Genomic DNA, 50530 nt, shown 5'->3' with positions numbered 1-50530 from the left:
TTTTAAGACCTCCTGGTATTTGGGATTGTCCTTTTTTGCTGGCCAGCGTTAGGACTCTCTCATTCTACCAAGAGGTTATTTTTTTGTTCAAACCTCATTTTCATTCATTACAGGAATGCTACTCCTATTGTTAAAGAAGAAGAAAAAAACCAGCTAGATCGCAGCCGGTTCTTTAAGGAAAGCCCCCTTTTCTTTAAGTACATTCCTTCACAAACTCCCTTTCTAGAAGTTTACACTTTCAGAAATTTGAACTATTTTTTGATAACTTGATGAACTTCCTCGTTATCCTTAATTACAAATATATGGTCAGCTTCACCTTCTATTGGGTCAACTACATCTTCTTCTAAAGATTCGACCTGTTGCCTAACAAGGACTTCCTCAAATTTTAAATCTGCACCCCTAAAAATATTGGTACTTCTCTGACTTTGAATAACTCGTTCTTTAAGAACATTATCAGGAATATCAAAATGAACTAAGATTCGGACAAACTCAGCAGTAGTAACCAACTCTTCAAGTAAATACAATCGTCCTTTTCGACTTCGATTTGATTGTATGAGAAATGTTAATACTTTAGCTAAAAAATAATTTATTAAGTTGCTAATCAAAAAGAAGGTTGAATATCCCTAAGCAGAGCTAATACCTTAATCATAAGAAAGTGGTCTATATCCAATGTACAGGATATATTAGTGTCCATATTGGTTAATTAATAGAGAATTCAACAGAAGCAAATGAGAAAATAAGAGGACTTTTTTCTATGTAAAAAAGAAAGTAGCTTAATAACTACTTTCTCAAAAAATTGTACATTATATTAGTACTTCTTCTAACACTCTTAAAAAATTTAAACTTGTTATTTTTTCTATTTCATTCTCTCTAAAGCTTCTTTTTCTTAGTTCTTCAACCACATTTTGTGCTTTACTGATCTTCTCTAAACCAATTGTGTCATCACTAATCGTTAAATCTATCCCATAATCATCCAAAAAATAAACTAGGTCCATGCCAAGCCCAACATGATCTATCCCCATCACATTCACCATATGGTCAATATGATCAACTAATTTAGAGACAGTTCTATCCTCTTTTTTTTCTGCTAAAAAGGCTGGAAAAGCATTTACACCGATTACTCCATTCCTTTTTGCAATCTCTTCTAATTGTTTATCGGTATAATTTCTAGGAATATCGTAGATAGCCTTGCTATTTCCGTGTGATACGATGATAGGAGAGGTTGTTGACTCCATAACATCCCAGAACGTTTTACTATTTGCATGTGCTAAATCAATAATTATATTCATCTTTTCTATTTTATTAATACACCTTTTACCTATAGCTGTTAACCCTCGATTGCTATTACCACTAACCCCTGTTGCCAGTGCATTTTCTTCATTCCATGTTAAGCTAAGTGTTCGCATTCCTAGCAGGTATAAAATGTCTATTTGATCAATGTCTTCACCTATATAACTTAATCCCTCACTCCCTAAGATGATGCCATGCTTGTTGTCATTTTGAGCTTCCACAATATCTCGATAAGTAGTACATATTTTTATATGTTCTTTACATTCTTGAATCTCAATTGCCATATTTTTGATAATACGCAAAGCTTGGTGATGTGTTGGAACCTCAGAAAAAGGATTAACCCATATGGGATAAAACCCTGCAAAAATCTCACCCTTTTTCCAATCATCTCTGTGTCTGGTATCAATTATATCTTTTAATCCACGCGCTCTCTTTTCGTCAACATTTTCCCAAATATCGGAATGAGCATCAAAAATTTTCATTTATTCTACATTCCTTTCAGTCACTACGTACATCCACTAACCTCAGAAGGATTTATAGTCTAATCAAGCTAAAGTCCACCTTGGAATTCCTAAGCAGGAATTCCAAATAAACTTGCAAGGAGCACGATTATAGGTAGTAACAGTAATGTTCTGATAATAAAAATGACAGCTAGATGCCATAAGTTAACCGGAATTTTTGACGTTAGTATAACAGGCCCTACCTCTGACATATAAATAATTTGGGTTAGTGACAATACAGTTATAATAAATTTCGTCTTAACTGATTCAATATCCGTAGAAATCAAAGCTGGAATAAGCATATCAACAAAACCAGCTATAACTGCAGGAGCAGCTTTAGCTGCCTCAGGTACTTGTAGCAATTGTAAATAATACTTAAAAGGGACAGATAACCATTCTAATATAGGGGTGTAAGTCGCTACGAATAAACCAGCAGTTCCGACAACCATTACAATTGGTATGACTGCAAAAACCACATCTACAGAAAAATGCACACTTCTTTTTATCATACTCTTAAGACCTTTGTATGTCTTCGCTTTTTGTACAGCCAACTGTAAAGCGAACTGAAAGATCCCCATACCTTCTGGGTGTTGGTCTTCCATAATTGCTTTCTCTTTGTAATAACTATTTTTGAAAGAAGTGATCGGCCATAGTCTTGTCATAATTACTGCGACTGCAAATAGCGAAATAAATACCGTCAATAATATATAGGTAAAATAATGATCTACTTCTAAAATGGAAGAAATGATATACCAATAACCTACTCCTGTAGCTGAAAAACAGGTTGAAATGATAACAGCTTCTCTTCCTGTGTAGTAACCTCGAACATACTGATCATTAGTTAACATAACCCCAAGATTTTGATCTCCAACAATCGAAGTAAGTAAGTCAACACTTGCTCTACCAGGTAACTTAAATAAGGGTCTTGCAATCCCCGACAATAAAGTCCCTATGAATTCCAAAAGACCAAAATCAAGTAAGAATGGAATAAAAAATGATGCAACTATGAACCAAACCATTATACTTGCACTTAAATCTAACATAGTGCCACCGGTGTCAATTGAATAGACCATTTCTGACCCTAATTGAAATAACACTAGAACACCTAATACCGCACCAATTACCCTTAAAATAACAATCGGCATACTTGGAATAAAAAGTTTTGTTAGAGTGCTATTTTTTGTGAGAAAATCAGGCTTTATTAAATTTCCAATTAAGGACAAGATAGCGGATATCACCATTACTGCTACTACTAAATAAGGTGTAAATGATTTAGTTGCTGCAGCTGCCAGTTGTAAAATCATTCCGATTATGATGGCTGTTTTTTCCTCATATGTAATAGGTACAAGAAAGATAAATAATCCAATAAATGCTGGAATGGCAAAAGATAAAACGTTTCTTGTGTTTAGGTCAAGTTTCTTAAAAGCTTCCATTTTGATCTCCTTACTGAATATCATTCTATAATTTAACCTGGGTTCCAATACTCGCTTCAATAGCTTTTCTGTAAAAGTATTGGGCAACAACCACATCAACAACGGCTAATCCAACTGATTTAAAAACTGTAATTTCTTTTTCACTAGTTCTCCCTTTGTATCTGCCACTTACAATTTGACCAAGTTCGGCATAGATGTCCTTTGGTTTGATAATGCCTTCCTTTATAGGAACTTGTAAATCACCAGTCTCTTCAAGGGCGGCCTCTACTGACTCCACTACTACTTTGTCGGCTTGCGAAAATAATTGTGAAGGTAACTCTTGCATGGTCGGCCGAAATGAACCTACTGCATTGACGTGAGTACCTGGTTTCAGAGATTCAGAGAAAACAGGTGTTGAAGAGTTAGTTGCAGTGACAATAATATCAGCTTCCCTAACAGCTTCGTTGGAGTCTGTATACACACGTACTTTAGTATTGTATTTTGTATTTACATAGCTACTAAATTCTTGTGCTTTTTGTTCTGTACGGTTATAGAGTAAAACTTCATCTATATTTCGAACAGCCATGATCGCTTCAACTAAGCCCTTTGCTTGTTCACCCGTACCAATCACACACAACTTTTTTGAATCTTGACGAGATAAATATTTAGTTGCTACACCAGATAATGCACCTGTTCTTATCATTGTTAAGTAAGAGCCTTCTAATAGAGCAATTGGCTCACCGGTTTTAAAGTCTGATAGCATTACAATTCCATTAATTGTTTTCTTACCTATTTTCTTATTATTTGGAACTACAGTTACTACCTTTAACCCGATACTTCCAAGTTCTTCTGCCACAGAAGGCATCACTAGTGCCGTATTTTGTCCACCATCAAAGGGTAGAGCTGCGCGTATAGGTGTAATCGTTCTTTCCTCCGAAAATTCCTTTAATGCAACAGCAGCACACTCGATGATTTCTTTCATGTCTACCAATTTCTTTTGATCCTCTGTATTTAGAATTAACATTCTCTTCTTCCTTTCATTTACAGATAGCTATTCATTAAAATAAATTTAGAAAGTGTTTTGGAATAACTCAATCAAATGAATGCTCCAAACTAGCATGAAATCTATTTAAGCTAAGGGGCTCAATGGGAACGGATGTATTCGTCTCATTAATCATCTCTTCAATTAATTTCCCAGTAATAGCTGCTAAGCTTATCCCATCCCCCTCATGTCCAGCTGCAATATAAAAACCAGGTATTGCTTCAACTTGTGAAATAATCGGTAAATGGTCTGCTGTCCAAGGGCGTAATCCAGCGTACGCTCTAATCACTGTCATATCTGCTATTTTAGGATAAAACCTTACAGCCCGGTGTGCGATACACTTCATCACTTCATTGTCTACCTTTGTCTCATATCCGTTAAATTGACGACTGCTGCCTATTAGGAAATTTTGGCTTTCAGTAGGTTCCATTACTAACGCTACTCCATATTTTTCAATTAATGGATCTACTTTTCTCTCCCCGCCAAACTTAGAAATGAGATAGCCAAATTCCATCACATTTCTTACTCCAACGGGCTTTTGTCTGGAAGCAACAATAATTTGACCTTTACGAGGTTTGATTGGTATATCGATATCTAGCATCTTTCCAATAAAAGGAGCCCATACTCCACATGCGTTTACAACCTTGTTAGCCGTAAATGTACCTTGGTTTGTCTCAATGACGAATTGTTTTGCCTGATTTTTATAAAGATTCACCACTTCTGTATGAGTATGAATATGTGCCCCATAGCGTTTGGCTCCCTCAAATAAGGAGTATGTAAACAAATAAGGATTCACCATAGAGTCTGTCTGGCATTCAAGCCCACCTAGGAGATCGTCTGCAAAGTATTTCGATTCATTCCGAAGGTCTTCTCTATCTAGCATTCGAAAATCTAATCCTGCATTTTGTTGTTGTTTGACCCATTTTTGTGCTGCTTCCAATTCCATATCATTTTCACAAACTAGAATACTACCATAGTTCCGATACTCGAATGGAGTATCTAGCTCTGTATGTAATTCATGCACCAATTTTTGACTTTTTAATGCCATTTGACTATTAAACCCTGGATCTTTATCTACTGCTAAAATATCTCCATCACATTTAGATGAAGTTCCGCTACCAAGTTCATTTTTTTCAAAAACGGTTATTTCTAATCCGGATTTTGAGCCATAGTAAGCTATTGCAGCACCAATAATCCCACCTCCAATCACAACAACATCTCGATGATTTATATGCTTCATGTTATTCCTCCTAGCCCATTAAAGCTTCGTGATTTTGTTTTGAAGTTTGAGAGATTTCCCATTCTCGTAAGATTCTCTTTCTTCCTACCTCTATTTCAGGGTGAAATTGGATATCAGCACTTTCCCTGGTTTGTTTAACCATGTCCATTGAATGTCTAATTTCCGTATCTAATCCTTTTATCCCAGAATGTATGGCCATAGCTAAACCCGCTGTTCTTCCTTGTGCTGCAGCGACTTTTGCACCTTCAATCCCCGTAATATTCCCAGCAACAAATAGCCCTTCAAGAGGAGTTTCCATCTTCTCACTATGTAAAGGTACATGGCCACCCAATTCTTCTACCAAAAAGAATGGGCATCCTGCAAGAGCAGCTAGTTCAACTAAAGGGTACAAACCTCCGGCGATACATACAAAATCTGCTTGTATCCGTTCCTCACTGCCAGGGACTACTTCTCCATTTGCCTTAATTGCTGCAACTACCACTCCCTCTACTTCATCCTTACCGTAGATTTCAATGACCGCTTTCCGAAGTTGGATAGGGGTATTCCACATCTTGAACCCTTTTTTCGGGTAGAAATGAATACCTAGATTTTTTATAAAATCATTTTTTAATAGCTTGCTTCCATATCTAATAAGCGGAGAGGTTGCCATATGGGAGACGTGGAGAAGAGAATCTAGTACCTGACTAGGATTCCCTTCTTTATTTGCAATACTGTTCATTTTTGGAAGCGTAAGACAAGCGATTTCTACACCGGCTAGGTGTAATTCCATGGCGATAACTGATGAAAGTACATTCACACCAATAATTACGCCACGTTTACCTGGCTTGACTCTATGAACATTTGTCATCACTTGAGCAGCACCTACTGACATCACACCCGGAAGAGTCCACCCGGGGACTGGGACTGGGGATTCCGCTGCTCCCGTTGCTAATAGCAAATTTTCTGTATAAAATGTACCCTTTTCGGTATACACAACCCATCGATTATTTCTTTTTTCAATATTGTTAACTGAAGTATTAAAATGAAACTTAACTCCAAGGCTAATAGCTGTGGTATACAGATTCTTTGATTCTCTTAGCCCGTTCCACCAAGACCCATCTGGTTGTTCGTATAGCTGTCCGAGCAATCTACCACCAGCAGACATATATTCATCAATGACTAATACATCTAATCCGTTTTCTGCACATGTTATAGCGGCAGTTAAACCAGCAGGGCCAGATCCAATAATGATTGCTTTAAACATTTTTTACACTTCTTTCTCTTTGATTTTTAATTGACCGCTACTTTCTACCGTCATTCCCTCTTTAAGAGGAGTAATACATGCCCTAATTCCTGGTTGACCATTCACAGTAACCCTACATTCATAACAATGGCCGATATTGCAATAGATTCCCCGAGGCGACCCACTTTCTTCTTGATAACGAAGGGTTCGTATTCCATTAGCTAGAAGCGCAGCTGCCAATGATTCATTTTCCAACCCTTTATAGACCCTATTATTAAAGGAAAAAGTAACATGATTTACATCCTCCATCTTCCCTAGAATAGGATGGTCAATAATTCTTTCTGTCATTTACTGATCCTCCCTAAATTTTCGAAACTAACTGGTCTAATAGGTGGTTGAACTTTTAAGGAAATATTTGTTTCAGTTGGGGTATTTGTTCCCATTGATTGAGCAATCTTCTCCACCATCGTCCTACACGTTCTTCCACCGCAATATCCCATCCCAGCTCTAGTACGTAGCTTTAACTCCCTGGCTGAACATTTATATTTTGTGGCGGTAGAGACTAGCTCGTGATATGTTACTTCTTCACACCTACATATAATCATTACGTTTTCGTTCAACAAAAACACCTCAGTTCCATTTAAATCTGCTAATCAAGAAATTTCTTCTCCACCTATATCAATCTTTCTTTCTACTGGTTTCCTTAGAACGCTTACTACTATACCAATGAATGCTCCTAAAAGGCCTGTCACAATCCATCCTGCCCCAATTTCAAAAAGAGGAATGAAAGAAAAGGTTTTATTGATAAAATTAACCAAAATTCCAGCTTCTTTACATGCATCTAATAGGGCAACAAATCCACTACCCAGTACTGAACCTACATATATAGATTGATACCCTTTAAACAAATTATTTGTAAAGGCAAGAAAGATTAAAGTAATAGCAATTGGATAAAGTAATAAGAGGATTGGAGAAGCCATATCTAATATCGTATTCAGTCCGAAATTGGTTATAACTAAACCTATACCAGCTAATAGTAGGACCCATTTCTTATAAGTAAACTTTGGATAGATTCTGTTGAAATACTCTGCTACAGCTGATAAACAGGCTATGTTAGTGGTGATTCCAGTAAGAAAGATTACAGTACTAATTAAGAAGATCCCTCCTTTTCCGAATAAATAAACCGCACTGTTAGCTAATACTTCTCCTCCATTACTGGCATATCCAATTGCATTAACACTAGATGCGCCAATCCATGCTAGTGAAAGTTGTAAGATGGCTAAGCCAACTACTGTAATTATTCCAGCTTTAATAAAAACTTTTGCTGTATCTTTTCTAGTGGTTACTCCTAAATTCTTAATAGACTTAATGAATATCCCACCGAAAATAAATGCCGCTAGAACATCCATTGTGTAATACCCTTCAACAAAACCTTTAAAAAAAGTACCTGTTATATATGGAACTTTCGGTTCACCGAAGCTTCCCATTGGTGTAAGAAATGACTTAACCACCAGAATAAGTAAAAGAACCGCAAATATGGGTGTTATTAGCTTGCCTAATCGATCTACAAACTTACTTGGATTTAGGGAAAGTAAGATAGTCAATAGAATAAAGAGGATAGAAAATATGAATAGGAATAGACTGTGAGATTGACTGATTTCCTTAATTATTGGATAGATCGATATCTCGAAAACAACAGACGTTGTCCTCGGTATAACATAGATTGGACCCAATGTTAGAAATAAGGAAATGGAAAATATCATACCGAATGTTGGATGTACTCTTGATGCAAGTGTCTCAACCTTTCCTCCCGATATAGCTAATGCAATTATTGCTAATAGTACTAGGCCTACACCTGTTATTAAAAATCCTCCCATTGCTATCCAAGTATTTTCACCTGCAAGTTGTCCCACCATTGGTGCAAATATTGTATTTCCAGCCCCAAGAAACATTGCTAACAACATAAAACCAATTGCCACCAGTTGTCCTGCTGATAAATTATTCTTCACTTAAAAGTCCCCCTTAAAATAGTTTAATAGAACCTTCTGATAATCATCGATGCAGTTAACTATCACTGATAAACCTATGGTACAACTTGATTACTACGTATGCTTTAGATTTTCTTGTTGGATGCTTTTACGAAGGGATTTTCAATCATCTTGTAAAATTTTAAATAAAATTTAAGTCACACTTCAATTTCTGAATAAAAAAATAAGCTTTTTTATTCGGATTATATTCTTTCAGGATATATAGAAAATTAGCAATGACTAAAATTTTTGTAAGTAATATAAGTGTACTTAATAAATTCTGAAAATTCAACAATTTTTATTTAACTTCTTTGAAATTGTTACTAGAAGATAATCATTAGATTATATTACATCTCGAAATCCACCCCTCAAAAGAAAATATGTTAGAATAAAGAAAAAATTTAAGTAATATTAAAATCCTATTATAGAACTAATATATTTATCAACGATCTTGTAAGAATATTTCACTCGTTTTTTATAGAATACTACACTAATTAGGGGGAACTATATGGATCCAAATATAGGAATTCTTATCAAAAAACTCCGTAAAGAAAAAAAAATGACTTTGAAGGAAGTATCAAAGAGGACAAATTTATCAATTAGCTTTTTATCACAGGTGGAACGATCCCTTTGTTCAGTAACTTTACAGTCTTTACGGAAAATATCTGAAGCACTTGAGGTCAGCCCAAGTTATTTCTTTCCAGATAACGTACAGATTGATAAAGGCATGATTAGACGAGCCTCTGATAAAAAGGTAGAACAAAAGTCTTCCTTTACGTATACAAATTTATCTGGAAATGTTATAAACCCTATATTTGTGCCAATATTAGTTACCTTATTACCTGGGGATGAAAAAGGTACACCTTTTTCCCATGAAGGACAAGAGTTTATTTATATTATTGATGGTACCATGACTCTAATACTAGATGAACATGAATACGATCTTTATCCTGGGGATAGTGTTCATATAGACTCTAGTAGACCTCATAACTGGTTTAACAAAACAGAACACCCCACTAATTTTATTTATATTAGTGCTAGTACAAATCATGATTGACCTGTTAAAAGTGATATTAATATGAACTCAGTAAAGTTCCGAGGGTATAGTTACACTTTTAAGGAGAGAAAGGACCTCGTTCGGCCCTTTTTCTCCTTAACTTTTAATTAGGATTCACTATTATAAATGACTTTCCCATCTACCATCGTAAGGACTACTTTTGTATTTAAAATATCTTCAGTCGCTATGTCAAAGAGGTTTTGATTTAAAACTATAATATCAGCCAACTTTCCTGCACTGAGTGTACCTAAATCTTTCTCTCTAAAAGAACCAAAAGCTGGTGTGACGGTGTAATTCATTAATGATTCTGCAAGTGTAATTGTCTCTTGCGCGTTCCACCCTGTACTTGGTAATTGATCATTATCCATTCTAGTGACGGAACGATAAATTCCTGCAAATGGATTTAGTTCGACAATAGATAATCGGTACCAAACGAGACAGTTGCCCCTGTATCCATAAGGGAACGAATGTTAAAAGTGTATGGTTCTCTTTCCTTTCCAATACATGCAACATAGGTGTTTTTTTCACTAGCAAATAGGTGTTCAGGTTGCATAGAAGCAATTACCCCTAGTTGATTGAACCTATCCAAGTCATTCGGATGAAGAACTTCAACATGCTCGATTGCATGTCGTGAGTCCCATTTTCCGTTTACACGCTTGGCCTCTTCAAACGCAGTTAAAGCTAAACGTATGGCTCGATCGCCGATGGCATGTAAACGAATTTGAAATTTCTCTTTATCCGCTTTTTGAATCCAATCTTTTATCCTTCCTTAGGTGACGAGCGAGGCATTCTTGGTTTATTAATAGCAATCTTTAGATCTTCATTTTTAATATGGGTATAAATCATAGTTGTTTCAATTGAGGAATGGCCTAGTTTTATACCGTTTTTATAATCGGTGAAGGGGTCGTAAAAATTAAATTAATTCATTAAAAGAGGGTATAGATGAGATTTATGACAATTAAAATGCCTAACATAATGGACATAACAGAAAAGAACTTTGATTGTTTCCCACTTACTCTGTACTTCATAGCCCAATCCAAACAAGCTATAAAGATAATCACTTGGAAAGCAATTAAACCTAATTCAGTTCTTCCTGTAAATAAACCTAAGAGGCCAAGTACAAGTAGGACCACTGCAGTTATTTTCTTCCATAATGGTTGAGTTGTCGTTGTCATTGATCTATCCCTCTCATTCCATAATTATTTTATACTTTACTTAATAACTCTTATTCCATAAAACTGCCTCTTTAACGAAAACTCCCGTTAGTTCATTAAGAAAAGGTTGCTTAAATATCCTCCCTTTTTGATGTAAAGCACGTATTCCCTGACTATCTTTGAGTGTGGGCTGTTGAGAAAGTAACTTGCTGAAAAGTGCGAGACTTATCTTTTAATAAGCTACCTAAGTCCTGAAAAAAAGAACTTCGAATAAGAAAAACATAGGGAGATTTTAGTCTTCCTATGTTTTCATTCATATTATTTATCTGTTTGTTCTTGCTTCTTTTTCAAATACTCCGCACGTATTTTTTCAAGTTGCTGCTTTTTATCAAAGCTGGCAGGCTTGTGTTTTTCATGATACTTTGTCACAGCTACCTTACCCTTGGTATCCAATTGATATTTCCCCACTTCGTTCACCTACTTTTCTTGTCCTTAAAGAGAATCTATTCACCAAATATAATATACCTTATTTTACTGAAGTAAACCTTATTACTTTATTAGTGTACTGCTAATTTGCTTATATCAGTAAAAACATTAAAAACTTAGTAAAATAATTTAGCCTAATGGTATTGATTTCATTGATTTAATCTTAACAAAATGCCCTGACACTCTGCATAAGCCCAATAATTTTATTTCTTGTTTTCAGCTCTCTTCTAAAGGTCCAATTGTTCGGTAAATAAGGGGTTAAAATATTAAAACAATCTATGTCTACTCCATCTTTTAAATTTGAAGAAGGTAATATTTTGGATCAAGATAGATATAAGTAGAAAAGTTAATTAATCAACCTCTTATTTGGACACCTGACTATCCATAGGGTCGCGCTCTGGCCGAATCAACTTTAGAACCGGCTCTTTAAATTAAAACATAATAAACCTATTCTTTCATATAATGAATCGATCTATAGGACAAGGTGGCCGAGAATTTTGAAGAATTTTTTTATATTACTGTTTTCAAGTGTATGTATAAGTTTAGGGTTAAACTTATTTGTACTCCCCACTCACATTATAAATGGCGGGGTTTTTGGTATTAGTCTGATTATAAAATATATTTGGGGTATTAAAGTCGGACATATTATGCTCATTATTAACACACCGATCTATCTACTATCCTTCTCCTATAGTAAAAAATATTTTACTAATGCCATTCTGGGATTGGTGTTTACATCAACTGCGATTGACCTGTTAGCCCCATTAAACGGATTATTCCATCTCCCCATCATTACTAGCGCTATTTTAGGTGGAGTAATAATAGGAATCGGTGTGGGCATAATGTTACGGAACCACATTAGTCCAGGTGGTGTCGACCTATTAGCTCTCCTATTTGGAAAAACACTGAACGTAAATCCTGGCATCATTTTTTTTTATTGACTCACTTATTGTTTTGATTGGTTTAATCATTCTTCATGATAGTAGAATGCTTTATTCATTTATTATCATAGCATGTGTCAGTTCTTGTGTATGGGTGATCACTCGCCTAAAATCATTTCATGTATACTCATAAAGCTAATTCGATTACGTTTCTTCCCCAAATGAAAATCCCCTCTATAACAGACTAAAGAGGAACTTACTCATTTTTTCTATTTACTATAAGGGGATCATGTCATTTACTGTGAGCTTCTAAATTCGCAACTAATTTAATTTCTTTTACGATCCTTCCTTGAGCATTGTTATCGCCACAACCGAATGTTACTGTCCATGCACAAAAATTCATTTAACTCGCACACCTATTCAAAGGGAATTCACTGCAATGATGTTAGTACACTCCAATTTACCGATACCTAATATTGCAGATGAGATTGGCTACCTAAGTGTGACTTTTCTATAAAAAATTCATAAAAAAAATGCTGATTTTCCATCGAGAACAGCATTTTTTATTTCCTGAGAACTACTTCGAAACCATTAATTTTCTCTCACCTATCTCTTTCAAACCTGCACGTATGAACAGAAAAACAGCAAGCCATGATGTAGCCATTAAGATAACATGCCCAAAGGGAAACATTCCTGGAATCGATGTGTCCCAGAGAGCGTGTATCCCTACTACTAAAATAAACACTTGTAGAAATTGATAATGAAATAGCATGTTAAATTGAAAAGGCCGGTCCTTTTGTACTCTACAGAATGCAGCACCTGTCAAAGCGGCCCACGCTACATGGCCACCGGGAGCATAGAACCCTCTCAATAGGATGGTTCCATACAGACTTACACCATCCCCGGAAAGCAATGCTCTAAGTGCATACCCAGCCGTTTCAAACGCGGCAAAACCTGCCCCAACTGCTGCTCCGATAAGCAAACCGTTTAAAATATATTTGTACCTTCGATAGTGAACAAACGTAACTACTATGATTGTTTTGGCAAGCTCCTCAATAATTCCAATGGTAACCGGATTGATGTTTTTCTTCAGAATATCGAAAAACACGAGTGCGATTAACATAGAGAGAATGCCACCAACTAACACCACATAGATCACTCGATATATCGCGATATTCTGCGGTACATTCATTTCCCAAAAGAAGATTAATGTAGTTAAAGGAACACCGAATGCACCAACAATAATAAGGCCTGGTAAAAAGTTTGCATTCTCAAAGTAACTTGCACCTACGTAAAATCCCGCAAAAACAAGCAGGGCAATAATGAATAACCTAGCAAACAGCCAGGGCTTTGGCCAGGTATCATTTACCTCCGATATTTTTGGGGTAGTAAGGGCGGTTCCAACAATAAACAGTCGTTCCGCTTCCAGTTCACTATGATCAGCAAAGACACGGGAAAAGATATTTACAAACTTTGGCTCCACCGACCGTTCCATCTTTGGAACAACATTTACGTAATTAGCAAACTCATAGAAAAAGCTGTTTTCATCCTGTGGGGTATTCATTTTAAGGAACTTTTCGCCACAGCTTAAACAAAACTTCGAACCAGTTGGATTAGAATAATCACATTGTGAACATTTCAAAAAGTCCCACCTCTATCTATGAATTCGGCATGGTCAAGTATTAAATAATATTCCGGGGCAAAAACGATATCAAAAAGAGTATGTCCCAGAATAGGAAAATTATTTATTCTTTGGACGACTACTCTTAATCTTTCCTATAAATGGTTTAAATAAATTTTAGATATGACCTCCAGCGTTTACCTTAAACAGAATAGTAGATTGTCATGCAAGAACGGGTACTGACGTAATTCATGCTTTACTACCCTACTAGCCTAATTACAGAAAGAGGAAGCAGGAGGATCGACCCCTGCTTCCTATTGTAGTGTGTATGATTAAACTTTTGTCATTCGTATAGCCATGTATTGTCGACCAGGAAGCTCAATTCGGAATCTTTCTTCAAAGGTCCCATTAAGTTCACTAATGGTCATATTCCATGTATCAATGACTTGCACTTTATACTTCACCCCCGGTTTCATCCGATATTCCCTGAAACGAGGCTGGTAAAAGCCGTAATAAAATAGATAATATTGCAGTGTTCAACGGATTGATGTTTACAAGACTGCAGAGAGCACGGATGAATTTCGACTGTATTTAGGTTGTAATTGGGGAATCCCATCGCCTCCCTTATAATAGGTAGCAATTCTTTCATGGAAGGTGGCGTTTCCGGTTCCTCTCCACCCAAATTCCCTGCCCAATGATTCTCCTCCATCACACTTAATTCCATCGGGTCTAAATAACCTGGTCTATCTTCTCCAGCGCTTGGCTTGAGAATAATTTGGATACCATTATTTTCAATAATCGATGTTTCCTTTTGGAGTTTATCAATTGAACTGATATCGTACTTCGGCATATAAGATATCTCCCCTAACGTTAATGGATTAAACCTGAACAAACACTTAAATGAGAATACTATTATCTTAAGTACCTAACTACACCAATCATATGACGAATGAAAGCCCTTTTCTTTCTTTTTACCGACCTTTTATTTCCACTATTCCTACTTTTTTATATAGTTTGAACAAGAGATCATCTTTGAAAGAGAATAAGCCGACTCATCTAAGATTCGAATTGAACCCCTTGATCAGTCGGCTTATTTTCATTTAATGGTTACCATTCATCATCTTTTTGATAGTCTCTCAAACTCAACCTGTGGTGCGAGGACATCGCTTACTTTCTCAACAACAATCGTTTCATCTACCTTGAAGACCGCTGTTCCTTTAATATCTTCTGATGATGCCCCTATTTTGATTTTATAGGTTCCTTTTTCAAGGATCCAAGAAGAAGAATCTTCATCAAAGGAGGCTAAGTCTTTTGCATTGAGAACAAAATCAAGCTCTTGTTTTTCTCCAGGCTGTAGTACCTTTGTCTTGCCAAAATCCTTTAATTCTAGCTCTGGTTTTTCTAACTTTCCATCCGGAGCGTTCACATAGAGCTGTACCGCTTCCCTTCCAGCCGTTTTCCCTGTGTTCTTCACAGTGGCAGTGACCTGGATCTCTCCATCAAACTTCTTTCCATGGGTTACTTTGATATCACTGTAATTGAACTTTGTATAAGACAATCCATAACCGAACTCATACGCAGGCTCAACGTCAAAAGTTGTGTTGTATCTGTATCCCACATAAATATCCTCTTCATAAGGGAAACCGTCGGCTGAACCAGGGAATCGATCCGCATATGGAAGGTCTTCATAGTCTTTCGGGAACGTCTGAGCTAACTTTCCGGAAGGATTAACTTTTCCTGAAAGGATGTCTGCTACCGCGTTTCCAAGCTCTTGCCCCGGCTGCCAGGAAAGGAGGATTCCGTCTACTTTGTCTTTCCAGCTTTCCGTCTCTATCGGACCTTCAACCGTTAAGACAGCGATTACTTTTTTACCTTGTGCTCGGTATGCACTAGACACTTGTTCCACCATTTGCTTCTGGGAATCGGAGAGATAGAAATCTTCTTTCGCGCGGTCGGTCGCATAAGACCCAGGAGCCGTTCCGATAACGACAATTCCTACATCTGTATTCTTAGCTGCTTCAACGGCCTCTTCGGTCACATCCATTTCAGGTAGCTTTGGACCAACTGAACCGAATGTTCCAGGTGTTCCTTTGTATTCGTCACGAGTTCTCATTTCAGCTACATATTGGTCATTTTTCTGAATGAGCTCTTCATTAAGTGTAAAGCCTGCATTGCGGAGTCCTTCAGCAACTCCTACATGATAAGGCGCATAGACCAATGCACTTCCTCTTCCACCTGTGTTAATCTCACTAACCGGTACCCCGAATAAGGACACACTTTGCTTATTACTAATTGGCAAGGCCGCTTTGTTATTTTCAAGTAATACCATTCCATCAGCAGCCGCTTTCCTTGAAATCTTTGCATTTTCCGTTAGATTCGGTTGATTGGTAGCTGTTTCTCCTTTGAATGTGCGTGTATTGACAACTACTTTTAAAATTTCCTTAATATTACGGTCAAGGATGGCTTCATCAAGAGCCCCACTGTTGACAGCATCCATGATTCTTTGTGACTGCGTAGCACCCCCTGGCATCAATAGATTCGTACCAGCCTCCATTTGTTTGGCAATGTCTCTTTGGCCGAACTCCCAGTCCGTCATTGCGAATCCAGTAAAGCCAAAATCATTTCTTAATACATCTGTTAAGAGCTCCTTATTTTCTGTGGCATACGCTCCGTTGATTTTGTTATAGGAATCCATGATGGACCATGGGTCTGATTCTTTTACGGTAATTTCAAAACCTTTTAGATAAATTTCTCTGAGTGCACGCTGGCTTACGACCATATTGCCATTGTTATTGGTTCGTTGATTAAAGGCGGCAAAATGTTTGATTGTTGTTCCCACTCCGTTATCTTCCACTCCGTTTACGAAGGATGAAGCCATTTCACCCGTAATCACAGGATCTTCGGAGAAGTATTCAAAGTTTCGTCCGTTTAGGAGATAGCTTTGAATATTCATACCAGGGGCAAGTAGAAGGTCAATTCCGTACGCTTTTAATTCTTCGCTCGTCGCCTCTCCTACCGTCTTGGCTAGCTCCTTATCCCATGATGCCCCAAGGACTGTTGGGGAAGGAAATTTAGTCGCATAATATGTTTGGCTATCATCTGGTCTTGTCGGGGATATTCGTACTCCCATCGGGCCATCCGCCATCACAATGGCCGGGATTCCCAAACGCTCAATCGCCTGTGTCTGACCAGCAGCCCCTGGAACCTTAGTTGACTGACCGCCAATCACTTCCCCATTTTCGGCTACTAAGCCACCTTTATTTCCACCTACGACCAGGTATGCTTTTTCCTGAAGCGTCATTGCTGCAATCACGGCATCAATCGATTTCTCATCCACTAGCTTCGGTGTTGCTGCCACTACTGAAGATTGTACCGTTTGGGAACTTTCAGTGGCGCTTACGGGTATGGTTAGAAATCCTGAAACCGCTATCGTTGATGCCATTGCCAAAGATAATAACTTTTTTCTCTTGTTTTTCCTAAGCTTCTTCAACATATTACTACCACTCGCCCTTCGCTGTTTTTATGTAAAGATCAGGTTTTGGATTGGTATGGACTATGTTTATGACAGTCAGTCCTGACCTTTAAAATCAATGATCCTTACCACTACTTTTAAAAAAGCCTAATTAATAAAAGCGCTTACATTAATCATAGAGAGATTTCAGAATGTTTCGTCGTTTATATTCTGTACTTTTTTTGTTTTATCTGGAATTATTTATTACTAGCCGTTTGATTTATTTCAATCTAGTTCCATAGATTCGTTACTAAATCACCAGAACGTACAAACTATTATAAATCTTTTCATAGATTCATTTGGACCTGTATGAATTTCGGACAACAGGTAAATTTCCTCCTTTCTAAAAATATCACGTAGTATAAAAGAATCAAAATTCCGAATATTGGCAAATACCCTTGCATCCTTTACCTGCATTCCTTAACGTATAGATGTAAGAATCATATTTTAGGAGGGGAAATATGAAACAGATTTGGAGAGTTAGTTTTACTGTTTTATTGAGTGTTCTTCTATTGGTTGGAACGCTCCCTTTAACAAGCTTAGCAAAAAAGCCTGAAGTGGATTACGGAAAGTATACGCAGGTAGATGTTGGCGAGGATGGGATGGTGGCTACTGCGCATCCACTTGCTTCAGAAATCGGTGCCGAAGTGCTTCGAACCGGTGGAAATGCGATTGATGCGGCGGTAGCCATTCAATTCGCTTTAACTGTCGTGGAACCAATGATGTCTGGTATTGGTGGTGGCGGTTTTATGATGGTCTATGATGGAAAGACAAAAGAAACGACCATTGTAAATAGCCGTGAACGTGCCCCTGCTGGAGCCACTCCAGATATGTTTTTAGATGAAAACGGCAAACCTATCCCCTTTGGAACAAGAGCTACAGGAGGAACGGCTGTGGGTGTGCCTGGTACTTTAAAAGGACTTGAAACGGCACTTAATATGTGGGGAACCCGTCCACTTGAGAAATTAATTGGACCTGCCGTAAAGCTTGCAGACAAAGGATTCCCAATTGAGTCTGTCCTTGCTGATGCGATCTCAGATAACGAGTCAAAGCTTTCTAGGACTGCTGCAAAAGAGGTTTTCTTTAAGGATGGAGAACCACTTCAAGAAGGCGATACACTCATTCAGAAGGATCTTGCGAACACATTTAAATTAATTCGCGAACAAGGATCAGATGTCTTTTATAAAGGAGAAGTGGCTGAGGCACTCGCAGAGACTGTTCAAGAATTCGGCGGTTCAATGGAAGTGTCAGACCTTAGTAATTACGATGTAACGATTGATGAACCCATTTGGGGAGATTACCAAGGTTATACGATTGCCAGTATGCCTCCTCCAAGTTCAGGCGGTGTCTTCTTGCTTCAAATGCTAAAGACATTGGATGGGTTTAACCTATCACAGTATGATGTGAATTCTTTTGAAAAATATCACTTGCTATCCGAGGCGATGCACTTATCCTATGCCGATCGCGCAGCATATGCAGGAGATCCAGAATTCGTTACTGTTCCGCTAAAAGGATTGCTTCATCCTGAGTACATAAAGGAGCGCCAAGCATTAATTAGCTTGGATAAAATGAACACAAATGTAACTGCAGGAGACCCATGGAAATATGAGAATGCTGAGGCTAACTATCAGCAAACCAGCCAACCTAACGATCGTAATTACGGAGAAACGACTCACTTCACGGTTACTGACAGATGGGGAAATGTCGTTTCTTATACGACAACCATTGAACAGGTTTTTGGAACAGGAATCATGGTTCCTGGATATGGGTTTATGTTAAATAATGAATTAACGGATTTTGATGCGATACCTGGTGGAGCAAATGAAGTTCAACCAAATAAACGCCCATTGAGCAGTATGACACCAACTATTGTATTTGAAGATGACAGACCTGTCTTAACAGTAGGATCACCGGGAGGCCCAACCATTATCACTTCCGTATTGCAGACCATTCTTCATGCCATTGAATATGATATGGAGTTAAAGGCGGCTATCGAAGAGCCAAGGATTTACACGAACAGTACCTCTTCCTACCGTTATGAAGCTGGAATTCCTGCTGATGTTATCAACCAACTAAATGCACTAGGACATAAGTTTGGCGCAAGCCCAACGACTATCGGCAACGTTCAAAGCATCCAAATCAACCCGGATGGAACGTTTAAAGGTGTTGCTGATTCGAGCAGAAACGGTGCAGCCATTGGGGTGGACTTAAGAGGAAATCGAAAGTAGTAGAGATAAGGTGAACCTTAACCATTGGTAACAGTGGTTATGTACTAGAAAATGCTGATACTCCAAATGGAGATCAGCATTTTCTTTACTAACTTTGAATACGGTGCTGTTGCTCAACACCATTATGTTGTACTACTACTAGTAAATGGAAAGGGCGAACAGTGAAAATACTGTCCACCCTTTCTAATTAGACTTCGTATGATTTTAAAAACGTTCTTTCAAACTCTTCCTCTGATATCGGAGGACTGAATAGATATCCCTGCACAACCTTACAGCCATTTGCTTTTAGGAAGGTTAACTCCTCTTCCGTCTCCACACCTTCGGCAATCACATCTAGATTTAAATTATGGGCCATTGAAATAATAGTTTTTACAATGGCGCGGTTTTCAGGATTGCATTTGATATCTCTTACAAAGGAACGGTCAATTTTTAGATTGTTAATCGGATATTTTTTTAGATAACTTAATGAGGAATATCCTGTTCCAAAATCATCTATTGAAATTGACATTCCCATTCCCTTTAATTCATTCAGCCTGGAAGTCACAGAATGGATGTTTTCCATCGAAATACTCTCTGTTATTTCTAAATCTAGATATTGAGCGTCAAGATTGGTTTCTTTTAAGATCGCACTGACAGACTCAACAAAGTTCTCGTGATAAAATTGCCGCATGGAAATGTTTACGGATACAGGGATGGGTGTGTACCCCTGATCTTGCCAAATCTTATTTTGGCGACAGGCAGATTTTAGGACCCATTCACCTAGAGGTAAGATAATTCCTGTTTCTTCTGCCAAAGGAATGAATTCAGTAGGTGATACGAGTCCTAATTCCGAACTCTCCCATCTTACTAAAGCCTCCATACCAATGATGCGATTCGTTTCAATATTCATCTTTGGTTGATAAACAATGGTAAATTCATTGGAATGTATTGCTTTTCGAAGGGCTTTTTCTAATACCATTTTGTTCTGATAATCATCATTCATCACCTGTGTAAAGAAGGAATAAGAGTTTCTTCCAGACTCTTTGGAAGAATACATGGCAATATCCGCATTTTTAATTAACACATCCGGCTGTTCACCATCGGTTGGAAACATACTGATTCCCAAACTTGAAGTAACAAACAGTTCATGATCTTTTAGACAAAATGATTTCTTAAATAGATTGATAATCCTTTTAACAAAAATGGTTGTTTCATCCTTAGTCACACTAGATAAAATAAAGGTAAACTCGTCACCGCCGAGTCTATAAACGGAAAAATCGGTTACCCTTGTATCATCCACTTGAGTTAACCGTTCTGCTACTTTCTTTAGTAGAAGATCTCCATTTTCGTGATTGAGGGTGTCATTAATAATTTTAAAGCGGTCTAAATCTAAGAAAATGACTGCTATACTTTCTTTATTTGTTTTAGCTATTTGCATTTGATCGTTTAAGTCCTGGTAAAATGCCCGCCGATTAGGTAAACCAGTGAGAGCATCATGAAGAGCTTCCCACTCTCTCTTTTTCTCATTGTTTTTCCGTTGGGTAATATCAGTCGCTACGCTTAGAACTTGTTTCTCTCCAGATGAATGGATGGGCAGCTTAACAGTTTGAATCCACCTTTTTGTCCCTTGTGAATCAATGATTTCATTTTCAGGTATCTGCTTTTCTTCTAAGGTTGTTAGTACCTGCTGGTCTAAATGAATATTCTGTTCAGCAGTAGCCAAATCAGGATTCACATCTGTCTCAAACCTTCCGATAAGTTCTTCGGAATTCACTCCAAATAGTAATCCATAAGCTTGATTGGCTAATGTATATGTTCCATTCTCATTTTTGGCATAAATATAGCTGGGATTGATATCAATGATTTTATGAAAAAATTCTTTTTGATCTAAAAGAGCATTATTCATCCTAGTAATGATTTTTTGGTGCATTCGAATAACAGGGATGAGAATCCCAATGGATAAGAATAAAACAGCAAAACTACTTGGTAATAACAAATAGCTTTTAACCATGTTTAAGATTCCAATACAATATCCAATCGATGCGATAATAATGAAGTAAAGAACAAACGCTTTGGTTTCAGAACCTTTCACGTGTTTGCTTAATACAAAGGAAAATATGGCTATAACAATGAATAGTATTAAATTCAAATGAAAGATCCATGCCCATTCCCCATACACGGGGTAAAAGAAACTTACCTTTATTAACCCCTTCGATTCTACTAACTCAAAGCTTTGAATGCCTTTGTGACTCCAGCCAATCAAATAGACAAAGAGTGACCATATAAATAGAGCGATAACTGTAACATTATTCACTGCATAATTAACCACTTTAGACTCAGCCACTTGTGTTTTATTTGTTGCGATACATATCACAGCAAATAGCGTGGGAGCCAGCATAATTGAGCCAAAACGAAAAAGCCGAAAGAAAATCTCTATTACACTAATTGAAAAAAATTCACGAGCATGTAAGAACGAAACATCGATTTGCCATAGCGACGTAAAAATAAAAAAGAGAAATAAAAGCTTTGATAACTTCGTTTTACCCAAAATATAGATGGTCGTAATTCCAGCTGCTAAAGGAAACATTGCAAAGGAAATCATTAATAAAAAAATCATCGTTTATTTCCTCAATTTTCTTTTGTAATTAACAAGCAAGTATTATTTCCGCTAACCCCATGATTCGTTATAGCCACACTTTCGACATTTTGATACTTCGTCTCGAAAACGATTGGCAAGTCATGAAACCCGTCTCCACTCGTCTTAATGGTAGGTGGGATAAATCCGTATTCCATACTTATGATTGAAGAGACAACTTGGATTGCTCCCATGGAACCAAAGGTATGCCCGGTCATTCCTTTTATGGAGGTAATAGGGATGGAGGATCCAAAAAGATTTGTATGTGTAATGTACTCAATCTTATCATTTTGTTTTAAACCCAGCGCTTGACTATTTACATAGGTAGGGATGGTATCGCCTATTGCACTTTTTAAAGCAGCTGTCATCAAGGTTCCTGTTGGGTCGGACTGTAACATAGAAAGAGCCTCATTGTTAGAAGCCACTCCCCTCACTTGTCCCCATATCTTAGTACCTCGTGCCTCCGCATCTTTCTTCCGTTCCAAGATCACAACTGCAGCACCCTCTGATTTAACAAAACCGTTATGAGCCACAGAAAACGGAACCCCCGTTTCTTCTATCTCCACATTTTCAGCAATTGCACCCGTCTTTAAAAACCCATAGGTAATCCAATCACTTAAAAGAGCATCTGAGCCGCCAACGATACATATATCTACGTGACCAGCTTCTAACATTAGTTTACCCATAAGGATTGCATCTAGGCTTGCGGTACAACCAGTAGAGATGGTATAAGCCTGACCATTAATTCCAAGATGCTTCGTTATTCCAGAAGATAATGTATGTGGATCTCCTATTGGAACATATTGAATAGGCACTTTTCTAAGATTACTACCATGGTTAGAGAACTTTTCAACGTCTAAAATTCCCCCACCAGATGTACCCATAATAACGGCAACACGCGCAAAGTCATCATTGCGTAAGTTGGCCATCTGATAAGCCTCTTCAGCTGCTGCAATGCCCAACTGAGCGACACGTGGATACCTTTTATAATTTTGTCCAGAAATCAGATTCAAATCTTCATGAACAACTCCACATACGATATTAGAGCCGTTACTCCCTCGACCATGAAGGATTTCTTGGGTACAAATCCCCTGTTCTAAAACATCTTTCATTTCATTTATATTACTAACACCAGGAGCTTTCACTCCATAACCTGTTATGACAATTCTGTCCATTATTTACCTCAATTATTATAAATTTTTATATTAATCTATAAAAATATATTATATGAGGTAATTCGACATATTACAACACACTTCGCTATACGTCGCCAATCTGTAATAAAAACACCTGCTAATTTCCCTTCAATTTTCCTTTGGTTTTAACTAGAACGCTTTAAAATCACATCTTCAACAAATTGACTAAATTTCTCCTCTGCTTCGGAAAATAATTTGACGGTAAAGAGGAATTTATGGTCTGGTAACTCAGGACTTTTGTCAGGGGTATGATAAGATTTAAGTTCCTCTTCCTCAGGAAAATCCTCATAAAAGATATCCCACATTCCTTGATCGTTTTTAAACACAATGGCTTCTATATAATCCTCAGTTTCTTTATCATAATAGCCAATATGCCAATGGCGTCCTTTTACATACTCCTGTATTTCGTCGGCATACGGCTCAAACGATGTTTCTACATCAATTAATTCCATCCCTTTGGAAAGATGATGGCTTTGAATAGGGATAGGTTCAGGAAGATTTTCATTATCATATAAGATGCCTGCCAAAGAGAAAGCCAAATCCTTTTTGGCGTTTTTTATTGCTTAGACTTCGATATATAGTGAAAAAACAGGGTATATCACTCTTGTTACAGAGTCGAGGATTACAGGAGCATTTCATTCTCCAAATAGCTCTCTATTTAAGGTATTTCTCACTGCACCCGGACCTCTAATAAGGAGCTTGAAAAATCCTTTAATTTTATCTCCTATTCCCATTTCAATTAAGTTAACCCCAAAAATTCTTTCGTTTGAAAGAATGGAGTGTAGATGATTATTTACAGTTTCCGGATGCCTAAATTCAACCTTAGAGAGATAAGATTGCAATTCCTCTATAAGAGGGTCTGGGCTAAGCTCCATAGTATTTCCATCATCGTCTACCCCCAACAAGTAACGGAGCCATGCCGCAATCGTTAACGGAATAAAGGTTAACTCATTGACATGGAGGTCATCTCTTTCCACATACGATTTGATCGTCTCTCCAAAACGAATCGCTAGCTTGTGTGAAGTATCCGTTGCAATCCGTTGAGGCGTATCCGGGTTATAAGGATTTGGCAAACGTACTTCTATCACTTCTTTTATAAAATTCATCGGATCAATGATTCCCGGATCGGTTACTGTTTTCATTCCTTCCTCATAGCCTATTTTTTCAACCAAGGCTTTTAGATCTTCATCTCTCATTTCAAGAGCAATAGAGGTATAACCAAGCAGGCAGCCAAAGATAGCCAATGCGGTATGAAGCGGATTCAAACAAGTACATACCTTCATTCTTTCCACCTGATCAACGACTTGTCGTTCAGTAAAGTACACGCACACTTTTTCCAAAGCTGGACGTCCATTCGGGAACCGGTCTTCAATAACCAGATATCCCACTTCCTCTGAATTCACAAAAGGAGCGATTGGAGCACCATTCGGTTTAGGATGAACCAGTTCCGCACTTCCATATCCAATGGCTGTTAATCGGTCCGCAACACTTTTTGAAGGAAGAGGCGTTATTTTATCAATCATACTCCAAGGAAAGGTAATTTTTGTTTCGTCGTTAAGGTAATCAATAAAACCTTTTTCGACAAAGCCCCTTTCCTCCCAAACAGTAGCTACGGTTAAAATGGCCTCTTTCAGCTTATCTCCATTACGAGAGAAGTTATCTGTACTCACTAAGGCTAAAGGAGCTTTCCCATTTTGATACCGTTCGTATAGCAGTGCTGCCACCATTACCATCGTATGCTTGGGATTTCCAAGTCCTTGTTCAACCTCTTCTTTCACCGTTGCCCGGATATCTCCCGCGAGGTCTTTTAAGTCATAGCCTTTTTCCGTAATTGTAAATGTGGTGAATTGAAGAGATGGATTGCAAAATATTTCTTTTAGACGCTCCCACGATTCGGGACCACGATTAGTTGAAATACTTTCAGCCACGCTAGCAATCACTTCCATCCCCAATGATCCATCTGCTTTCATGACAACATGTAAACTTAAATTATCATGAGGATGATAAACTTTTTCAACCAAGTCTCCACTAGAGGTGGATACGACGATAATCCCTTTATTTGTCTCATTACTTTCAATTAATTGTTGCTGAAGAACCGAGTGGAAGGCTCTGAATAAATTCCCTCCACCAAAATGCAGCCAAACAGGATTACTTTTCGTCGCATCCCAAACCGTTTCAAAATCATACTCTGGTGTCTTAATGCCAAGTGCGGCAAATCTGTCTTTTTGTGAATTGATCTCTTTTTTTCCTAATCGTAGCAATCCGATTACCCCATTTTCATTTATTAGGTTCCTTTGGTTTTAAAGGCAGCTTCTATTTGGCATTTTGGAGAACACTAGGAAACTCATTATTCATTAATACATTTGTATCCCAAGCACCTAGTAAATACATAACTCCTAAAGCGCGATCATACAAGCCATATCCAGGTCGACACACTTCATCCCAAATATGTCTGCCATGATCCGGACGGATATATCCGTCAAAGCCATTCTCAAATAGAGCCTTGATAATTCCGGTAATTGGGATGGAACCATCTTCTGTTAGATGGGAGGATTCAATAAAACTGCCGTCACCAACATGCTTCACATTGCGGATATGAGCAAACAGAATTTGGCTAGCGAATGTTCTAGCAATATCAATTGCATCGTTACTTAAACTACCTCCTAAGGAACCCGAGCAAAAGGTGAAACCATTCGAAGGGCTTTCAACAGCACGCAACACATTTTGAATGTCCTGCTTGTTTTTCACAATCCTTGGTAATCCAAAGATCGAAAATGGAGGATCATCCGGATGGATTGCCATCTTTATACCGCATTCTTCAGCAATAGGGCAAATCTCCTTTAAAAAATAGGTCAAATTTTCAAGGAGCTCCTCTTCCGTCACATGCTTATAAAGCTCGAATAAATGTGTTAAATCTCTTAATCTTTCAGGTTCCCAACCAGGAAGCGTTAACCCATTTGTGTTTTCTTCCATATTTTTGACCACCTCTTCAGGTGTCAGAGAGAGGACTTTTTTTGCATCGAAATACAACGCAGTACTGCCATCCTCCGCTTCTTTAAACAGGTCCGTTCGGAACCAATCAAATACAGGCATGAAATTATAGCAAACTACTTTGATTCCAAATTTGCTTAAATTCCTAAGAGTTTGTTTATAAGCTTTAATATAGTTGTCTCTTGAAGGTAATCCGAGCTTGATATCCTCATGAATATTAACGCTCTCCACCACTTCAGTATGCAAGTCGTATTTCTTGGCTTGGTTGACCACTTCTTCTATACGTTCAACGGGCCAAACTTCGCCGACGGGCACATCATGAAGTGCCCAGACGACCCCTTTCACTCCTGGAATCTGACGAATCTGTTTTAAAGTAATCGTATCATTTTCCTCACCATACCATCGAAACGTCATTTGCATGTTAATCACTCCTTATTATTATTCTTCTTAGAAACCTCTAATCGACGTAAAAATTAAGATTCTATCTCCATTCCCGAGTCGGGAGAGATAGAATCTTATCTTACTAGCCAATCAGTTAGGGATTATTTCTAATTTTGACCCAAAACGGCTTCCGCCTGTTGTCTGAATTGTTTTGCCGCCTCTTCTGGTGTTACCACTCCAAAGGCCGTTTGATCAGCAAAGTTCTTTAAAAGGTTGATAACTTCACCTGCTCCTGCTGGATCAGGACCATGGAATGCGGAACTGTTGTTTTCCGCCCAAGCTACATAATCGAAGATCTGTTTTTGGACGGGAGTCAGTAATGGAACTAATGCTTCTTGGACTTTTGGAGATCCAGGAATCCCGCGATCCCCAAGCATTAATTTATTTGCCTCTATATTATTTGTCATGAAGTCAATAAATTTGGCTGCTTCTGATTTATTTTCTGAACTATTAGCCATGGACCAGAACATTCCTGGTTTAATAAATAATCCTTTGTCCGTATCCGGTCCCGGTAATCCAGAGATTTCAAGCGGGCGATTGGCTACTTGTTGGAGCCCTAACAACTGACTAGCCCATTGAACAATACCAATAGATTCTTGTTTAACCACCGGATTATCTTCAAGTCCCTTAACTTGAGCAATAGCGTCAGGTGATAAGATCGATTTATTTTTGACCATATCGGAATACACTGTAAAATACTCTACAAAATATTTGTCTTCCTTATAACCCAAGGCCGTGCCATCTTCACTGTAAAGTCTTTGACCTTTTGTTCGTAAATAATAGTTGAACAATACATCCGGAGCACTACCTGGACCATTATCAATGTACACGCCGGCTGCACTTGCATTTTCCCCCATTGCTTTATAATCATCCCATGTCCAGTCAGATGGGATTTTGTCCATGCCGATTTTCTTTAATACTTCAGGGTCATATTGATAACTGAGAGCGACCATACTGGCCGTTAGTCCGTAATATTTACCGTCAATTTTTCCGCCATTAAGAAAGTTTTCACTGTGGTCTGAAGTGTCAATTTCCTTCCCATAGAAGGGTGTTAAATCGGCTAATTGGTTGTTCGTTGAGTACTCCGTAATATAGGAAAGATCCATTTGGATTACGTCTGGAAGTCGGTTGGCTGCCGCTTGTGGAGCCATCTTCTTCCAATAATCATCCCAGCTAGCGTATTCAGGCTCGATCTTTACGTTAGGATTCTCTTTCTCATAAAGTTCAATGATTTTTAGAGTATAATCATGTCTTGGCTGATTTCCCCACCAGGCTACACGGAGAGTAACCTTTTTATCCTTGTCGTCTTTTTCATCCGAATTAGACTGATTCTGACCTGTTGTACTACTACAAGCGACTAATGAAAAAAATAGAATAAGAGTAAGCAATGAAAGTATCCCTTTTCTCATGAATGGAAGCCCCCTTCGAGATAATGTAAGTGTTTACATTTATTTCTATAAAGAATAAGTATCACAACACAGACCGTAATCCTAGTAAATGATGAAAGGGTCCCTCTTTCTGAAAATATTCCTTCAATCCTCTAGCAAGATCATCATCTGATAGTGGGTTACGATGGGTATTTTCCAAATAAATATACTTCTCTGTTTCTGGCATAAGATATTCCTTATACCATAAGAAAAAATCAGGACTATCGCCTTGCATGCGCAAGTACCGTCTGAGGGTGTCTACATTGGAAACCGTACTCTTAATATTTGTGAGCCAATCGGCTTGGTAAAACCGATTCCATTTTCCATGCTCGGAATCTCGCAAAACTTCTAGTCCCTTTTCATAGCACCATAGGGATTCGGACGCATAGACAAATGCTAGCGGGTAACGCTTGGCACCATACTCTCTGTAAGAGCGGCACAACCAGTAAAACCCTTCGCATCCAGATAAATGGAGTGCCCCGTGAAACTGCAAATGGTCCATTCCCCTTCGCTTATCAGTGACATCAGAAAAATTCGATAGAACCTCATCACACCGCTTAAGCCAAGCTCCCCATTTCTGAATGCCATGCTCCATCAGCTTCTCGAACGCCTTCACTTGCTCATCAAAAGGAACATCTCCTACAGCCCAGAACAATCTCGAATCGGGTTGATGTCCTTTCCCTTGCAGCCAATGACCGATGATTTTTCTTGCCGGGTGGTGATAGTACTCGTCTCCGGCTAAGTCGTCGGAATGGGGTCCGTATGGTATAGCCGCTTCACTGTAGCTTCTGTAGAGTTCCTTCAACTCCTCTTGATTCGAGGAATAATAACGGCTTAGGAAGTGACTTAAATGCTCATCAACGTCAACCGCCCCCTTGCTCCACAACTCTCGAATCAGATCAAGCGCATAAACATGTGGACGAATATTGCCACAGTTCAGAAGCAAATATTCATCTGCTCCAGCATTAAGAGCGGATTCAATTTCCTGTTTGATGAAAGAAGCCGGTCCTGGATACATCGTCAAATGATTGGAAGCCTGCAGATCATGGAAGGTTACATGGTAGTACAAACCATGTTTCCCTATATCACCGGGCCCCGGAAGCGACGGAACTCGTAGATTCATATTCGTATGTCGGCGGGAAACCATCTTCCCATAGCCGTTATCGGCCCAAATCTTAATAACGTCACCAGGCAGTTCCACATAGCCGCCTTTATATAACTCTGCTATTTCACCATATAGCGCTACACAATAAACAGGATTTCGTACAGCACTACTAATCATGTCATACTGCTTTCTAATCACCTTGCTGATCATCGCCCCACGTTTTTCCGACGTATCGAAGGTCGGGTCGTCCTCCCAGAAAGGCTTATCACCTTGGCCTCGGAACGAAAGCACCCAAATAATTTTCTTATCCTTTTGTTCTTCGATTGCCTCCTGCCATAGGCTCTCAAATAGTTCCGGCTCCTCCTGATAGCTAGCTTTTCTTCCCGGAAAAGCGCGTAAAAACATTTCTGCCCCCAGTGGCTCGGCATGATGATGGGTCACCCATAGGCCCATGTCAGTGGCAACCTCATAATGAATTCCATTTCTCGGCAAGTCCGTTCCCGGAATCACCATATTGCCTCCACACCGCAGCAACGCTTCAAAGACGGGCTCCCACACCTCTTTCGAAGGTGGATATGGGTCCTTCCACCCAATCAGAAACACTTCGTCATTCACAAACCAACCACGGTAACGAACCTTAGGCGTGGGGGAGACAAAATCAATACATGGAATCTCTATTTTTGTATGCTTCACGATGGATTGATCCATCCAAAACCAGAACGGCTGTATCCCCAACCATTTTCTGCTGAATTCCAAAATGCCGTAAACCATTCCCAACTCATCATGTCCAACGATATCCATCCAGGAATTTTTTTCATTTGAATGAAATCGAAACTCAAACGTCTCGGGACGTTCCGATTCTTCAGCTATTCGGATACAAATTTCCGCCTCTTTTTCAGGTCCAATGACCAGCTTGGGCTTCTCTCCCAATACGGCTTCAAAATCTCTGATTAATATCTGGATGGCATGCTCAACTGGCTTCGTTCGAATGTCGGGAATTTGTATTCGTACTTGTCCCTTTAACACCAGCTGTTTGTTTTCACTATTATTCACTGTCATATCACCCTCCCCTTATCATCATACTTCAAAGTTTCTGTTTGAAATTTTCTACAGTTGCTCCGTTTTTATCGAAAATTGCTTTTTTACCATGGAATTATACTTTTTCCGAAAAGCGGAGGGGGTCATTCCAGAGTGCTCCTTAAATAATCTGCTAAAGTGAGAGACATTTCTAATTCCGACAGATTGTCCAATAAGAGTCATTGATTTCGGTGAAAACTGTAATAATTTCTTCGCCTCTTCCATCCGTTTGTGTTGGATATAAGTAGAAATCGTGTAGCCAGTGACTGCTTTAAAGCAATGACACATGTAATGTTTATTAATATTGATAGAGTCGGCGATAAAATCCAAATCAATTTCTTCATTAAATGTATTATTAATAATAGATAATATTTGCTCAACATACATTTCTTGTTGGGTCAGGTGTCTATATTGCGTCTGATTATTCATTGCCTGAACCTTCCTATACGCGATAACCAACAACTCGAACAATACTGTGGAAGCCATTGTTTCGTGACCAAACTCGTCTTTATTTAGTTCAGCATTCATTTTGGAGACTAATTTGTCAATCTCATGCTGACCACTTAAATCCAAAGAAATAAGCAGCCCATCATGTTGAAACAATTGTAGAATAGGTTCAAGAATATCACCTGGAAACATACCTACATGACTATCTAAAAAGTTAATCGTTGTTCGAATATAAGGATAAGCTGGATCGGGCTTTGATATATGTGGGGTCTGACCTGGAATTAAGACCATGTCGCCAGTTTGAAGTGGATACACTTGATCGCCAATAATTAAAGTAGCGTTTCCTTTGTAAAAAAGGTAGATCTCATACCCTAGATGAAGGTGTAATTTTCCATCTCCATCAATTCCTTTTTTATGATACTGGAGAAATATACCCTTATTTTGAAGATGATGATCTGTTTCACCGGAATGTGTACGATGCAATGTCATTGGATCCCTACTTTCAGGAGATTTTAGATTCATACATTTGCAGATTCGCTATTTCCTTCAGCTATTATTTTTCCACGTTTGTATTGGTCATGGTAGTCGACATAATTTATAGGATTTTGTTTAAACAGAAAATGAAAGTATGAAGCCTCACTTGATGAGGTTAGTAACCTTTACTATAATCACTTAAAGTAACATTCCGAATGTAGAAAACAGGTTAAATTGTTTAAAAAACAGACATTTTCCAGCGAGCTTCTAAGCTAAAAAAATAAGACTCTGTACCTCATCGTCATGAACGGATACAGAGTCTTATGTAGAGTTTATAATCATTTTATTGGGCGATTAAGATGCAAATTCAAGAACATTACCCCTATTTATCTCTCGAGCGACCCTTATAATCACGTTCAATCCCTTCTTTCCAGCTCCGATCTATGTTCTTCCCGCTTCGTAGTTTTACTACTGCCTCGCTTACCATTTCATAATTTAATTTTGTTCCTACCTCATCAGCATGGTAATCAACCGCGAAGTCCTCAGAAATTCCGAACTGTGCACCCGTTGAAATGGCATCGATATTCGCACCTAGAAAGATAAAATCCCATCCATATTTCTCTTTCTGGTGTGTGATCATGTTTTTTATTTTATCAGGGGTAAATTCACGACTGGCATTTTCCATTCCATCGGTTGTAATGACAAAAAGGACCTTTTCGGCTCGCTCATCCCTACTTGTGTGTTTTTGAACATTAACGATTTTTTGGATAGAGAAGCCGATTATCGAGTAAGGCCGTTGTCCCCCCTACCTCATAGTCCCTTTCAGTAATGGGAGAAATGCCTTTTACACTGATTCGGTCATGTAAGAGTTCATACTGATGATTAAATAATACCGTCGTAACGAAAGCTTCTCCTTCCGCCATCTTTTGCTTTTTAAGCATGGAGTTATAGCCACCGATTGTGTCCGTTTCAAGTCCTGCCATGGAGCCACTTTTGTCTAAGATAAACACTACTTCTGTTACATTCTTTTTCATACTTGATATCCTCCGCTTCATTCGGTTATACATGTAGGATATCAAGATGATTAAAAGGAATGGTCGCTTTGAAAGCGACATTTATGCACCGAGTAAAGGTTGATCAAAAGCAAATAAAGCTTCATTGATTTCGTGAATATTATAATTGCTTTGTTGGATAAAAAATTCAATGATGACATCTACTTTACTGCTACGCGACAATGTATATCCTGCAGCAGACAATAACTCGTTTGTCTCGTGTACATTAAGATGTAACGCAATGGCAAAGGCAAGGGCTGTTTTCTTTGTAGGCACATAATCTACTTTCGTACGAATCTTTGAAAACAAGCGACGATCAATATTCGCCCTTCTATTAGGTTTCTACATCCGTCATCCCTCTTTCATCAATTAACCGAAGCAGACGTTCTGAAAAAGACTCATCCAGTTCCTCTACGAGATGTGCTAGACTATTTTCTATGGGTAAATCACTCTGTTTTTCGTGCAGATTCTCTGGTTGTGCTTCAGACTCTTGTATTTCTTCCAAGATCCATCGGTCTGGTCGAGGATGAAACATAAGTTCTACTTCCTCAACATAATGCTCATCAATATATTCATAGATAGATGACAAAAGCTTTTGACTTAACCCAAAGGAAGTATGATCAAAGACGACTAAATACACAAGCATGTCATGATGCAAAAGGAATTGACTAATGCTAGAAATGGCAATTTGTAACGCTTCTTCTTTTGGAAATCCATAGATACCCGTCGAAATTAGCGGAAAAGCGATAGTCTCACATTTATTTTTCTTTGCTAACTTTAGAGAATGCTCATAGGAATTCTTAAGCAGTTCTGCTTCTTGATGAGATCCACCCTTCCAAATAGGTCCAGGTGTATGTATGATATATTTGGCTGACAAGTGAAACCCTTCGGTTATGACTGCTTGACCAACGGCACATTCCCCTATTTCATTGCATGCCTCGGTTAGCTCATTCACACCGGCAGCCCGAAAAATCGCTCCACAAACACCTCCACCCATTTTTAATTCCGTATTTGCAGCATTTACAATCGCATCTACCTTCATTTTTGTCAGATCATGGCGGACAATCTCTAATGGCATGGCTTTCTCCTCTTTCTTTTGTGGGAGGTTATTAAGCAAAAATGCTAGCATCTATCTTCGGTCAGTAACTTCTTAATCCTCTAACAGCAGTTTTCTTTCAGTATACTAATTTTTGAGATTATTTGAATTCTTAAAAACCTAGAGACTTTCGCTTGTGTTAGGTATTAGAAACATCAATGTGTTCTATCTTTTTATAAAAACCGATTTCTTATTTCAGGCGAGGGTATCATACAGCGGTCATTTTTTCCAAACCATTTGTATCTGTTCTTCGCAAGGATATCGTAGAAATTATCACGAATCGGCTTTGGTATGATTGAAAGTACAAATAATAGCTTCCACCCACCTGATAAATGCTTACAAATTTGAAGAGCTGCTGCTGACTTAATGTAATATTTATCGTCTTTTACTACAATGATACTGTCTATATCACCGGGAACTTGGTGCTTTCTAGTTATTTCTTGCCCTATATCACTCTGTAGAGAGGTAAATTTAAATACTGCTTCCTTATCCCTTTTAATAATGAATTGGACACTTCGATCACAAAAATTACATTCTCCATCAAACAAAACGATATGGTTCATATCCTTCCCCCTTACTGGTGGTCCATTTTATAAGGCCCTAGTTTTTCTTGCTTTTCAATATTCATAATCTCATATGTTTTAGGAAATTAAAAACCCTCTAACCTGTATTTGGCAATTAATAAATGCTTTAAATGGCAGTGGATTTTATGAATGTAAATTAGCCGAAATACGCAGGTAAAGCAAGAATCTGTATATTTTTCGCTCTTTAATTTTATTTTTTATTGTGCTAATGCAAGTCTTTAGGTTCACAATCTTATTTTAAAATTTCATTCTCATTTTTAAATTATTACAGGAATGCTGTCGCGTTTGTCTAAAAGTACAACAAAACACCCTTCTTAATTTTACCAGGAGGGCGTCTTTCTAACTTTGGGATTCATCCTCCATTTGACTTGAGGTCAATCCTCTCTCTCTTGTTCGTTTCATCCTGTAGCCCTCCCCATTCAATGATAAAATACGTTTGTAAAACATCATCTAAGGAAACTGGCTCGTTATATTTATTTAGTATCGGTATTCTAAAGGTATGAGAGGTTTTTTGTCTTGCAATGTTTAACTCCCCTATTTTTACGTCAGTGATTTCACCATTTTTGAGTGTAGGCTTTTCAGGTGTAAGTTCAAACTCATAAATCTTATGGTCTTCGCCAGAAAAAACATCCTTAAAGGAAATATGTGCTTCTACCTTGAAATAATCTGCCATAAAAGTCTGTTTCCCTTTCATAGATATGGTTCCTGGAGCAGTTTGAACTCTCTTGGGGTCGATTTCAATTTTATAGTCGTTTATTTTCCATGTTTCAGATTCCCCTGAGAATGACTTTATGGTTGTCTCCTCGGGTATCCCTAATTTTTTATTTAATTGGGTTTGTGCTCTGTATATATCAATGTGTAGATCGTGCATTTCAAAGGATTTCTCTATTTCATAATCATCAATGTCACGAACGTTCAAAACCATTTGTTTTGCTAAATTTATTTTGTCTTGAGTTAGATTTTCTGTGATTTCCTTGTCTTCACCCACTTTATTTCCTTCAACAAAAAGTTTTTCTACTTCCTTGGGTCGCTTCTTTGAGTGTAACTCCCCAGTCTTGACTTGAAATACCAGTAATCAATATATACAAAAATACTAACATGAGCCTGGTCTTAAATGACCATACACCTGTTCTTTTCATATTTTCGGTTTTATCTATAGATGATGACAAATTAGTGTGTTCTCTAATTAGTTGTTTTAGAAGAGTTTGTTGTTCCTCTGTAAGATTGATAGTTTCTATATTAATAATGATTGCTTTTGTGTCTGTAATATATAAGAAATAGCGTAAATCGTCCTCGCTAACCCTTAAAATATTTTCCCACTTATACGTATTGGTATCCCCTTTACTTTCTATAGAAATTCCTAGATGATCAACATTGACCTCACGCTCATTCAATACGTTAGAACGCTTTATAAAGACAGGGCTACCAGACTGATAATAAGATAATTCAACAAGAGTTGGGTAAATAATAAAAATGAACGAGGCTAGATGAAAAATATAAAAACCCCACTTCGAATATGTTGGGAACAACTCGATGAAGTAAACATCCGGCACATTATAAGTTTTATACAGTATATATAGAAAATAGATTATTGCACTAATTGAACCTACCAACAGATATCTATTCTTCATTTGTCTTGATGTTTCTCTAACATTTTTGCGAAAAGCTAATATATCTTCAGTATTTAACTTTTGTTGAAAGATCATTTTTTTCCCCCAAATCAACTCGTTCGTATAGTATTTAAGTTTCTTAAAATTTTTCCCACTAAAATAAAACAGTATATATTTTAGGAAGAAATTAATCCAAATAATGTTAAGAGTGATGACAAAATAAAACCAACACCTATAAATATAATAATAAATCTTATAAGCCAAGGTAGCTTAGGAGGTGGAAAAAATGCAATAATACCTACCGCTAAGAAAATAACTCCGACAAAAAAGCTGTAGAAAATTCCCAAAAACGCTCACTTCCTCTCCAGTGATTTTCCTTTAGAAGTGTTTACGTATCTATCTGAAATATAGTTTCGCCTTTTTGGTTATCTTTGATTATCAACAATAGAAACCGTTAGTTATAATAGGAGATTTTACAAATATTTGGTAATATATATAAAGGGGCGATTGAAATGGGACAATACACAGGACTATACGTGCTTTTGGGAATAATCTTCATAATAGTAACTTTTAATAGAAATTTATTCTGGTGGGTTAAGGTTACTATTGTAGTTTATTATTCTATTATTTCTTATATCTTTATAACCATTAAAAATAAAATAGATAAAAAATATGAGAATATCGCACCTGTGCCAGATTCTTACTGGGATGAAAATTCGGGTTGGGTATATACGGTGATTGATTATTATTTCTGGCCTCTATTGCTCATTCTCCTTTTTCTCTATTACAAATGGTTTAAAAGCGCGCAAAGTAAGACGACAAAGCTATTAGTGTTAGTAAGTTTGGTTCCATCTGCTGCTATTTTTTTATTTTTTATGTTTATTTTCGGTTTTTCTTACGGGTACAGGCCATAAGGTTTGTACTTTTTATTACATAAGTATGGTCTATTGTTCATTTTTCTTAAGTAATTCTTCTTCGTTGAAAATATAATATAGAAAGGCCTTAGTCCGCCTGGAACAATGAGCCGTTTGTTGGAGAATTAGCTTAAATAAAAATTCAGGCAATAAAAAAGAACACCCGCTAAGGTGTCCGTTAAAACTTATCTCCAAATCTCCTTTGAAATATCTACAATATATTTCAGCTTCGCCCATTGCTCTTCCTCGGTTAAAATATTTCCGTGATGCGTGGAAGCAAATCCACATTGTGGACTGATACATAATTGCTCCAATGGCACATATTTTGTCGCCTCTTCTACACGTGCTTTAATCGTTTCCTTATCTTCTAATTTCCCATGTTTGGATGTGAATACACCTAGTACGACTTGTGCTTCCCCATTCGGTATGTATTCCAATGGTCCGAAATCACCGGAACGATCATCATCATATTCTAAGAAAAACCCATTGACTTTTTCTTTTGCAAATAACGTTGGAGCGATTTTCGCATAACTGCCTTCAAATGCCCATTTCGAACGATAATTCCCACGGCAGAGGTGAGTGGTTACAATGAGATCTTCCGGCTTATCATCTAATACTCCATTCACCACACGAAGAGCTAATTCAATTAAATCTTCACGAGAATAGCCACTATCATTAAATGGAATATTCGGTGCATTTAGACCGGCAATGTAAACATCATCTAACTGTAAGTAACGGCAGCCAGCATCATAGAAAGCTTTGATCGCATCACGGTATGTTTGGATAATATCATTGGTATAATCTTCAAGGTCTGGATAGATTTCCGGGTTACGAATTCCAGCGTTAAATAATTGATTGGGACTTGGAATCGTTTGTTTTGCCACTGCACGGTCCCCAACGATTTCCTTAAATTCGATAAATTCCTTGATATGAGGGTGATCTTGGTTAAACGAGATCTTCCCGGTTACACGCACATCGTATCTTTCCGTTTCTTCTCCCTTGAAGGCAAAACCATGATCTGGAACGTAGCCCTCTACGCCAAGTAAATGTTCGAGAAAATCCGTATGCCAAAATCTACGACGAAATTCTCCATCGGTCACAGCTTTTAGTCCGACTTCGATTTGCTTGTCAACGATGTTTTTAATCTCTTCCGTTTCAATCGCGTATAGTTCTTGTGAAGTAAGATTGCCTGCTTGGTAATCTCTTCTAGCTTTATGTATTTTCTCAGGTCGCAATAAACTTCCTACATGGTCTGCTCGAAATGGTGCTTTCACAAGTGTTTTTGTCATTAATGATCTCCCTCTTCCTTTTAAGAACTCTTAATCTTCTGAACTAAGGTAAGTGTAGCATATGAAAATCATTATAACGTAACACTATATAACTATCTCTCGTTATAACTTTTAGCTATAACCGTGGTGATTTTGTTCAATGGGTTTGGTGAAAATGAGTGTTTTGTTCACTGATTCCACTAATTTCTGGAAACCATATATCCTAAATGATCGTTAAGTTCACTAATTACACTAATTTCTGGAATTCATATGTTCTAAATGATTGTTTAGTTCACTGATTCCACTAATTTCTGGAATTCACATGTTCTAAATGCTCATTTAGTTTACTGATTCCACTAATTCTTGGAATTCATATGTCCTAAATGACCGTTTAGTTCACTATTTCCACTAATATCTGGAATCCACATGTTCTAAACAATCTTCAACCCTCTGCTTTTCGAAAGCTTGTTGAATCAAGTACATTATATCCTCTATTTATGCCGGAATTAAACAATATTAAAACAGCCCTGTCTTTAAACAGAGCTGTTTTATTTTGTTTATTGAGAACGAAACGCCTCGTAACGAACTTCTTTTAATTGGGCTCCTTTTCCTGAAAGGACAATGCTTGTTCCTTTTTCTTTTTCATATGCGGTAAATGTTATGACTTTTTCTCCCTTATTTACAAAGATCTCAACTGAATGAAGATCCACATAAAATTCTAGTGTGTTTTCTTCATTGTTAAAACAGTCACGTACGGTGATTGGTTCACTCTCTCCATAATCAGAAGTAATCACTATCGAATTGGATGATGGATCCACACTCACGCGTGTGGCTGTTTGATCTTCCTTGTTTAATTCAACAACAAACGATTCACTTTTAGATAAAAGGGATAGGGATAAATATCCTGTTCTTCCGCTTTCAATGTGCAAGTCCTCATGTAATGAAACATATTTATAAACAGCAACGGGTGTGAAATAATCGTCATGGTTCATATAAGCTTGCTGAATCAATGTGTGGTTTTTGATGTGTAACTTTCTTGGTAAACTCATCATGCCGTTATAGCCGTACTCTTTTGGTGGTGTTGCTTTTGTCCAACGATGCATCCATCCAATTAACAGTCTTTCTCCGTTATGACCGTCCGTTGTTTGAGGTGCGTAAAACGTTGCATAATCTAGCAAGCCCTTTGCTTCAGGAGTGAATACTCCGTTTTCAAAGTCCATGTGTCCAATTACATAAGACGTCTTTTTCTCTAGTTCTCCATCAAATTCAGGATCGCATGGCATTTCTGAGAAAATTAGCACATCTTTTCCGTCTAGGTGGAAGAGATCTGGACATTCTAGTAACGTATTTTCTTCATATGGCATTTGAAATATAGAAGAATGAAAGCTCCACTGAAGTAAATCTTTTGATTGAAACATAATGATTTCACCACGACGTTTCGTGTTTCTTACCGCTACTACACAGTAATATACCCCGTCGCGCTCTAACACTTTAGGGTCTCTGAAATCACAAATGAGATACCCTTCTGGCAATTCTTTTTCCCCAATCACGGGATTTAAATTCGATTTCTCGAAATGGATTCCATCCTCTGATACTGCCACACACTGACGTTCAGCAATTTGTGATTCATCTTTATCAAACCCTAAGTTAGGATCAATATGACCTGTATAAATGAGATAGAGCTTCCCATCCTTTTCAATCGCACTTCCAGAAAAACATCCGTTTGCATCATACGCTTTGTCATTGGCCATCGCTATGGGGAGGTATTCCCAATGGACAAAATCATTTGTTGTTGCATGACCCCAATGCATGTCATTCCATACAATGTCAAACGGATAATACTGATAAAAGAGCTGGTATTTCCCTTTGTAAAAGGAAAATCCATTTGGGTCATTGAGCCATCCGATTTCTGGTGAAAAGTGAAAAAGGGGGCGGTTATTTGTTTTATGTTTGTTTTCATTGATATAGTCATTTGCTTTTTGTAGTCGATTCATAGGGCACCTCGTTTATTTAATTCCACTTTGCATGGAACCTTCCACAATGTATTTTTGGAAAATGATATAAAGAATAACAATTGGAATCGTTACGATGGTTAGTGCTGCCATCATATGACTTGTGAAAATGTTATACGTGTCTGCAAAAACAGCATTAAGGGCAACTTGAATTGGCATCAAATCTGCGTTTGATAACGCCATAACCGGCCATAAAAAATCATTCCAAGATGCTAAGAACGTTAAAATCCCAACGGTAATATACATATTTAAGCTTGACGGCATGACAATTCGGAAGAAACATCCTACTTCACTTAGTCCATCAATTTTTCCAGATTCAATCAATTCACCAGGGAAGGATAAGAAATGTTGCCTGAATAAGAATATGTTCATCACATTGATAATAAATGGCAGCAAATAGCCTGGAATCGTGTTGATTAATCCCATCTCATTTACCACTAAAAACAATGGAAGAATGGTCGCTTCAATTGGCACAATCATAAGTGCAATAATAAAAATTAATATCCAATCCTTCAATGGAAATTTAAATCTTGCTAGAGCATAACCTGCCAATGAATTGATGGTTAATCCTACAACCACTGTAATAGACGCATAAATCAAACTATTTCCAACGTTCTTAAAAATGTTATAAAAACCTAATAACTCCACATAAGAATCAAGCGAAAGATCAGAAAATCTTGGAACAAAAGCAAAGATTGTATCCATATCTTTGTATATCACTTCATCGATCTTAAATGAGGAAAGAATCATCCAAATAAGAGGAAGTAAAAATTGTAATGCCACAAGAGAGGCCAAGAGATAGAACAAGGTTTTCTTTACTATTTTCATGCTGCTTTCTCCTCTCTAAATAGCTTTTTAATAAAAATTGAGATAACGACTAAGAAAATCGTGAAAACTAATGTAATGGCACTCGCATATCCAACGTTTCGGTGACGGAATCCATACTCATAAATGTATTGTAAAATGGTAATCGTTGAGTAATCTGGACCTCCACCTGTCATAACCATCGGTTGAACAATAAGTTTAAACGCCTGAATCGTGGTGGTGATCACTAAAAACATCAGAATGGGTTTTAATGACGGAATGGTAATAAATAAAAACTTTTGGAACGCATTGGCTCCGTCAATATCCGCTGCTTCATAAAGGCTTCCATCAATATTTTTAAGTCCTGCTAAAAAGATCATCATTTGATACCCACACCCTGACCATGCAGAGATTGCAATGATCGTATACATGGCTTGAGACGCACTTGAGAGGAAAGGCTGCTTAGAAATTCCAACATTCGCAAGGAGTTCATTAATTAATCCCGATGTTGGGTTTAACATGACCGTCCATAGAATGGAGATGACAACAAGAGATAAAACAGCTGGTGAAAAATACGCGGTACGAAAGAACCCTACGCCTCTAATTTTTTTGTTAACAATGAGCGCAAGTCCAAGTGCCATCGACAGTTGCAGAGGAACAACAAACACCACAAACTTAATCGTGTTTTTAAAGCTTTGGATCAATACTTCATCAGTCATCATTCGCTTAAAGTTATCAAGTCCAATAAATTCTTTGTCGTTTGGTTTTAATAAATAGTAATCCGTAAACCCATACGTAAATGCTAGAATAATAGGTAATACAATGAATAGAATGGCAAGAATTAAAGCAGGTGTTAAAAATCCGTAAGCAGACACGATATCTCTAGTTTTATAATGTTCACTTTGTCTGAGGTGTTCGGTTGTATTTCTCACTTTTACAATACGTTTGATCAATTTTTTCATGGTTCACACCCCTCTTTTAAAAAAGAGTAAGAGGTGAGGTCATTGCCTCACCTCTTACTTTTTACAAACGATTATTTTTTGTACTTTGCAAATTCTAATTCAATTTTCTTCGATGCCTCGTCTACATATTTCTTGATCGTTGCTTCATCTGTCGCTTTGTTTTGAGCGATTTTTAGAATAACGTCTTTTGCAAAGGTTTCAGAAAGATAAGGATATCCTGGTGATACAGGTCGAGATTTGTTTGTGTTTTCCACTTGATACTTTAATACTGACCATGCATCATTATGATATGGGTTATCCGTATTTGTATCAATCGCGTCAACGGAATTGATTCTTGTTGGAATAGAACCGTTTTTAGCGAAATATTCTTTTGATGCTTCGTCGTTATTTAACCATTCCATGACTTCAACGATTTGCTTGATGCGTTCTTCGTCTTCTTCTTGTCCGTTACGAACAAATGCCCAAGATCCTGATGGTGTGTATAACCCGTCGAAGTCTTCACTCATTTTCGGATAACGAACGGTTTTGAATTTTAAGTCAGGATAATTATTGATCAGTTCATTTACATACCAGAATCCGCTAACAGATAGTGCTGATTTTCCTGTATGAAATGTTTTTTCGGACTCTGTCGCACTAGCAAGTGCTGGTTCAGCAAATAATTGCGCATACTTTGTTAATGCTTCTACACTTTTCTTACTGTTTAAGACTCCATCAACTGTAACACCATCTTCAGCGACGATGTTTGCATCATTTCCCCAAAGAAGTGGTGTAAAGTAGTATGTTCCTAATTCATAGGCACCTGCAGTAATGTCTGTTAGTAATAAACTTACAGCCACTTCATAATTTGCAAAGACTGGATCATCCGACGTTTTTGCAAACTCGTCCACTTTTCTTGATAAATCAATAAATTGATCCCATGTCCAGTCTTGATCAAGTGAAGGAACTAACGCTTTTATATCTTCGGGTAGTGCATTGATCATGTCTTCGTTATACATGATGGCTACGCCCGAGTCAGAATAACCCATTCCGTAAAATTTCCCGTCCACTGTTCCTTGGTCGATGATCGCTTGCGTGAATCCATCTTTGAATCCTTCGCTCATGTATCCATCTAGTTCACCAAGTAATCCTGAATCAACGTAAGCCCCAATATCAGGTCCGTCTAATGTAAAAATATCAGGCATGTCATTTGCTGTAATGGCTGCATTCAGCTTATCTATGTAGCCTGAACCAGCTCCTGCACGTGTGATGTTTTGTATTTCGACTTTAGGTCCATCAGGATGAGCCTCATTGTAACTCTTTACTCGGTCAGCAAACATCTTACCTTCTGGATGATCTGCAGCAGCTTGTGTCCAAACTACAATTTTGTCACTGCCGCTAGCTTTGTCTGAACTACAAGCTACTAACGAAAAGACTAAAGAAAGTATTGATACAAACAAAATGAACTTTTTCATGCTTCTCCCCCTCGTTCTCTTAATATCTCATCAAGCGCTTTCTTTATAGGAATGCGAGTTAGTTTAGCGCTTTCATAAGTTCATGATAAGGTATTAAAAGCGCTTTCAAAACGTGGCATTTCTCTTAAAAATGTTTAAATTCTTATTATTGAAAAAGAAAGGCCTTATCACCTAGTAGTAAAGGGTTCCGTTTTCGGGTATTTTCTTATTAAAAGACACAAGAATTGACGTATGAATTGTTATTTATTAAGTTTCTACGAAATCCCATTAACTTGAACATAGCAATTGACATCATTATTAAGATGAACAAAAAGTATTGTACAATTAAAAAAGAGTGCCCGCACTGATCGGATGGGGATCAGGTTAAGCACCCGAGATGATAAATAAACGGAGAGATTCCGCCTATTGGCTCGAAAAATTCGAAAAGAGGAGATTTTGCATTGCATAAGCGGAAGACCTCCTCTTATTGACTCCGAAACGAACTCCATTCTGTATCCAACCGAAAAATATCCGCTTATTTTACCTTTGCTAGTTGAGTTTTATCTCAAAAATCAAAGAAAACCTCATTTTGATGCATTACGGTGAACCGTATCACAGGTAAGTGAAGTTTTAAATAAATAATGTTTTTGTATTCTTAAAAGAAGTAAAACTCGCCAATTACTAGGGCGAGTTTTGCTTTTTTAATACCAATAACGATCCCAATACGACTGTCATTTCAGCACGTATGTTAAGAAAAGTACTTCAACACGGAACCCTTTAACCTAGTAGGGAGAGGCTTACATATTTTTTACTAGTTTACGATATTCACTTGGTGTTTTTTTCATTTTCTTTTTAAATACTTGGCTGAAGTAGCGCTGATCGGTATAGCCGACTTTTTCGGCAATTTCATAGGTTTTAAGATCTGTATTTTGCAGGAAAAGGCAGGCATATTCCATTCTGACATTGGTTACATAGTCGAGAAAGGTAAGACCAGTTTTTTGTTTAAAAAGCAGGCTGAAATAGCTAACACTTAATCCTACTTGTTCGGCTGTCTGTTCCACGCCAAGATCTGTTTGAAAGTTATTACGGATATAGTCGAGGGCCTCTTCCATCATATCTGCAGCTGATTGGCTGGGCTTATATTCTTTCTTTAACCGCTCTTCTGTCAGAACATTGCCACTTATATAGTTTTCATATTTTAGTAATTCCTTGGCAGCATCAACGGAATGCTTTATTTCAAATAACTGCTCAACGACTTTACCAACCGAGATGATGCATTGATCAGAGCCTGCATAAAGAATCCGCTGTGAAAATGCATCCGTAATATCCGCTGCTTGATTGATGAAGTGTTTTGCCATTTCGACAACTACCATCATTTCTCTATCGGACAGCTTGTAAATAAATAGATTTGTATTCCACTTAGAAAGGAAGTCTGCATTTTTAGTAAAAATGAATTCGATGTCTTCCTTATAGTTTTTGATAATCACTGAGAAATAAAGAGCTTGCTTGTTTTTGATTTGTGCGTCTACTTTCCCTGATGTAATGAGCTCATAAATCGTATATTTCTCATGGTCATACACACTTACTTTTTGTTCTCTTATTTTGTTAAGCGCTCTTTTCACACAATCTTCCAATTCATCATAATCGATTGGCTTTAATATATAGTCGAATGCGTTATTTTTAATTCCTTCTTTTGCATATTCAAAATCATCATAACCGCTTATTAAAATAACCATTGGCTTATGATCCATCTGTTTTAATGTCTTTATCAGTTCAATCCCGCTCATTTCAGGCATTGAAATATCTGTTAATAGAAGATCAGCTTGTTGATTTTCGATGATTTCCATGACTTCTTGTCCATTTTCAGCTGTCCCAATGATTTCACAGTCTAATCCGTGCCAATCGATGATTTGTGTAAGATTTTTTAATATTAACTTTTCGTCATCCGCAATTACTACTTTATATCTCATTTAATCACCTTTAATCGGAAATGAAATTTTAATTACCGTACCCTCATTTTTCATCGAACAAATGGTGAGACCATATTTCTCTCCATAAAAAAGTCTGAGCCGCTCATCCACATTGCGTACACCATGACCATTACTTGCCTGAGTATGATGATTTTCTAGTCTCCAATTATTTAATTCCATTAGGACACGTTCATCAATCCCCTTCCCATTGTCTTCAATCCAAAACTCACCTTGACCGTTTGAAACCGTACCTCTAATCTTAATCAGCCCTTCTTCATCATCTCTTTTAGAAAACTCATGGATTAAAATATTTTCTACGAGCGGCTGTAGAATTAGTTTAAGAACCGGATAATGATTCAGTTCTTCTACAATTTCTACTTCAAAAGAAAATCGATTATCAAATCTTATTTTCTGTATTTCCAGATAGCTGATCACATGACGAATTTCATCTTTTACTTTCACTTCATAACCTCCATTAATGCTGATGCGCAGCAGCTTACCGAGGTTAATTGTCATTTTACTAATTTCCCTTTGCCCGTTTAAAGCGGCGAGTGCATTAATGGATTCAAGTGTATTGTATAGAAAATGAGGATTGATTTGCTGCTGTAACACTTTAAACTGAGCCTCACGCTTTCGTTCCTGTTCTGTTTCAATGTCGCTCATCAATTGTTGAAGCTTCCCGATCATGTTATTAAATCCATGTGAAATGTTTTGTAATTCTTGAAATGTAAATCTTCCCATTCGTTTGTTCAGCCTGCCGCTTTCAACTTGCTTCATGCCATTTAACAGTTCATGAATAAAACGAGAAATTCTTTTTAGATACAATAAATTAAATAAAATGGCGGTTAACACCGTAAACCCGACAACGAGTAACATGGTGTTTCGGATATTAACGATTTCACTGGAAATTGTTTTCAAAGGCTTGATTGATACTAGGATGAGCTGTGAATTACCTCCCGTTTCAAAACTAGACGGCATATAAGTGATCAAACTTTTTTCACCGTCCCATTCATCAGTGAGGTAACCACTTTTATTTATTGGAAATTCAGAAAAACTTTCAATGTCCAACGTTTTACCAATAAAATTTCGATTTAATGAATAAAGCACGGTCCCCGCTTTATTTACAATTAATTCATGGCTGGGACCTCCATAAATATCTTTAAAAACTGGATCAAATAAATCTAGTTTTACTTGCAGTATTAAAAACCCTAAATTATCAAGCGTGTTAAGATCCTTTACAACTCTTGATTGAGTTAGGATATAGTCCTGACTAAAAAATAGATTTTGATTTTCATATGGAGTTAACCAAATAGGGCGACCTTTCTGCTGTAAAACCTTGTCCAAAAACAAACTTGAGCGAAGATCATCTAAGCTCGTAACCATATCATCGGTATAAGTAATCACCTTTCCATCATTCGTATAAAGAACAAGATTATCAATCTGTGAATTTCCATACATCTTTCCGGCGATTTCCTGCTGCTCGCTGTAAAATTCATAGATTGAGGATGTACTTTGTGTTTTTAAATAGTCCTGAATGGCACTTGATGAAACCACATAGTCAGAAAAGGAATCCACTTCAGAAACAGCGGCTAATAAATTTCGATCAACCGCCTTTAACGTTTGAATCATTTGCTCACTACTATTTTTTTGTAACGTGGTGGATGAAATTTTGTATGAAACAATCCCTAGTATAATAATAGGAATTAATACAAAACAGATAAAGGCGATAATTAGCTTATGCTGAAATTTTATCATATCGGCACCTAATTCTTTTGAATAGCCGAATAACGGTTAAACATCTTTTCTAGATTCTTAAGATATACATCCATATTTTGATCATAGTAAAACTGTGCCGTATATTCTCGAAACTCGGATTCTGCAGCAGTTCCTCCAGCCCAGTAATGATTGGGCCAATTTACTACTTGCCCGTTCGCAATCTTTTCTCTTATTATATGCCCTTCTTTATGGGTGCTTGTCACTCCTATAACAGCACTGATCGAACCTTCAAAATCGGAAATTCTTTGAGCGTTTTCCTTTTTCATTAAAAACGCTAAAAACGCTTTCGCTTCTTCTGGATGTTTCGTATCAGCTGAAATGGCAAAGCCGATATCCACTCCTCCTAATACATGATGATCCTTTTGATTCGATGCAGGAAATGGGAAAATGCCATAATTTAAATAAGGATTGGACTTCTTTATCATCGTTAACGCCCAAGTTCCCATAATGTACATAGAACCTTCACCATTTGCAAATTTTTTATTACAATCATAATAGCTGTCTTCAAATGAATTGGGCTGCACATATGACAGCACCGTAAGGGTTTTTTCTGATATTTCCCTCCACCTCGGATCAGATACAATTGAAAACTCATCCTTTTCCCAATAAATCGGTTCGAATTCATTTGCGACTAAATTTAGATTAAAAATACTCGCCTGGTTTGCATCTTTGTTGGGCATGAGTAAAGCTGTTTTTCCATTAGACTGTAACTCTTCCAAAACTTGTACAAACGAATCCCAACTGTTTGGAACCGATAAATGTAATTCTTCGAAATGATCCTTATTATAGAGAACTCCTACTGCATTTTGTGTTAAGGCAGCACCGTACATCTTTCCGTTTATAAGATAACGATTTTGGATAGTGGGTTGGATATTTTCAATGAAGGGTTCATTTGATAAATCGAGCAGATATCCTTTATCAGCTCTTACTTTATAATCTTGTTCAATCGGATAAGTAATAAATAGATCTGGAATATCCCCTCTTGCGATTCTTGCTTTTAACACGGTCATCGGTTCAGGTACAATCACCTGCTTAATCGTCACGTTAGGATGCAGCTCTTCAAACTCTTGAATGAGTTCATTAAAAATCACTTCTGTTTCAGGCTTCGGTGAAAAAAATTCAAGTTCAATTTGATCTTCTTTTTTGAGAGATTGATCTAATTCATTTCCTGTACAACCGGCTAACAAAAGCAAGATAAAAATGGAACTGATAGAAAGAAATCGCTTCATATACCCTCCTACTATCTAACTAATACTTATTTATCTATTATATATACTATAAATCTCACTATTTTGCTTAGCAATCTCCTTTTTCCAACCAATACGACAAAAACCATCCAAACGGGATTTGGATGGCATTTTGGTATGAGTAAAATTAGTATAGCATGCTATGTTTCTCTATTATTTCTAGAAGTTATTCAACCCATAAACTTTTGTTTCCATAGAATTCATCTAGCTCCGCACTGAACCAACGACCATTCAATACTTCACGAACGATCTTCTCCTTGGCCACTGGCGAAATAGACATATCTTTTTCTATCTGTTGGATCACATCTAGTTTACCTGTAGTAACAACAGACATTTCTGCGATGGCATTTGTTTCATTTGCCGTTAATACTAGGTTAGCTGGCTTCTTTTTCGTCCAGGCCTCCCAGTCTGTTAACTTTTTGCCGTTAGGGTTCCCCTTATGATCATGAAGAAAGTTAGCTAGGTATTGTTTAAACTGAACGCTCAATTCCTTCGCTCCCTCTAGACTATACGATTCTCTCATCATAGGTAAATAGCTTTTATTGTTACTGTCTAATAGAGGGACAAAGACACCATGGAATGATCCAAAAATAGACATCATATCCGAGGTTCCCGTAGGTTGTTCACCAAAAGGTATTTCAACGGTGTAAATTGGTGCCTTATAGTTATCATACATTTTTTCAGCAGATTCCTGAGTGTTAAATAATCCATAAAGCTTACTTCCATAATTTTTAGCAAAAGTGTATTCCGCATACTTCGTTTCGTCCGTAAATAAACTACCATCTTGTACACTACTCGCAAAGTATGGATCTCCCCATGCAAAGAAAGAGAATTCCGATGTTCCAGTTAGCATGATTAAAGGAACCGAATGATAGTTCTTGGTGTCAAACTTTTCCTTTGGTAGAATCACACCATCATTATACAGATGAGGGAAAACACTCATTCGAATAGCTGCATTACTCATTAATCCACTTAATCGATCAGCAGATAATCCATAGAGATAATCTTTTACTGCCTCGTCCTTCGTCTGAAGCCATTGATAGGCTTCTTCTTCTGACGATTTGACACCATCCTGTACCACTAATGGAGCGATAGCTTTTGCAAAAACTTTCACACTATCATCTTTTTCAGCCATCGTCATTCCACCACTGAAGGCAATGGCCTTTTGGAATTTTCCTTCAAAAATTGGAGAGGCTAACGCAGCCATGACATCTCTACCTCCAGCAGAGAATCCTGAGATGGTCACGTTGTTTGGATCTCCTCCAAAGCTTTTGATATTTTCCTTTACCCAATCTAGGGATTTTGCGATATCTAATAGTGCATAGTTTCCGGAGTCTTCCAATCCGTTACCTGTATTTAGGGCTGGTAGTGGATTAAAACCTAATGGCCCTAATCGGTAGTTGACCGAAACAAAAATAGCATCTAAATCATTAACAAAAGATTCACCTGTTATTTCTTCGGATTTCCCCGTTTGATTATTCCCTCCATGAATGAAAAATAAAACAGGGAGATTTTTTTTATTTGTATTCGGTCGATAGATATCTAAATTCAGGCTATCTTCACTCCCGATAATGCCTTGAGCAGAAGATTGAATGGCAATATTTCCTGACTTTGTTGCATCAAAGGTGCCTTCAAATGGAGCTGGGTCTTCTGGTGCTTTCCATCTCATATCCCCAACTGGAGCTTTTGCATAAGGAAGCCCCTTCCATACCAGCGCATTTTCTTCTACATTCACATACCCTTTTACATTTCCGTAATTTGTTTCTTGAGTGATTCCTTTTTTATAAGTTTGAGAGGATGAAACTTCTGCCTTATCATTAGTAGATGTTATAGATGAAGCTGATACATTACCACCTACTAAACCTAAAGCGAGCACTACAGCCAATAAGTATTTAATTCCTCTTATCACTTTTTCCACACTCCTTAATATTTGAAATGAATCAACTAAAATCTTAATCACTCAAAGGTAAGATTACTATTTAAGGCCTATGTACTTTATTTCACCTCAGTTCCATTTTTATAAACAAAAAACCCAAACAGAGTGAACCACAAAAGTGATTCAAAACTGTTCAGGTTATGCCCAAAAGAGGTAACATTCCTTTGATTGATATTGATTTCTATTTAATAATTACTCAACTAATTAGTTTTTGTCAACGCTTACATGTAAATTTATCTGAATTTACAAAAAACAGCACTTTAGTAGTGTGCTAATTATCTCATTATTAAAAGAGCTTCCCTTTTATAATGGAATCGTAGGCAGTGTATTTAAAACCTAAGATGACACAGAAGGATCTTCCAGAGTAGCATCGGGCGTTCTAGGAGCCGCTTGACTCTGTACGTTTGGTGTATTCCCGGTTGATCC

At 37.5% G+C, this 50530-nt stretch carries 43 protein-coding genes and 2 pseudogenes (1 of these 45 cut by a window edge); 4 read left to right on the top strand and 41 right to left on the bottom strand.

The window, feature by feature from the left end; genetic code table 11:
- Positions 1-251: 251 nt before the first annotated feature.
- The 9 genes and pseudogenes from BKO01S_RS07710 to brnQ form a co-directional block, all read right to left on the bottom strand.
- Positions 252-557: pseudogene (locus tag BKO01S_RS07710) on the bottom strand (ATP-binding protein); the annotation flags it as partial.
- A 246-nt stretch (positions 558-803) separates the two neighbouring features.
- Entirely contained in the window at positions 804-1772 is a 969-nt protein-coding gene (locus BKO01S_RS07705; protein ID WP_066051277.1) for a dipeptidase, read from the bottom strand.
- Between the two features lie 89 nt (positions 1773-1861).
- Positions 1862-3223 (bottom strand): YjiH family protein, encoded by a 1362-nt coding sequence (locus BKO01S_RS07700; RefSeq protein WP_066051274.1) that lies wholly within the window; start codon positions 3221-3223, stop codon positions 1862-1864.
- Positions 3224-3248: 25 nt separating this feature from the next.
- Positions 3249-4226 (bottom strand): ornithine cyclodeaminase family protein, encoded by a 978-nt coding sequence (locus BKO01S_RS07695; RefSeq protein WP_066051271.1) that lies wholly within the window; start codon positions 4224-4226, stop codon positions 3249-3251.
- Between the two features lie 67 nt (positions 4227-4293).
- Positions 4294-5484 (bottom strand): NAD(P)/FAD-dependent oxidoreductase, encoded by a 1191-nt coding sequence (locus BKO01S_RS07690; protein ID WP_066051269.1) that lies wholly within the window; start codon positions 5482-5484, stop codon positions 4294-4296.
- Positions 5485-5494: 10 nt separating this feature from the next.
- On the bottom strand, positions 5495-6727 hold the full coding sequence (locus tag BKO01S_RS07685) for an NAD(P)/FAD-dependent oxidoreductase (protein ID WP_066051266.1): 1233 nt from the start codon (positions 6725-6727) through the stop codon (positions 5495-5497).
- A 3-nt stretch (positions 6728-6730) separates the two neighbouring features.
- Positions 6731-7054, bottom strand: a complete 324-nt coding sequence (locus BKO01S_RS07680) for a (2Fe-2S)-binding protein (protein WP_066051264.1) — start codon at positions 7052-7054, stop codon at positions 6731-6733.
- Entirely contained in the window at positions 7051-7329 is a 279-nt protein-coding gene (locus BKO01S_RS07675) for a (2Fe-2S)-binding protein (protein WP_198158779.1), read from the bottom strand. The genes BKO01S_RS07680 and BKO01S_RS07675 overlap by 4 nt, the downstream gene beginning before the upstream one ends.
- A gap of 30 nt (positions 7330-7359) precedes the next feature.
- Positions 7360-8715 carry a branched-chain amino acid transport system II carrier protein gene (gene brnQ / locus BKO01S_RS07670; RefSeq protein ID WP_066051262.1) on the bottom strand — a complete coding sequence of 452 codons (1356 nt, stop codon included), beginning with the start codon at positions 8713-8715 and terminating at the stop codon, positions 7360-7362.
- 526 nt (positions 8716-9241) lie between these two features.
- Here brnQ and BKO01S_RS07665 point away from each other — a divergent pair.
- Positions 9242-9790 (top strand): helix-turn-helix domain-containing protein, encoded by a 549-nt coding sequence (locus BKO01S_RS07665; protein WP_066051259.1) that lies wholly within the window; start codon positions 9242-9244, stop codon positions 9788-9790.
- Positions 9791-9897: 107 nt separating this feature from the next.
- On the opposite strand, the gene BKO01S_RS24970 is transcribed toward BKO01S_RS07665, so the two are convergent.
- From BKO01S_RS24970 to BKO01S_RS24960, 4 genes are all read right to left on the bottom strand, one after another.
- On the bottom strand, positions 9898-10158 hold the full coding sequence (locus tag BKO01S_RS24970) for an amidohydrolase family protein (RefSeq protein ID WP_066051254.1): 261 nt from the start codon (positions 10156-10158) through the stop codon (positions 9898-9900).
- 35 nt (positions 10159-10193) lie between these two features.
- Positions 10194-10541 carry an amidohydrolase family protein gene (locus BKO01S_RS24965; protein WP_269748504.1) on the bottom strand — a complete coding sequence of 116 codons (348 nt, stop codon included), beginning with the start codon at positions 10539-10541 and terminating at the stop codon, positions 10194-10196.
- A 175-nt stretch (positions 10542-10716) separates the two neighbouring features.
- Positions 10717-10965 carry a hypothetical protein gene (locus BKO01S_RS07655; RefSeq protein ID WP_066051249.1) on the bottom strand — a complete coding sequence of 83 codons (249 nt, stop codon included), beginning with the start codon at positions 10963-10965 and terminating at the stop codon, positions 10717-10719.
- 297 nt (positions 10966-11262) lie between these two features.
- Positions 11263-11397, bottom strand: a complete 135-nt coding sequence (locus tag BKO01S_RS24960; protein ID WP_269748505.1) for a hypothetical protein — start codon at positions 11395-11397, stop codon at positions 11263-11265.
- A gap of 530 nt (positions 11398-11927) precedes the next feature.
- On the opposite strand from BKO01S_RS24960, the gene BKO01S_RS07650 reads away from it, so the two are divergent.
- Positions 11928-12371: a YitT family protein gene (locus BKO01S_RS07650; RefSeq protein ID WP_232311189.1), complete on the top strand. Its 444-nt coding sequence runs from the start codon at positions 11928-11930 to the stop codon at positions 12369-12371.
- 517 nt (positions 12372-12888) lie between these two features.
- Here BKO01S_RS07650 and BKO01S_RS07645 read toward each other — a convergent pair.
- The 4 genes from BKO01S_RS07645 to BKO01S_RS07635 all read right to left on the bottom strand — a co-directional run bounded on the left by BKO01S_RS07645 (position 12889) and on the right by BKO01S_RS07635 (position 17425).
- A complete protein-coding gene (locus BKO01S_RS07645; protein ID WP_066051246.1) occupies positions 12889-13953 on the bottom strand; it encodes a PrsW family glutamic-type intramembrane protease in 1065 nt (354 codons plus the stop codon).
- Between the two features lie 311 nt (positions 13954-14264).
- Positions 14265-14408, bottom strand: a complete 144-nt coding sequence (locus tag BKO01S_RS23850) for a DUF5605 domain-containing protein (protein WP_232311188.1) — start codon at positions 14406-14408, stop codon at positions 14265-14267.
- Entirely contained in the window at positions 14405-14782 is a 378-nt protein-coding gene (locus BKO01S_RS07640; protein WP_066051243.1) for a hypothetical protein, read from the bottom strand. The genes BKO01S_RS23850 and BKO01S_RS07640 overlap by 4 nt, the downstream gene beginning before the upstream one ends.
- Before the next feature lie 267 nt (positions 14783-15049).
- The gene (locus BKO01S_RS07635) at positions 15050-17425 is read right to left on the bottom strand and encodes a beta-glucosidase (RefSeq protein ID WP_066051240.1); all 2376 of its coding nucleotides are present in this window, start codon (positions 17423-17425) and stop codon (positions 15050-15052) included.
- A 479-nt stretch (positions 17426-17904) separates the two neighbouring features.
- On the opposite strand from BKO01S_RS07635, the gene ggt reads away from it, so the two are divergent.
- Positions 17905-19671 carry a gamma-glutamyltransferase gene (ggt, locus tag BKO01S_RS07630; protein WP_066051237.1) on the top strand — a complete coding sequence of 589 codons (1767 nt, stop codon included), beginning with the start codon at positions 17905-17907 and terminating at the stop codon, positions 19669-19671.
- Between the two features lie 187 nt (positions 19672-19858).
- On the opposite strand, the gene BKO01S_RS07625 is transcribed toward ggt, so the two are convergent.
- From BKO01S_RS07625 to BKO01S_RS07565, 14 genes and pseudogenes are all read right to left on the bottom strand, one after another.
- On the bottom strand, positions 19859-22267 hold the full coding sequence (locus BKO01S_RS07625) for an EAL domain-containing protein (RefSeq protein WP_066051234.1): 2409 nt from the start codon (positions 22265-22267) through the stop codon (positions 19859-19861).
- An 11-nt stretch (positions 22268-22278) separates the two neighbouring features.
- Positions 22279-23460 (bottom strand): beta-ketoacyl synthase N-terminal-like domain-containing protein, encoded by a 1182-nt coding sequence (locus BKO01S_RS07620; RefSeq protein ID WP_066051231.1) that lies wholly within the window; start codon positions 23458-23460, stop codon positions 22279-22281.
- 146 nt (positions 23461-23606) lie between these two features.
- The gene (locus BKO01S_RS07615; protein ID WP_066051228.1) at positions 23607-24008 is read right to left on the bottom strand and encodes a hypothetical protein; all 402 of its coding nucleotides are present in this window, start codon (positions 24006-24008) and stop codon (positions 23607-23609) included.
- 108 nt (positions 24009-24116) lie between these two features.
- Positions 24117-25742 (bottom strand): mannitol dehydrogenase family protein, encoded by a 1626-nt coding sequence (locus BKO01S_RS07610; RefSeq protein WP_157077322.1) that lies wholly within the window; start codon positions 25740-25742, stop codon positions 24117-24119.
- A 52-nt stretch (positions 25743-25794) separates the two neighbouring features.
- Positions 25795-26892, bottom strand: coding sequence for a mannonate dehydratase (gene uxuA / locus BKO01S_RS07605; RefSeq protein ID WP_066051218.1), 1098 nt, complete (start codon positions 26890-26892; stop codon positions 25795-25797).
- A 128-nt stretch (positions 26893-27020) separates the two neighbouring features.
- Positions 27021-28322: an ABC transporter substrate-binding protein gene (locus BKO01S_RS07600; RefSeq protein WP_066051213.1), complete on the bottom strand. Its 1302-nt coding sequence runs from the start codon at positions 28320-28322 to the stop codon at positions 27021-27023.
- 61 nt (positions 28323-28383) lie between these two features.
- Positions 28384-30504, bottom strand: a complete 2121-nt coding sequence (locus BKO01S_RS07595) for a glycosyl hydrolase 115 family protein (RefSeq protein ID WP_066051210.1) — start codon at positions 30502-30504, stop codon at positions 28384-28386.
- A 48-nt stretch (positions 30505-30552) separates the two neighbouring features.
- Positions 30553-31458 (bottom strand): helix-turn-helix domain-containing protein, encoded by a 906-nt coding sequence (locus BKO01S_RS07590; protein WP_066051207.1) that lies wholly within the window; start codon positions 31456-31458, stop codon positions 30553-30555.
- A 367-nt stretch (positions 31459-31825) separates the two neighbouring features.
- Positions 31826-32128 (bottom strand): hypothetical protein, encoded by a 303-nt coding sequence (locus BKO01S_RS25180; RefSeq protein ID WP_369690990.1) that lies wholly within the window; start codon positions 32126-32128, stop codon positions 31826-31828.
- Positions 32129-32195: 67 nt separating this feature from the next.
- Positions 32196-32477, bottom strand: coding sequence for a vWA domain-containing protein (locus BKO01S_RS25175; RefSeq protein ID WP_369690989.1), 282 nt, complete (start codon positions 32475-32477; stop codon positions 32196-32198).
- A gap of 81 nt (positions 32478-32558) precedes the next feature.
- A pseudogene (locus BKO01S_RS07580) lies at positions 32559-33573 on the bottom strand (macro domain-containing protein).
- A gap of 191 nt (positions 33574-33764) precedes the next feature.
- Positions 33765-34154, bottom strand: coding sequence for a thiol-disulfide oxidoreductase DCC family protein (locus BKO01S_RS07575; protein ID WP_066051204.1), 390 nt, complete (start codon positions 34152-34154; stop codon positions 33765-33767).
- A 373-nt stretch (positions 34155-34527) separates the two neighbouring features.
- Positions 34528-35163 carry a hypothetical protein gene (locus tag BKO01S_RS07570; protein ID WP_066051200.1) on the bottom strand — a complete coding sequence of 212 codons (636 nt, stop codon included), beginning with the start codon at positions 35161-35163 and terminating at the stop codon, positions 34528-34530.
- 10 nt (positions 35164-35173) lie between these two features.
- Positions 35174-35881 (bottom strand): YcxB family protein, encoded by a 708-nt coding sequence (locus tag BKO01S_RS07565; RefSeq protein WP_066051197.1) that lies wholly within the window; start codon positions 35879-35881, stop codon positions 35174-35176.
- 416 nt (positions 35882-36297) lie between these two features.
- Here BKO01S_RS07565 and BKO01S_RS07560 point away from each other — a divergent pair, with 416 nt between their 5' ends.
- Entirely contained in the window at positions 36298-36699 is a 402-nt protein-coding gene (locus tag BKO01S_RS07560; RefSeq protein WP_066051195.1) for a hypothetical protein, read from the top strand.
- 185 nt (positions 36700-36884) lie between these two features.
- Here the strand turns inward: BKO01S_RS07560 and BKO01S_RS07555 are convergent, their stop codons facing one another.
- The 10 genes from BKO01S_RS07555 to BKO01S_RS07510 all read right to left on the bottom strand — a co-directional run.
- Positions 36885-37988 (bottom strand): 5-methyltetrahydropteroyltriglutamate--homocysteine S-methyltransferase, encoded by a 1104-nt coding sequence (locus BKO01S_RS07555; protein ID WP_066051193.1) that lies wholly within the window; start codon positions 37986-37988, stop codon positions 36885-36887.
- A gap of 536 nt (positions 37989-38524) precedes the next feature.
- The gene (locus BKO01S_RS07550) at positions 38525-39961 is read right to left on the bottom strand and encodes a glycoside hydrolase family 32 protein (RefSeq protein WP_066051190.1); all 1437 of its coding nucleotides are present in this window, start codon (positions 39959-39961) and stop codon (positions 38525-38527) included.
- Positions 39962-39973: 12 nt separating this feature from the next.
- Entirely contained in the window at positions 39974-40807 is an 834-nt protein-coding gene (locus BKO01S_RS07545) for a carbohydrate ABC transporter permease (RefSeq protein WP_066051187.1), read from the bottom strand.
- Entirely contained in the window at positions 40804-41745 is a 942-nt protein-coding gene (locus BKO01S_RS07540) for a carbohydrate ABC transporter permease (protein WP_066051185.1), read from the bottom strand. The genes BKO01S_RS07545 and BKO01S_RS07540 overlap by 4 nt, the downstream gene beginning before the upstream one ends.
- Before the next feature lie 71 nt (positions 41746-41816).
- Entirely contained in the window at positions 41817-43196 is a 1380-nt protein-coding gene (locus tag BKO01S_RS07535; RefSeq protein WP_066051182.1) for an ABC transporter substrate-binding protein, read from the bottom strand.
- 776 nt (positions 43197-43972) lie between these two features.
- A complete protein-coding gene (locus BKO01S_RS07530) occupies positions 43973-45145 on the bottom strand; it encodes a response regulator transcription factor (protein ID WP_066051179.1) in 1173 nt (390 codons plus the stop codon).
- The gene (locus BKO01S_RS07525) at positions 45146-46900 is read right to left on the bottom strand and encodes a sensor histidine kinase (protein ID WP_066051176.1); all 1755 of its coding nucleotides are present in this window, start codon (positions 46898-46900) and stop codon (positions 45146-45148) included.
- Between the two features lie 8 nt (positions 46901-46908).
- Positions 46909-48150 (bottom strand): ABC transporter substrate-binding protein, encoded by a 1242-nt coding sequence (locus tag BKO01S_RS07520; RefSeq protein WP_066051173.1) that lies wholly within the window; start codon positions 48148-48150, stop codon positions 46909-46911.
- A gap of 184 nt (positions 48151-48334) precedes the next feature.
- The gene (locus tag BKO01S_RS07515; RefSeq protein ID WP_157077321.1) at positions 48335-50077 is read right to left on the bottom strand and encodes a carboxylesterase family protein; all 1743 of its coding nucleotides are present in this window, start codon (positions 50075-50077) and stop codon (positions 48335-48337) included.
- Positions 50078-50440: 363 nt separating this feature from the next.
- Positions 50441-50530: the 3' portion of a hypothetical protein gene (locus tag BKO01S_RS07510; protein WP_066051170.1), read on the bottom strand. The gene runs 105 nt beyond the window's last position; only the last 90 of its 195 coding nucleotides appear in the window; its start codon lies off the right edge, out of view; it ends in the stop codon at positions 50441-50443.

Source organism: Robertmurraya korlensis NBRC 107688 (assembly GCF_001591645.1).
In the GTDB taxonomy this organism is placed as follows: Bacteria; Bacillota; Bacilli; order Bacillales; family Cytobacillaceae; genus Robertmurraya_A.
This window is presented reverse-complemented; position numbering and strand designations above follow the sequence as displayed.

Coding starts and splice junctions, on each gene's coding strand:
- BKO01S_RS07590 (WP_066051207.1), bottom strand. CDS start 31,458: ATGACATTGCATCGTACACATTCCGGTGAAACAGATCATCATCTTCAA.
- BKO01S_RS07620 (WP_066051231.1), bottom strand. CDS start 23,460: ATGGACAGAATTGTCATAACAGGTTATGGAGTGAAAGCTCCTGGTGTT.
- BKO01S_RS07655 (WP_066051249.1), bottom strand. CDS start 10,965: ATGACAACGACAACTCAACCATTATGGAAGAAAATAACTGCAGTGGTC.
- BKO01S_RS07545 (WP_066051187.1), bottom strand. CDS start 40,807: ATGAAAATAGTAAAGAAAACCTTGTTCTATCTCTTGGCCTCTCTTGTG.
- BKO01S_RS07535 (WP_066051182.1), bottom strand. CDS start 43,196: ATGAAAAAGTTCATTTTGTTTGTATCAATACTTTCTTTAGTCTTTTCG.
- BKO01S_RS07595 (WP_066051210.1), bottom strand. CDS start 30,504: ATGACAGTGAATAATAGTGAAAACAAACAGCTGGTGTTAAAGGGACAA.
- BKO01S_RS07685 (WP_066051266.1), bottom strand. CDS start 6,727: ATGTTTAAAGCAATCATTATTGGATCTGGCCCTGCTGGTTTAACTGCC.
- BKO01S_RS07530 (WP_066051179.1), bottom strand. CDS start 45,145: ATGAGATATAAAGTAGTAATTGCGGATGACGAAAAGTTAATATTAAAA.
- BKO01S_RS07705 (WP_066051277.1), bottom strand. CDS start 1,772: ATGAAAATTTTTGATGCTCATTCCGATATTTGGGAAAATGTTGACGAA.
- BKO01S_RS07520 (WP_066051173.1), bottom strand. CDS start 48,150: ATGAAGCGATTTCTTTCTATCAGTTCCATTTTTATCTTGCTTTTGTTA.
- BKO01S_RS07525 (WP_066051176.1), bottom strand. CDS start 46,900: ATGATAAAATTTCAGCATAAGCTAATTATCGCCTTTATCTGTTTTGTA.
- BKO01S_RS07575 (WP_066051204.1), bottom strand. CDS start 34,154: ATGAACCATATCGTTTTGTTTGATGGAGAATGTAATTTTTGTGATCGA.
- BKO01S_RS07550 (WP_066051190.1), bottom strand. CDS start 39,961: ATGAATCGACTACAAAAAGCAAATGACTATATCAATGAAAACAAACAT.
- BKO01S_RS07555 (WP_066051193.1), bottom strand. CDS start 37,988: ATGACAAAAACACTTGTGAAAGCACCATTTCGAGCAGACCATGTAGGA.
- BKO01S_RS07565 (WP_066051197.1), bottom strand. CDS start 35,881: ATGATCTTTCAACAAAAGTTAAATACTGAAGATATATTAGCTTTTCGC.
- ggt (WP_066051237.1), top strand. CDS start 17,905: ATGAAACAGATTTGGAGAGTTAGTTTTACTGTTTTATTGAGTGTTCTT.
- BKO01S_RS23850 (WP_232311188.1), bottom strand. CDS start 14,408: ATGAAACCGGGGGTGAAGTATAAAGTGCAAGTCATTGATACATGGAAT.
- BKO01S_RS07635 (WP_066051240.1), bottom strand. CDS start 17,425: ATGTTGAAGAAGCTTAGGAAAAACAAGAGAAAAAAGTTATTATCTTTG.
- BKO01S_RS07700 (WP_066051274.1), bottom strand. CDS start 3,223: ATGGAAGCTTTTAAGAAACTTGACCTAAACACAAGAAACGTTTTATCT.
- uxuA (WP_066051218.1), bottom strand. CDS start 26,892: ATGCAAATGACGTTTCGATGGTATGGTGAGGAAAATGATACGATTACT.
- BKO01S_RS07690 (WP_066051269.1), bottom strand. CDS start 5,484: ATGAAGCATATAAATCATCGAGATGTTGTTGTGATTGGAGGTGGGATT.
- BKO01S_RS07680 (WP_066051264.1), bottom strand. CDS start 7,054: ATGACAGAAAGAATTATTGACCATCCTATTCTAGGGAAGATGGAGGAT.
- BKO01S_RS07625 (WP_066051234.1), bottom strand. CDS start 22,267: ATGATTTTTTTATTAATGATTTCCTTTGCAATGTTTCCTTTAGCAGCT.
- BKO01S_RS07540 (WP_066051185.1), bottom strand. CDS start 41,745: ATGAAAAAATTGATCAAACGTATTGTAAAAGTGAGAAATACAACCGAA.
- BKO01S_RS07695 (WP_066051271.1), bottom strand. CDS start 4,226: ATGTTAATTCTAAATACAGAGGATCAAAAGAAATTGGTAGACATGAAA.
- BKO01S_RS07640 (WP_066051243.1), bottom strand. CDS start 14,782: ATGCCGAAGTACGATATCAGTTCAATTGATAAACTCCAAAAGGAAACA.
- BKO01S_RS07665 (WP_066051259.1), top strand. CDS start 9,242: ATGGATCCAAATATAGGAATTCTTATCAAAAAACTCCGTAAAGAAAAA.
- BKO01S_RS25180 (WP_369690990.1), bottom strand. CDS start 32,128: ATGGAAAATGCCAGTCGTGAATTTACCCCTGATAAAATAAAAAACATG.
- BKO01S_RS07600 (WP_066051213.1), bottom strand. CDS start 28,322: ATGAGAAAAGGGATACTTTCATTGCTTACTCTTATTCTATTTTTTTCA.
- BKO01S_RS24970 (WP_066051254.1), bottom strand. CDS start 10,158: ATGGATAATGATCAATTACCAAGTACAGGGTGGAACGCGCAAGAGACA.
- BKO01S_RS25175 (WP_369690989.1), bottom strand. CDS start 32,477: ATGAAAAAGAATGTAACAGAAGTAGTGTTTATCTTAGACAAAAGTGGC.
- BKO01S_RS07560 (WP_066051195.1), top strand. CDS start 36,298: ATGGGACAATACACAGGACTATACGTGCTTTTGGGAATAATCTTCATA.